Origin of the sequence: Streptomyces venezuelae (genome assembly GCF_008642315.1) — a bacterium.
GTDB lineage: Bacteria > Actinomycetota > Actinomycetes > Streptomycetales > Streptomycetaceae > Streptomyces > Streptomyces venezuelae_D.
Genome location: NZ_CP029192.1, coordinates 4,718,456 through 4,775,792, shown reverse-complemented (window position 1 = coordinate 4,775,792; position 57,337 = coordinate 4,718,456). Strand labels below are relative to the sequence as shown.

Annotated in this window: 47 protein-coding genes, 9 tRNA genes and 1 riboswitch (2 of these 57 cut by a window edge); of the genes, 26 read left to right on the top strand and 30 right to left on the bottom strand. The window is 71.5% G+C overall.

Translation table 11 applies throughout. From position 1 onward, the window contains the following. Positions 1–552, top strand: partial view of a TetR/AcrR family transcriptional regulator gene (locus DEJ48_RS20820; protein ID WP_150217634.1) — the 3' portion only. The gene continues 216 nt to the left of window position 1, outside the view; 552 of the gene's 768 nt are visible here — the last part of the coding sequence; the start codon falls outside the window, past its left edge; the stop codon is at positions 550–552. A 241-nt stretch (positions 553–793) separates the two neighbouring features. Next, positions 794–2,671 (top strand): sigma-70 family RNA polymerase sigma factor, encoded by a 1,878-nt coding sequence (locus DEJ48_RS20815; protein ID WP_150217633.1) that lies wholly within the window; start codon positions 794–796, stop codon positions 2,669–2,671. 60 nt (positions 2,672–2,731) lie between these two features. Here the strand turns inward: DEJ48_RS20815 and DEJ48_RS20810 are convergent, their stop codons facing one another. From DEJ48_RS20810 to DEJ48_RS39765, 3 genes are all read right to left on the bottom strand, one after another. Continuing rightward, complete coding sequence (locus DEJ48_RS20810; RefSeq protein WP_150217632.1) at positions 2,732–6,172, bottom strand: AfsR/SARP family transcriptional regulator; 3,441 nt, start codon at positions 6,170–6,172, stop codon at positions 2,732–2,734. Between the two features lie 69 nt (positions 6,173–6,241). Continuing rightward, entirely contained in the window at positions 6,242–8,326 is a 2,085-nt protein-coding gene (locus DEJ48_RS20805; protein WP_150217631.1) for an asparagine synthase-related protein, read from the bottom strand. Then, positions 8,253–8,411, bottom strand: coding sequence for a hypothetical protein (locus DEJ48_RS39765; protein ID WP_190538124.1), 159 nt, complete (start codon positions 8,409–8,411; stop codon positions 8,253–8,255). The genes DEJ48_RS20805 and DEJ48_RS39765 overlap by 74 nt, the downstream gene beginning before the upstream one ends. 802 nt (positions 8,412–9,213) lie before the next feature. Here DEJ48_RS39765 and DEJ48_RS20800 point away from each other — a divergent pair. The 4 genes from DEJ48_RS20800 to DEJ48_RS20785 all read left to right on the top strand — a co-directional run bounded on the left by DEJ48_RS20800 (position 9,214) and on the right by DEJ48_RS20785 (position 14,534). Continuing rightward, the gene (locus DEJ48_RS20800) at positions 9,214–10,662 is read left to right on the top strand and encodes an MFS transporter (protein WP_150217630.1); all 1,449 of its coding nucleotides are present in this window, start codon (positions 9,214–9,216) and stop codon (positions 10,660–10,662) included. A 195-nt stretch (positions 10,663–10,857) separates the two neighbouring features. Next, positions 10,858–12,054, top strand: coding sequence for an L-2-hydroxyglutarate oxidase (gene lhgO / locus DEJ48_RS20795; protein ID WP_150221283.1), 1,197 nt, complete (start codon positions 10,858–10,860; stop codon positions 12,052–12,054). A 232-nt stretch (positions 12,055–12,286) separates the two neighbouring features. Beyond that, complete coding sequence (gene trmB, locus DEJ48_RS20790) at positions 12,287–13,150, top strand: tRNA (guanosine(46)-N7)-methyltransferase TrmB (protein WP_150217629.1); 864 nt, start codon at positions 12,287–12,289, stop codon at positions 13,148–13,150. Positions 13,151–13,193: 43 nt separating this feature from the next. After that, complete coding sequence (locus DEJ48_RS20785) at positions 13,194–14,534, top strand: PrsW family intramembrane metalloprotease (protein ID WP_150217628.1); 1,341 nt, start codon at positions 13,194–13,196, stop codon at positions 14,532–14,534. Between the two features lie 17 nt (positions 14,535–14,551). Here the strand turns inward: DEJ48_RS20785 and DEJ48_RS20780 are convergent, their stop codons facing one another. The 6 genes from DEJ48_RS20780 to DEJ48_RS20755 all read right to left on the bottom strand — a co-directional run bounded on the left by DEJ48_RS20780 (position 14,552) and on the right by DEJ48_RS20755 (position 21,435). Next, a complete protein-coding gene (locus DEJ48_RS20780) occupies positions 14,552–15,496 on the bottom strand; it encodes an aldo/keto reductase (RefSeq protein ID WP_150217627.1) in 945 nt (314 codons plus the stop codon). Positions 15,497–15,597: 101 nt separating this feature from the next. Then, positions 15,598–16,665, bottom strand: coding sequence for a M23 family metallopeptidase (locus DEJ48_RS20775; RefSeq protein WP_150217626.1), 1,068 nt, complete (start codon positions 16,663–16,665; stop codon positions 15,598–15,600). 11 nt (positions 16,666–16,676) lie between these two features. Continuing rightward, positions 16,677–16,824, bottom strand: a riboswitch (cyclic di-AMP (ydaO/yuaA leader). A gap of 221 nt (positions 16,825–17,045) precedes the next feature. Beyond that, positions 17,046–18,269 carry a PP2C family protein-serine/threonine phosphatase gene (locus tag DEJ48_RS20770; RefSeq protein WP_150217625.1) on the bottom strand — a complete coding sequence of 408 codons (1,224 nt, stop codon included), beginning with the start codon at positions 18,267–18,269 and terminating at the stop codon, positions 17,046–17,048. Positions 18,270–18,396: 127 nt separating this feature from the next. Continuing rightward, positions 18,397–18,470, bottom strand: a tRNA-Met gene (locus tag DEJ48_RS20765). A gap of 46 nt (positions 18,471–18,516) precedes the next feature. After that, positions 18,517–19,737 (bottom strand): alginate lyase family protein, encoded by a 1,221-nt coding sequence (locus DEJ48_RS20760; RefSeq protein ID WP_411757544.1) that lies wholly within the window; start codon positions 19,735–19,737, stop codon positions 18,517–18,519. 168 nt (positions 19,738–19,905) lie between these two features. After that, positions 19,906–21,435, bottom strand: coding sequence for an MFS transporter (locus tag DEJ48_RS20755; RefSeq protein WP_150217623.1), 1,530 nt, complete (start codon positions 21,433–21,435; stop codon positions 19,906–19,908). A gap of 432 nt (positions 21,436–21,867) precedes the next feature. On the opposite strand from DEJ48_RS20755, the gene DEJ48_RS20750 reads away from it, so the two are divergent. After that, positions 21,868–22,530 carry a hypothetical protein gene (locus DEJ48_RS20750; protein ID WP_150217622.1) on the top strand — a complete coding sequence of 221 codons (663 nt, stop codon included), beginning with the start codon at positions 21,868–21,870 and terminating at the stop codon, positions 22,528–22,530. On the opposite strand, the gene DEJ48_RS20745 is transcribed toward DEJ48_RS20750, so the two are convergent. The 4 genes from DEJ48_RS20745 to DEJ48_RS20730 all read right to left on the bottom strand — a co-directional run bounded on the left by DEJ48_RS20745 (position 22,528) and on the right by DEJ48_RS20730 (position 26,455). Next, a tRNA-Lys gene (locus tag DEJ48_RS20745) sits at positions 22,528–22,600 on the bottom strand. The two genes, DEJ48_RS20750 and DEJ48_RS20745, sit on opposite strands and share 3 nt — an antisense overlap. 116 nt (positions 22,601–22,716) lie before the next feature. Further along, positions 22,717–24,942, bottom strand: coding sequence for a DEAD/DEAH box helicase (locus tag DEJ48_RS20740; protein ID WP_150217621.1), 2,226 nt, complete (start codon positions 24,940–24,942; stop codon positions 22,717–22,719). 245 nt (positions 24,943–25,187) lie between these two features. Continuing rightward, a complete protein-coding gene (locus DEJ48_RS20735) occupies positions 25,188–25,733 on the bottom strand; it encodes a hypothetical protein (protein WP_150217620.1) in 546 nt (181 codons plus the stop codon). A 371-nt stretch (positions 25,734–26,104) separates the two neighbouring features. Continuing rightward, on the bottom strand, positions 26,105–26,455 hold the full coding sequence (locus tag DEJ48_RS20730; protein ID WP_055569865.1) for a metallopeptidase family protein: 351 nt from the start codon (positions 26,453–26,455) through the stop codon (positions 26,105–26,107). Positions 26,456–26,526: 71 nt separating this feature from the next. Between DEJ48_RS20730 and DEJ48_RS20725 the strand changes: the two genes are divergently transcribed. From DEJ48_RS20725 to DEJ48_RS20710, 4 genes are all read left to right on the top strand, one after another. Next, positions 26,527–28,113: a metallophosphoesterase gene (locus tag DEJ48_RS20725; protein ID WP_150217619.1), complete on the top strand. Its 1,587-nt coding sequence runs from the start codon at positions 26,527–26,529 to the stop codon at positions 28,111–28,113. 80 nt (positions 28,114–28,193) lie between these two features. Continuing rightward, positions 28,194–28,266: transfer RNA gene (locus tag DEJ48_RS20720), tRNA-Glu, on the top strand. Between the two features lie 39 nt (positions 28,267–28,305). Next, positions 28,306–28,380, top strand: a tRNA-Asp gene (locus DEJ48_RS20715). Between the two features lie 27 nt (positions 28,381–28,407). Then, a tRNA-Phe gene (locus tag DEJ48_RS20710) sits at positions 28,408–28,481 on the top strand. A gap of 52 nt (positions 28,482–28,533) precedes the next feature. Here DEJ48_RS20710 and DEJ48_RS20705 read toward each other — a convergent pair. The 4 genes from DEJ48_RS20705 to DEJ48_RS20690 all read right to left on the bottom strand — a co-directional run bounded on the left by DEJ48_RS20705 (position 28,534) and on the right by DEJ48_RS20690 (position 31,806). After that, on the bottom strand, positions 28,534–29,649 hold the full coding sequence (locus DEJ48_RS20705; RefSeq protein ID WP_150217618.1) for a DUF3533 domain-containing protein: 1,116 nt from the start codon (positions 29,647–29,649) through the stop codon (positions 28,534–28,536). Between the two features lie 33 nt (positions 29,650–29,682). Then, the gene (locus tag DEJ48_RS20700; RefSeq protein WP_150217617.1) at positions 29,683–30,552 is read right to left on the bottom strand and encodes a cytochrome c biogenesis CcdA family protein; all 870 of its coding nucleotides are present in this window, start codon (positions 30,550–30,552) and stop codon (positions 29,683–29,685) included. Continuing rightward, positions 30,549–31,340, bottom strand: a complete 792-nt coding sequence (locus tag DEJ48_RS20695) for a DsbA family protein (protein WP_150217616.1) — start codon at positions 31,338–31,340, stop codon at positions 30,549–30,551. Before DEJ48_RS20695 ends, DEJ48_RS20700 begins: the two co-directional genes overlap by 4 nt. 70 nt (positions 31,341–31,410) lie before the next feature. Continuing rightward, on the bottom strand, positions 31,411–31,806 hold the full coding sequence (locus DEJ48_RS20690) for a hypothetical protein (RefSeq protein ID WP_150217615.1): 396 nt from the start codon (positions 31,804–31,806) through the stop codon (positions 31,411–31,413). Positions 31,807–31,889: 83 nt separating this feature from the next. On the opposite strand from DEJ48_RS20690, the gene hrpA reads away from it, so the two are divergent. The 3 genes from hrpA (at position 31,890) to DEJ48_RS20675 (ending at position 36,538) form a co-directional block, all read left to right on the top strand. Beyond that, complete coding sequence (hrpA, locus tag DEJ48_RS20685) at positions 31,890–35,861, top strand: ATP-dependent RNA helicase HrpA (RefSeq protein WP_150217614.1); 3,972 nt, start codon at positions 31,890–31,892, stop codon at positions 35,859–35,861. A gap of 94 nt (positions 35,862–35,955) precedes the next feature. Next, positions 35,956–36,030 (top strand) — tRNA-Asp (locus DEJ48_RS20680). A 262-nt stretch (positions 36,031–36,292) separates the two neighbouring features. Continuing rightward, on the top strand, positions 36,293–36,538 hold the full coding sequence (locus DEJ48_RS20675; protein WP_150217613.1) for a DUF6274 family protein: 246 nt from the start codon (positions 36,293–36,295) through the stop codon (positions 36,536–36,538). 512 nt (positions 36,539–37,050) lie between these two features. Here DEJ48_RS20675 and bldC read toward each other — a convergent pair. Then, complete coding sequence (gene bldC / locus DEJ48_RS20670) at positions 37,051–37,257, bottom strand: developmental transcriptional regulator BldC (RefSeq protein ID WP_003949541.1); 207 nt, start codon at positions 37,255–37,257, stop codon at positions 37,051–37,053. Positions 37,258–37,723: 466 nt separating this feature from the next. Then, a complete protein-coding gene (locus DEJ48_RS20665; protein WP_150217612.1) occupies positions 37,724–38,557 on the bottom strand; it encodes a hypothetical protein in 834 nt (277 codons plus the stop codon). A gap of 153 nt (positions 38,558–38,710) precedes the next feature. On the opposite strand from DEJ48_RS20665, the gene DEJ48_RS20660 reads away from it, so the two are divergent. Then, on the top strand, positions 38,711–39,787 hold the full coding sequence (locus DEJ48_RS20660) for a Leu/Phe/Val dehydrogenase (RefSeq protein WP_150217611.1): 1,077 nt from the start codon (positions 38,711–38,713) through the stop codon (positions 39,785–39,787). 326 nt (positions 39,788–40,113) lie between these two features. Next, on the top strand, positions 40,114–40,368 hold the full coding sequence (locus DEJ48_RS20655) for a DUF3073 domain-containing protein (protein ID WP_055568369.1): 255 nt from the start codon (positions 40,114–40,116) through the stop codon (positions 40,366–40,368). Between the two features lie 144 nt (positions 40,369–40,512). On the opposite strand, the gene purM is transcribed toward DEJ48_RS20655, so the two are convergent. Further along, on the bottom strand, positions 40,513–41,586 hold the full coding sequence (gene purM, locus DEJ48_RS20650) for a phosphoribosylformylglycinamidine cyclo-ligase (RefSeq protein WP_150217610.1): 1,074 nt from the start codon (positions 41,584–41,586) through the stop codon (positions 40,513–40,515). 36 nt (positions 41,587–41,622) lie between these two features. Further along, the gene (purF, locus tag DEJ48_RS20645) at positions 41,623–43,149 is read right to left on the bottom strand and encodes an amidophosphoribosyltransferase (protein ID WP_150217609.1); all 1,527 of its coding nucleotides are present in this window, start codon (positions 43,147–43,149) and stop codon (positions 41,623–41,625) included. A 175-nt stretch (positions 43,150–43,324) separates the two neighbouring features. Between purF and DEJ48_RS41075 the strand changes: the two genes are divergently transcribed. Together DEJ48_RS41075 and DEJ48_RS20640 are read left to right on the top strand one after the other, a co-directional pair. Next, positions 43,325–43,417, top strand: a complete 93-nt coding sequence (locus tag DEJ48_RS41075) for a putative leader peptide (RefSeq protein ID WP_362640831.1) — start codon at positions 43,325–43,327, stop codon at positions 43,415–43,417. A gap of 60 nt (positions 43,418–43,477) precedes the next feature. Next, positions 43,478–44,929, top strand: coding sequence for a sulfatase (locus DEJ48_RS20640; RefSeq protein WP_150217608.1), 1,452 nt, complete (start codon positions 43,478–43,480; stop codon positions 44,927–44,929). Here DEJ48_RS20640 and DEJ48_RS20635 read toward each other — a convergent pair. The 8 genes from DEJ48_RS20635 to purS all read right to left on the bottom strand — a co-directional run bounded on the left by DEJ48_RS20635 (position 44,926) and on the right by purS (position 52,052). Continuing rightward, complete coding sequence (locus tag DEJ48_RS20635) at positions 44,926–45,804, bottom strand: META domain-containing protein (RefSeq protein ID WP_150217607.1); 879 nt, start codon at positions 45,802–45,804, stop codon at positions 44,926–44,928. The genes DEJ48_RS20640 and DEJ48_RS20635 overlap by 4 nt on opposite strands. A gap of 59 nt (positions 45,805–45,863) precedes the next feature. Then, positions 45,864–46,664, bottom strand: coding sequence for a maleylpyruvate isomerase family mycothiol-dependent enzyme (locus tag DEJ48_RS20630; protein ID WP_150217606.1), 801 nt, complete (start codon positions 46,662–46,664; stop codon positions 45,864–45,866). Between the two features lie 10 nt (positions 46,665–46,674). Then, positions 46,675–47,337 carry a TetR/AcrR family transcriptional regulator gene (locus DEJ48_RS20625; RefSeq protein ID WP_150217605.1) on the bottom strand — a complete coding sequence of 221 codons (663 nt, stop codon included), beginning with the start codon at positions 47,335–47,337 and terminating at the stop codon, positions 46,675–46,677. Between the two features lie 35 nt (positions 47,338–47,372). Next, entirely contained in the window at positions 47,373–48,224 is an 852-nt protein-coding gene (locus DEJ48_RS20620; protein WP_150217604.1) for a M23 family metallopeptidase, read from the bottom strand. Positions 48,225–48,249: 25 nt separating this feature from the next. Further along, complete coding sequence (locus tag DEJ48_RS20615) at positions 48,250–48,756, bottom strand: helix-turn-helix domain-containing protein (RefSeq protein ID WP_150217603.1); 507 nt, start codon at positions 48,754–48,756, stop codon at positions 48,250–48,252. Positions 48,757–48,877: 121 nt separating this feature from the next. Continuing rightward, the gene (gene purL / locus DEJ48_RS20610) at positions 48,878–51,127 is read right to left on the bottom strand and encodes a phosphoribosylformylglycinamidine synthase subunit PurL (protein WP_150217602.1); all 2,250 of its coding nucleotides are present in this window, start codon (positions 51,125–51,127) and stop codon (positions 48,878–48,880) included. After that, entirely contained in the window at positions 51,124–51,804 is a 681-nt protein-coding gene (gene purQ, locus DEJ48_RS20605) for a phosphoribosylformylglycinamidine synthase subunit PurQ (protein ID WP_150217601.1), read from the bottom strand. Before purQ ends, purL begins: the two co-directional genes overlap by 4 nt. After that, positions 51,801–52,052, bottom strand: a complete 252-nt coding sequence (purS, locus tag DEJ48_RS20600) for a phosphoribosylformylglycinamidine synthase subunit PurS (protein ID WP_150217600.1) — start codon at positions 52,050–52,052, stop codon at positions 51,801–51,803. The genes purQ and purS overlap by 4 nt, the downstream gene beginning before the upstream one ends. 361 nt (positions 52,053–52,413) lie before the next feature. On the opposite strand from purS, the gene DEJ48_RS20595 reads away from it, so the two are divergent. The 8 genes from DEJ48_RS20595 to DEJ48_RS20560 all read left to right on the top strand — a co-directional run bounded on the left by DEJ48_RS20595 (position 52,414) and on the right by DEJ48_RS20560 (position 57,073). Beyond that, positions 52,414–52,731, top strand: coding sequence for a histone-like nucleoid-structuring protein Lsr2 (locus DEJ48_RS20595; RefSeq protein ID WP_150217599.1), 318 nt, complete (start codon positions 52,414–52,416; stop codon positions 52,729–52,731). Between the two features lie 148 nt (positions 52,732–52,879). After that, a tRNA-Gly gene (locus tag DEJ48_RS20590) sits at positions 52,880–52,951 on the top strand. Between the two features lie 79 nt (positions 52,952–53,030). After that, positions 53,031–53,106, top strand: a tRNA-Gly gene (locus DEJ48_RS20585). 148 nt (positions 53,107–53,254) lie between these two features. After that, positions 53,255–54,244, top strand: coding sequence for an ABC transporter ATP-binding protein (locus DEJ48_RS20580; protein WP_150217598.1), 990 nt, complete (start codon positions 53,255–53,257; stop codon positions 54,242–54,244). After that, on the top strand, positions 54,241–55,020 hold the full coding sequence (locus DEJ48_RS20575) for an ABC transporter permease (RefSeq protein WP_150217597.1): 780 nt from the start codon (positions 54,241–54,243) through the stop codon (positions 55,018–55,020). Before DEJ48_RS20580 ends, DEJ48_RS20575 begins: the two co-directional genes overlap by 4 nt. Further along, a complete protein-coding gene (locus tag DEJ48_RS20570; protein WP_223832120.1) occupies positions 55,002–56,369 on the top strand; it encodes a sensor histidine kinase in 1,368 nt (455 codons plus the stop codon). Before DEJ48_RS20575 ends, DEJ48_RS20570 begins: the two co-directional genes overlap by 19 nt. Beyond that, entirely contained in the window at positions 56,366–56,974 is a 609-nt protein-coding gene (locus tag DEJ48_RS20565; RefSeq protein ID WP_150217596.1) for a response regulator transcription factor, read from the top strand. Before DEJ48_RS20570 ends, DEJ48_RS20565 begins: the two co-directional genes overlap by 4 nt. 23 nt (positions 56,975–56,997) lie before the next feature. Beyond that, positions 56,998–57,073, top strand: a tRNA-Gly gene (locus DEJ48_RS20560). Positions 57,074–57,134: 61 nt separating this feature from the next. Here DEJ48_RS20560 and DEJ48_RS20555 read toward each other — a convergent pair. After that, a protein-coding gene (locus DEJ48_RS20555; RefSeq protein ID WP_150217595.1) for a phosphoribosylaminoimidazolesuccinocarboxamide synthase crosses the window boundary here: on the bottom strand, positions 57,135–57,337 show its end. 694 nt of this gene lie beyond the right edge of the window; the window shows 203 of its 897 coding nt (coding positions 695–897); the start codon falls outside the window, past its right edge; the stop codon is at positions 57,135–57,137.

Sequence of the window (57,337 nt, the reverse complement as noted above, 5' to 3'; positions counted from 1 at the left end):
GTCGGGGTCGGCACGGTCTACCGCCGCTTCCCGAGCAAGGACGTGCTGGTCAGGCGGATAGCCGAGGAGGAGACCTCCCGGCTGACCGACCAGGCGCGTGCGGCGCTCGGGCAGGAGGACGAGCCGTGGTCGGCGCTGTCGCGCTTCCTGCGGACGTCCGTGGCATCGGGTGCGGGCCGGCTGCTGCCGCCGCAGGTGCTGCGGGTGAGCGTCGAGGACGGCGCCGAGGAGGACGAGGTGCGGGTGCCGCAGCAGCGGCAGCCGGCCACGGACTCCCCCGACCTGCGTCTCGTCGAACAGCGCCAGGCGCCCATCGAGGAGTCGGCCTCCCTGGGTGACGACACGGGAGCGGCGACGCTCCTCGACGTCGTCGGCCGTCTCGTGGAGCGGGCCCGTGAGGCGGGCGAGCTGCGGGCGGACGTGACGGTGTCCGACGTCCTGCTGGTGATCGCCACGGCGGCGCCCTCGCTGCCGGACGCGGCACAGCAGGCGGCGGCCTCGTCGCGGCTTCTCGACATCCTGCTGGAGGGTCTGCGGTCGCGGCCCGCGTAACCGTTCGGATCGTCGCCGCTCGGCTCCGGGGCGGTTGTGCACGGCGCCCAGGCGGCGGAAGGTTCAACTCCACGGTGCGCGAAGGACGTTGAACCTTCCCCGAATGGGTGAACGGTAGTGCTCGATTGCGGGAAGTCGCCCCGGACGGGTGGTTGAACGTCTTCCCTCTCGGCCGTGGCACGACCGTGTGGCACGCTTTCCCGGTGGTCGGGTCTGAGTGTGCAACCGGGGGCGTTCCGCGATGAGTGTTGACGGTCGGGACGAGGCGTCCCAGGACGGTCCCGACAGCGGTGCGGGAGGTCCCGTCAGCGCCGCCGACGCGGGTGGCCCGAGCGTGCCTCCGCAGCGCGAGGGCGGCGCGGGTGCCTCGGTTCCGGGAGGCGCCGAGACACCGGTTCCCGACGCCGACCTGATCGCGCGGATGCGCTCGGGCGACGACTCGGCGTACGAGGAGCTGTACCGCCGCCACGCCGAGGCCGTGCGGCGCTACGCCCGCACCTGCTGCCGTGACGCCCACACCGCCGACGACCTCACCGCCGAGGTGTTCGCCCGCATGCTGCAGGCGGTGCGCGGCGGCAGCGGGCCCGAGCACGCCGTGCGCGCCTATCTGCTCACCACCGTGCGCCGGGTCGCCGCCGGCTGGACGAAGTCGGCGAAGCGCGAGCATCTGGTCGACGACTTCGCGGTGTTCGCCGCGCAGGCCGCGCGGGGCACCGAGGTCTCCGACGACGCCACCCTGGATCTGGGCGCGGACGTCCGCGCGATGCACGAGGCCGAGCAGTCGATGGCCATGCAGGCCTTCCGGAGCCTGCCGGAGCGCTGGCAGGCCGTGCTGTGGCACACGGAGGTCGAGGACGAGTCGCCCAGCGACGTCGCCACGCTCTTCGGCCTCGACGCGAACGGCACGCGTGTGCTCGCGAGCCGCGCCCGCGAGGGACTCAAACAGGCCTACCTCCAGGCGCACGTCAGCGCCACGCTCACCGAGAGCGAGGAGTGCGCGCGCTACGCCGACCGGCTCGGGGCCTACGCGCGCGGCGGTCTGCGCACCCGCGCCGAGCGTGGCCTGCGCAAGCACCTGGAGGAGTGCGCGAAGTGCCGGCTCGCCGCCGGGCAGATCAAGGACGTCGCGAGCGGGATTCCCGCGGTCGTGCCGATCGCCGTCATCGGCTGGTTCGGTGCCGCCGGGTACGCGAAGGTGGCCGCGCTCGTCGGCGGCGGCACCGTCGGAGCGGGTGCCGCGGGGGCCGCGGGCGCGGCCGCGGCAGGCGGGTCGACGGGCGGGTCCGCGGCGGGTGGTGCCGCCGCGTCCGAGGGGCTCGGCGCGCCCGCGAAGGCCGGTATCGCGGCGGGCGTCGTCGTGGCGGCCGGGGTCGCGGCGGCGATCGCCCTCACCGGAGGGGGCGGCAAGCCGAAGGCGGACCCGCCGCCGGCCAAGGAACCCGTGGTCTCCGAGTCGGTCGTGCCGCGGAAGCCGCCGCCCGAGAAGCCGGAGGCCAAGCCGAAGCCGCCGCCGCCCGCCCCGAAACCGACCCCGAAGCCCACTCCCACCCCCACGCCGAAGCCGAAGCCTCCCGCCGAGGAGAAGCCGCGGCCGAAGCCCACGCCGCCGCCCGCCCCGAAGCCGAAACCGACCCCTCCGAAGCCGAAGCCGACCCCGAAGCCGCCGCCCCCGCCGCCGCCTGCCCCCAGGGTCTACCAGTGGAACGAGCTGAAGTACGGCGTCACCGGCGACGGCACGAAGCCCGAGATGCGGCTCACCGAGAGCAGCTGGGTGTGGCAGCGCTGGGGCCTGTCGGTCGGCGACAAGCGGTACTCCCACGGCGTGACCGTGCACGGCCGGTCCTCCGTCACCATCGACCTCAACCGCAGCTGCTCGACGTACGACGCGGTCGTCGGTGTCGACGACATGACGATGGGCCTCGGCAAGGTGCGCTTCTCCGTGTACGGGGACGGGGCTCGGTTGTGGCAGTCCCCGCTGGTCAAGGGCGGTGACCCGGCGGTGCCGGTGCATGTGGACCTGAGTGGGCGCAGGACGGTCAGGCTCGTCGTCGAACCCCATACGCCGTTCGACACGACGGCGCTCGCGGACTGGGCGCAGTCACGCATGACCTGCCGCTAGGGCCTGTGTCGGAAGTCCCGTCGTCCGCCCGCGGGGCAGGCGGGACTTCCGACACGGGCCCTAGGTGCTCGCGTCTCCGACGGCCCCTACCGCGAGCTCCAGCTCCGCGAGCACCTCGTCCGTCGTCAGCGCGCCGCCCGCGGCACGCTCCCGCTCGTACGCGGCCGGGCCGAGCGCCGTCAGGGCCGCGCGTTCCACGCGGTCCGCCTGCGCGTCCTCCGGGTGGGGCCGCACGTTGCCGTTGCGCAGGGTGGTGCCGGCGGCGAGGACGCGGGCCGCGCGCGTGTGCTCGCCGAGGTCGCTCAGCAGCGCCGCGGAGCCGTCCACCAGCGACGCGACGATCACCTCGGAGCACCGGGTCTCCACCGCTTCGCGCACAGCGCCGGTGATGATGGGCAGTCCCGTGGCGGGACCGGACTCGGCCGCGACGACACGGGACTCCATGGCGCTCAGGGCGACGCTGAACTGCGGGGGCGGCGTGCCGTACTCGGACTCGGCCCGCGATGCCTCGCACAGCGCGCGGGCCGTGTCGATGTCCCCCTCGTCCAGGGCGATCAGCGCCCCGAGGAGCCGTACGAAGGCGCGTGAGTCCGTCACCCCGTACCGATCGGCCTCCCGGCGTGCCTCGTCGAGCACCTTCGTCGCCACGTCCCGGTCGCCCTCGCGGTAGGCGACCTCGGCGAGCCGGGCGAGCAGGAACGAGGACTCGGCGAACGCCCCCACTTCATAGGCGAGGCGCAGCGCTTCCTCGTACTCGACGCGGGCCTCTTCGTGGTTGCTGCGGGCCATGGCCGCCTCGCCCGCCGCACTGCACACCTGGGCGCGCATCCAGCGGTCGCCGACCCGGCGGCTCAGCTCCCGCAGCTCCGCCAGGTCCTCGTCGACGCCGGAGAGGTTGCCCGGCATGTCGACGGCCATGTGCGTGCGGAACATGAGGATGACGCCGAGGTCCCAGTCCTCGCCGTGGCGACGGCAGTTCTCGACCGTCCGGTTCAGCGGGACCAGCGCGTCCTCGTGGGTACCGCCGGTGAAGAAGATGGTGAACGGCCAGAGCAGCCCGGGGAAGCGCGCGGTCTCGGGCAGGGGCTGCGAGAAGGCGGCGCGCAGCCCCTCCACGAGCGCCGAGTCGGTCCACTCCTCGTGGTGGGCCGGCGAGTCCGCGGGCCTGGACTCCGCGACCAGGCACAGGTGCAGCAGCTTGAGCCGCATCCACGGCCAGTAGAGGGGGTCGTCCTCGGCGGGGAGGCCGGGCGGCGCGAGTTCCAGCACGCGGGCCATCCAGTCGGCGCCCTCCCTGCGGTAGTTGCGCAGCCACCAGAACCATCCCGTGTTCAGCGCCATGTCGATGGCGCCCGCCGCGTCACCGGCCTCGGCGGTGCGCTGCAGTGCGGCCCGGATGTTGTCGAGGTCCGTCTCCAGGCGGCTGATCCACGGGAGTTGCTCCGCGGAGCGGAGCAGGGGCTCGGCGCGGGCGACGAGTTCCCGGAAGTACCCCGCGTGGCGGGCCTCCGCCGCGGCGAGCAGGTCGGGGGTCTCGGTGGCGCGCTCGGTCGCGTACTCGTGGATGGTCTCCAGGAGGCGGTAGCGCATGCCGCCGCCGGGGCTCGCGGAGGGGACGGCGACCACCAGGGACTTGTCGACGAGTGCGCCGATGAGGTCGGTGGCGGGCGCGGTGCACACGGCCTCCGCGGCGGGGAGGTCCCAGCTGCCCGCGAAGACGGACGCCTCGCGCAGCACGGCCCGCTCGGCCTCGTCGAGGAGCTCCCACGACCAGTCGACGACGGCCCGCAGGGTCTGCTGGCGGGGCAGGGCCGTGCGGCTTCCGCTGGTCAGGAGACGGAAGCGGTCGTCGAGGCGGTCGGCGATCTGGCGCGGGGTGAGCAGCCGCAGGCGGGCGGCGGCCAGTTCGATGGCGAGCGGCAGTCCGTCGAGACGGCGGCAGATCTCGGCGACGGCCTCGGCGTCCGCCTCCGGGTCGAAGCCGGGCCGCACCGCGACGGCCCGCTCGGTGAACAGGCGGTGTGCCGGGTCGGGCGGGAGCGGCTCCACGGGGCGGACCGCTTCGCCCGGCACGCCCAGGGGTTCGCGGCTGGTGGCGAGGATGGTGAGACCCGGGCAGTGCGTGAGGAGGGTCTCGGCGAGCTCGGCGGCGGCGCCGATCACGTGTTCGCAGTTGTCAAGGAGCAGGAGCAGGCTGCGCGGTGCGCAGTACTCGACGAGCAGGGCGACCGGGTCGTCCTGCGAGGTGGTCAGTTCGCTGGTCATCAGGACGGTCTCGCGCAGGTCGAGCGCGCTGACGACAGCGCCGGGCACCGCCTCGGGGTGGTCGAGCGGGGCGAGCTCGGCCAGCCATGCCTGCGGATGCCCGGCGGCGGCTTCCTCGGCGAGGCGGGTCTTGCCGGAGCCGCCCGGTCCGGTGAGGGTGACGAGGCGGGCTCCTAGCAAGTCTGAACGGATGGCGTCGAGTTCGGGTTCCCGGCCGACGAACGAGGTCAGGCGGGTGCGGATGTTGCCGTTCGGGTCGGTGCGTCCCGCCCGCTGGGGTTGCGGCTGCTGTTGGTCCAGCGGCGGTCGATGTGCCGGCTCTGCTTGGGCCTGCTGCTGACTGTGGTCGGCGTGCCGGGGTCCCTGACTCGCGTACGTCTGCCCCTGACTCGGGTGTGACTGTCCCTGATTCGCGTACGTCTGTCCCTGACTCGCCTGCCGTTGCCCCCGACTCGCGTCCTGCCGTCCGTGGCTCGCCTGCCGCTGTCCCCGACTCGCCGGTTCCTGCCGGGGCAGGTCCGGGCCCGCGAGCAATGCGGCGTGCAGCGCGCGCAGTTCCGGGCCCGGGTCGGTGCCGAGGCCGTCGGCGAGGGCGCGGCGGGCTTCTTCGTAGGCGGCGAGGGCGTCGGCTCCGCGGCCGGAGTCGCGCAGGGCGCGGATGAGCAGGGCGCGCAGTGCCTCGTCGTACGGCTGGGAGGAGGTCAGCTCGCGCAGTTCCGGTACGACGTCGGGGGCGCGGCCGAGGGCGAGGTCCGCCTCGATGCGGGTACGGACGGCCTCCGCGCGCTGTGCCTCGGGGCGCGCCGCGGCGGCGCGGTCGGACAGGTCGGCGAGGGCGGGGCCGCGCCACAGGGCGAGCGCGTCGCGCAGGGTGCGGGCGGCGAGGGCCGGGTCGCCGCCGTCCAGGGCCGCCCTTCCCTCGCGCGCGAGGCGCTCGAAGCGGTACAGGTCGACGTCGTCGGGGGGCACGGCCAGGCGGTAGCCGCCGGGTGCGGACACGACGGCGTCCTTGCCGATGGCCCGGCGCAGGCGGCCCACCAGGGCCTGGAGCGCGGCGGGGGCGTCGGCCGGCGGCTCTCCCGCCCAGACCTCTTCGATGAGCGCGCCGACGGTCGCCGTGCGGTTCGCCTGGAGCGCGAGGGCGGCGAGCAGGGCACGCAGCCGCTGGCCCCCTACGGACAGAGGGGCGCCTTGGTCGTCGTACGCCTCGGTGGCGCCCAGGATTCGGTACCGCACCTCGTCATTCTCCCCGCCCGGGTGCACGAGGGCGCGTGCTTTCTTTCGAGGCGCGCGTCGCCGGGCCCGTCAGCGCCCCGCTCCTAGGGCTCCCCTTTGCGGAACCACACTCCCCGTGGGAACAGCTCGTTGCCGTGCTGGAGTCCCCGTCCAGCACGTTCCTCTTCGCGACAGGAGTCGCCGCAGCCACAGCTCGGTGGAGACCAGGTCGGCCAGGCCGTCCAGCGGGAGCGGTTCCCCTTCGGCGGCCGAGCGCAGGGCCTTGCGGACCACGCGGGCCTCGACCAGGCCTGCCTGGGCGAGCAGCGGGGTGTCGAAGAGGGCGATGAGGTCGTCGACCGCCATGCGCAGCCCGGTGCGGGCGGCCGCCGCGTTCGAGGCGTGGGAGGGGGCGCCCCAGCCGGAGGGCAGTTCGGCGACCCCGGCGCCTTCGAGGACGGTGCGCAGGATCGAGGCCCGCGCCCCGGGTTGTACGCGCAGGGCTTCGGGGAGCGCCCGGCAGGCGCGGACGACCTGGTTGTCCAGGAAGGGCGCGTGCAGGCGCTGGAAGCGCACCTCGGCCGCCTGTTCCAGGACGCGCAGGTCCGCGGCGTGCCGGGCGAGGGCCGCCCGCGCGCGGAACTCGCCGGGCCGCTGTCCCGGCCCGCCGGGACGCATGGTGGTGTCATGCAGGCGAACCGATACTTCAGCGAGGGCCTCGCCGGTCAGCCAGCGTGCGGCGGGGCCGGGCCTGGCCCACGCGAGGGCGGCGAGTGACGCGCCCACGGCTCCGCCGGGTTCGTCGAAGCGGCGCTGCAACAGGCGCTCGGCGAGCGAGTCGACGCCCGCGCGGTGCGGCATGCGGGCGAGCTTGCGGGCGGCGCCGTACACGCGCGCGGGGACCAGCACCGAGCCGTCGGCCTTCGCAAGCGCCGCCACGGGGCGCACCATGTGGCGTCGTTTGCGGTCCATCAGGAGGTCGGCGAGGCGGGCCGGGTGGGCGTCTAGGACCTGCCGGGCGCCGTAGCCGGTGAAGTGGTCGGCGCTGCCCGACGAGAGCCGGGCGCGGTGGCGTTGGGCGGCCACCAGGACGGCGCTCGGCTCGTCCGTGAGGGGTCCGTCCAGGTCGGCGTAGGGCAGCGCGTCCTCGCCCGCCGCGACGACCACGTGGTGCAGGCGCGGGTTGGCGGCGATGGCGCCGGCCCGCTCCAGTTCGGCCTCCCTGCCGTTGACGACCAGGTCGTTGAAGGTGACGGCGAGCAGCCGCTCCCCCGCTCCGGTGCCGTGGCCGAGCACCGTGCCGGGCATCCCGGGCAGTCCGGCCGCGAGGAGGGCGAGGGTTCCCGAGGCGGGTCCTCCGGAGAGGTCGGCTCCGATGCCGGGCACCGGCATGCCGCGGGCCGCGCGCCGTTCGGCGGGGCCCATGCCGGGCACCGGGCCGGGGTCCATGTCGGTGCCGGGTACGTGGCGGGGGGCGGTGAGGCGGGCGCGTACCGCGTCGACGAGGGCCTCGCGGACGCCGTCGACCGCGCTGTCGGGGTCGGTGGGGGCCGCGGCGACGGCCAGCGAGGCCACCGGTTCGTACCCGGCGATCTCCCGTGCGCCCGCGCGCAGGATCAGCGCGTGCCCCGGGGGCACGCGCCGCACGCCCTGGTACGGAGTGGAGTCGTGCAGGGCCTCGGGTACGTCGGGGGCGGCGAGCAGCGCCGCGAGGTGGCCGATGTCCAGGTGGGCCTCGATGAGGTCGGCGAGCGGCAGGGCTGCGGTTCCGTAGGCCGTGCCGTCGGCCCAGGGGGTGTAGAAGACGGGGCGGGCGCCCGCGAGGTCGCCGGCGACCATGACGCGGCGGCCGACCTGGACGACCGCCGTGTAGCTGCCGGACCATGCGGTCAGGTGGCGCAGGGCGCCGCCGCGTGCGGCGAGGAGGCCGACCCTGAGTTCCTCGTCGGAGGCTCCGCAGGTGCCGAGGACGGCGATGCGGGTCTGCTCGTCGGCCGTCACTGTCCGTACTTCGTCGGCCCGCCAGTCGCCGACCGCCCAGAGCGGATCCGGGTCGCCCCACAGGAGTTGGGAACCCACGGGATGGACGGTCCGGCCGTCCTCACCGGTGGCCCCGGCCGAGCCCACCGTCGAGGATCTCGCGGCGGTACTGCTCCACCCCACCAACCACCGCATCGCTGCCTCCACAGGCTGTGGACGGGCCGTCGGCGAAGCGCCGCCGGGCACGGCCGACCAGTACACCGAAGAACTGGGGTCCCATGCTGCCACGAAGGAGGCGTGCGGGAAGGGCTACGGGACGGCTTGCGCCCCCTGGAATGCGCCCCAGGTGAGCGGTAGTTGAGGGCAGAACGGTGCCCTGCTTCTTGGTGAGACTTCCGGGGAGCGCCCGGGTGCTCGTGCGGGGCCCGCGCACAGGGGGTGTGCGGGCTTGTGCGCTCGGCACGTTCAGCCGTCACAGGCGCACGCCTGCGCCGCACCCGGGAGCAGGCGTACGCCGTACCCGAACGCACGCGCACACCGCGCTCGGACACATGCGCACACCGCCGTCATGGGCGTTATGCCGGATTCTGTACACGGGTGGTTTTCGGCCAAATCGGCCTGGCGCGGCCCCGGAAGGGAACCGTTCGAAGGCAACACACAGCCCGGGAGGCGGTGTTCGCCTCCCGGACCGGTCCGCCGCCCGCGGGGATGGAGGCGGCGGTGTCCCCCAGCCCACTGACTCCAGCGCAGCGGGCCGACCCACGCATCGCCAATGGAAGTCCTCCCGCCATGGCCGGAGAAGAGCGCACGCACGGGCGCACGGCCACACGACGGGAGCACGCATCGCCGCCGAGGCACCTACGTACGGACAACAATCTCGCCATCCGGAACTGGGGCTCTTAACGCTTGGGATGCGGCGAACTACGCTGTGTGTGCTGTTGTTTTCGCGGAGGCATATACCTGGAGGATCGGCCAAACGCGCTTGCGGCCGACTTTCCGGCCACCGCCCCCGGGGAACACGGCACGAATGCCGTGTGCGGTCCAGCCGCTGCCCGGCAGCCGTCTGTGTCGAGGGGTGGCGCATGTCCAGGGAGCAACGCGGGCCGAACGAAAAGCTCGGCACCGTTCTCGCCCTCGCGGGAATCAGCAATGCGGGACTCGCGCGCCGGGTCAACGACCTCGGCGCCCAACGCGGGTTGACGCTCCGTTACGACAAGACGTCGGTGGCCCGATGGGTGTCCAAGGGCATGGTGCCGCAGGGCGCCGCCCCGCACCTGATCGCGGCGGCCATCGGGCAGAAGCTCGGCCGCCCGGTGCCGCTGCACGAGATCGGCCTCGCGGACGCCGACCCCGCTCCGGAGGTGGGCCTCGCCTTCCCGCGCGACGTGGGGGCGGCGGTGAAGTCCGCGACCGAGCTGTACCGCCTCGATCTGGCGGGCCGGCGAGCGGGCGGCGGCGGGATCTGGCAGTCCCTGGCCGGCTCCTTCGCCGTCAGTGCCTACGCGACGCCCGCCTCACGCTGGCTGATAACCCCAGCGGACAGCTCCGTCGCGCGTGACGTCACGCGCGAGGTGCCCCGCGACCCCGTGCACGCCGACGACGGCGGCGCGCCGATGAAGGTCGGCCACAGCGACGTACTGAAGCTGCGGGAGGCGGCCGAGGACGCGCGCCGCTGGGACTCCAAGTACGGCGGCGGCGACTGGCGCTCCTCGATGGTCCCCGAGTGTCTGCGGGTGGAGGCGGCGCCGCTGCTGCTCGGCTCGTACTCCGACGAGGTCGGACGTGCCCTCTTCGGAGCCTCCGCCGAGCTGACGCGCCTGGCCGGCTGGATGGCCTTCGACACGGGCCAGCAGGAGGCCGCCCAGCGCTACTACATCCAGGCGCTGCGGCTCGCGCGCGCGGCGGCGGACGTCCCCCTCGGGGGGTACGTATTGGCGTCCATGTCCCTCCAGGCGACCTACCGCGGCTTCGGGGACGAGGGAGTCGACCTCGCGCAGGCCGCGCTGGAACGGAACAGGGGTCTTGCGACCGCGCGCACGATGAGCTTCTTCCGCCTCGTCGAGGCACGGGCACACGCGCGTGCCAACGACGCGCAGGCCGCGGGGGCGGCGCTGCGGGCCGCCGAGGGCTGGCTGGAGCGGGCCCGTGACGGTGACAACGACCCGTCGTGGCTCGGCTTCTACTCCTACGACCGCTTCGCCGCCGACGCCGCCGAGTGCTACCGCGACCTGAAGGCGCCGCGGCAGGTGCGGCGCTTCACGGAGCAGGCGCTGTCCCGCCCCACGGAGGAGTTCGTGCGCTCGCACGGCCTGCGGCTCGTGGTGTCGGCCGTCGCCGAGCTGGAGTCCGGGAACCTCGACGCGGCGTGCGAGCAGGGGACGCGTGCCCTTGAGGTCGCCGGGCGGATCTCGTCCGCGCGGACCACGGAGTACGTGAAGGATCTGCTGCACCGGCTGGAGCCGTACGGGGACGAGCCGCGGGTGGTCGAGCTGCGGGAGCGGGCGCGGCCTCTGCTGATGGCTCCGGCGTAGTCCCTGCGCCGACCTGGTACCCGGTCGCGCTCGCGCCGGTCACGGCCGCCCGGTCGTGGGTGAACCCTTGGGTGGGCGTCGGTTACGGGGCGGCAAGGATCCGGCGTCCGAGGTTTGGCGGCGTTGTCAGTGGCGCAGGGCAGTATCTGTGGTGGGAGGTGAGGCGCGGTGAAGAAGGTCGCGTACGACTGCGACATGCTGGTGATCGGCGGCGGGATCGTCGGGCTCGCGACGGCGTATGCCCTCACGCGCACCACTCCCGGCACGCGGGTCACGGTTCTGGAGAAGGAGGCGGGCCCCGCCCGGCACCAGACGGGCCGCAACAGCGGCGTGATCCACAGCGGGATCTACTACCGCCCGGGCTCCCTCAAGGCGCGGTACGCGGTCCGTGGCGCCGCCGAGATGGTCAAGTTCTGCGCGGAGTACGGCGTCGCGCACGAGGTCACCGGCAAGCTCATCGTCGCCACGGAGCGGGACGAGCTGCCGCGGCTGCACGCGCTGGTCCAGCGCGGCAGGGAGAACGGCATTCCGGTGCGCGAGCTGGGGCCCGCGCAGATCACCGAGTACGAACCGGAGGTCCGCGGACTCGCCGCGATCCACGTCGGCACGACCGGGACGTGTGACTACGGCACGGTGGCCGCGCGCCTGGCCGAGGCGTCCGGGGCGGAGATCCGGTACGGCGTCCGGGGCGAGGTCGTCCGGATCGACCGCCGCGCCGACCGGGGCGTCGCCGTCCTCACCGCCGACGGGGCCGTCGTGCGCGGCAAGGTCCTCGTGAACTGCGCGGGGCTGCACTGCGACGGGATCGCGCGGCTCACCGGGGACGACCCCGAGATGCGGATCGTGCCGTTCCGGGGGGAGTACTTCGAGCTGGCCAGGCCCGAGCTGGTGCGGGGCCTCGTCTATCCCGTGCCCGATCCGGCGTTCCCCTTCCTCGGCGTCCACCTCACGCGGGGCATCGACGGCGGCGTCCACGTGGGGCCGAACGCGGTGCCGGCGCTGGCGCGGGAGGGGTACGGGTGGTCGGTCGTCCGGCCCCGTGAGCTCGCCGGGACGATCGGGTGGCCCGGGTCCTGGCACATGGCGCGGCGGCACTGGCGGTACGGGGCGGGGGAGCTGCGGCGGTCCGCGTCCAAGTCCGCGTTCACCGAGGCGGTGCGGAGGTTGTTGCCCGCCGTGCGGGCCGATGATCTCGTGGCTGCGCCTGCGGGGGTGCGGGCGCAGGCGGTGCTTCGGGACGGGACGTTGGTCGACGACTTCCTCATACGGGAGGGGGCGCGGGCGGTGCACGTTCTGAACGCGCCCTCGCCGGCCGCGACGGCGTCTCTGCCGATCGGCAGGGAGGTTGCCCGGCGGGCGGTTTCCGCGTTGCGGGATGCGGAGGGGAACTGAGGGCCTGTTCCGTCCCGGGTGCGGGTCCGTGTGGGCTGGTCGCGCAGTTTCCCGCGCCCCTAGGTAGTCCGCCTCGCGCCCGCCGTTCAGTCCCGTACCCCTCAGCGAGGCCCGCCACCGGCCCCGTTCCCGGGTGCGGGTCCGTCTCGGCTGGTCGCGCGGTTCACCGCGCCCCTAGGTCGTCCACCTCACGCCCCCCGCCCCGCGGCTCAGCGCGTAAAATTGGGGCACTGTGTCTGACTCATCTCGTAACGCCGATGCTCCCGACGGTCGTCCCGGCCGGACCGACGCCTCTGAACCGCCGCGCGGTGGGGGGCGGGTCACGGCGGCTCCTCGGTTTCCCGGGGGCCCCTCGCCCGATCCCGCGGGGTCGCACCACGAGCGGCGGATCCGTAGTTTCCAGCCCCGGCGGAGCCGGGTGACCACCAGCCAGGGGGACGCCCTGCGGCGGCTGTGGCCCACGTGGGGGCTGGACATCGACGGGCTCCGCACCCTCGACCTCGCCGAGCTGTTCGGCGACGAGCAGGGGCCGCGCCCCGACCTGCCCGTCGTCCTGGAGATCGGTTTCGGCATGGGTGAGGCCACCGCCCAGATGGCCGCCGCCGACCCGGACACCGGCATCCTCGCCGTCGACGTGCACACCCCGGGCCAGGGCAACCTCCTCGGCCTCGCCGAGCGCGCCGGCCTCGACAACGTCCGCGTCGCCAACGGGGACGCGATCATTCTGCTGCGGGAGATGCTGCCGGCCGAGTGTCTTGCCGGGCTGCGCGTCTACTTTCCCGACCCCTGGCCCAAGGCCCGCCACCACAAGCGGCGCCTCATCCAGCCCGAGTTCCTCAACCTCGCCGCGCCCTCCCTCAAGCCCGGCGCGCTGCTGCACTGCGCGACCGACTGGGAGCCGTACGCCGAGCAGATGCTCGAGGTGCTCACCGAGCACCCCGACTTCGAGAACACGCAGGCCGACGGCGGATACGCGCCGCGCCCCGACTTCCGCCCCCGCACCCGCTTCGAGGGCCAGGGCCTGGACAAGGGCCACGTCGTCCACGACCTGCTGTTCCGACGCGTCGCCCCCGCCACGGCGACCGCCCAGGACTGAGGCACCGTCGCGGCCACCCCCAACCCTCGTTAGGGTCGACCCCGTGGCCACCGGTTCTTCGTATCCGATACCCCCCGAGGCACCCGCCCCGAGGGAGCTCCTCCGTGTCCGCTGGTGGCAGCGGCGCGCGATACGCGTCGCCGCGCTCGTCACCCTGCTCACCCTGTCGGGCCTGGTGATCCTCGCCCTGGTGAGGGAGCAGACCGGCACCGAGGGCTTCCTCGTCGGGCTCGGCCTCGCGACCGTCCCCGTACCGCTCCTCGTCGCCGCGTTCCGCTGGCTGGACCGCGTGGCACCGGGCCCGTGGCGGAACCTCCTCTTCTCCTTCTCCTGGGGCGCCTGCGCGGCCGCGCTCGTCGCGATCGTGGCGAACAGCTTCGCGATCCGCTGGATAGCGACCGCCACCGCCGACCCCGGCAGCGCGGACAACATCGGCGCGACCGTCATAGCCCCGATCGTCGAGGAGAGCGCGAAGGCCGCCGCCGTGCTCCTCGTCTTCCTCTTCCGCAGACGCGACTTCACCGGGATCGTCGACGGCGTCGTCATAGCGGGGGTGACCGCGACCGGGTTCGCGTTCACCGAGAACATCCTCTACCTGGGCAACGCCTTCGTCACCGACCAGCTCAGCCGCGAGAGCGGCCTCGCCTCCGTGACCGCCGCGACCTTCTTCGTGCGCGTCGTCATGTCGCCGTTCGCGCACCCCCTCTTCACCGTCCTGACCGGCATCGGCTTCGGGATCGCCGCGCTCTCGGCCGAGCGGCAGATGGTGCGCCGCGTGCTGCTCCCGCTCACCGGGCTGCTCCTCGCGATGGGCATGCACGCCCTGTGGAACGGCTCCGCGGTCTTCGGGCAGTTCGGGTTCTTCACCGTGTACGCCCTCTTCATGCTCCCGGCGTTCGGCCTGCTGACCTGGCTGGCCATCTGGACCCGCCAGCGCGAGCTGCGCACGATCCGCGAGGTGCTGCCCGTGTACGCGGCGGCGGGCTGGCTCACACCGCCCGAACCGTTCGCGCTGGGCTCGATGCGCGCCCGCTCACTGGCCCGCGACTACGCCGCGTACACCTGGGGAAAGCCCGCGGCCCGCACGGTCGCGGAGTACCAGATGTACGCGACGTCCCTCGCGTTCCTGCGCCACCGCGGCCGCCGCGGACGGGCCGGTGCCGACTTCGTCGTACGCGAGCGGGAGCTCCTCGAGAAGCTGTGGGAGCGCCGCGAACCGGCCCGCCCCGCCCTCGCCTACGCGGCACAGGCGACGGCGCCGGTCATGCCCCCGATGCCGTACGGGATGTACGGGGCGCCCGGGGCACCAGGGGTGCACGGCTGGCCCCCGCAGCCCCACCCGGCCTACGGCTACCCGGCCACGTACAACCCCTACCGCCCCTAGGGCCGCCCCGACGCCTCTTACGCCGACGCCGCGTTCAGCGCCGCGAGCTCCGCCTCCGTCAGCTCCAGCTCCCCCACCGCGAGGAGCGCGGGCAGCTGCTCCACCGTCCGCGCGGAAGCGATCGGCGCCGCCACGGTGGGCTGCGCCGCGAGCCAGGCGAGGGCCACGGTCGGGACCTGCGCGTCATGCGCCTGGGCGATCTCGTCGAGGGCGGCGAGGACACGGTCGCCCCGCTCCGTCCCCACGTACGCCTCGACCCGCGAGCTGCGCGCGCCCTCGACGGGCGCGCCCGCCCGGTACTTGCCGGTGAGGTAGCCCGCCGCGAGCCCGAAGTAGGGGACGGCCGCAAGCCCGGAGCGCGAGGCGACTTCCTGGAGGGGGCCCTCGTAGGTGTCGCGGGAGACGAGGTTGTAGTGCGGTTGCAGCGCCACGTACCGCGCGAGGCCCTCGCGGTCGGAGAGGTCGAGGGACTCCTGGAGCCGCTCGGGGGAGATGTTGGAGGCGGCGATGGCGCGCACCTTGCCGGCCCGCACCAGCTCGTCGAGCGCGCCGATGATCTCCTCCACGGGCACCGACGTGTCGTCGAAGTGGGTGTAGTAGAGGTCGATGTAGTCCGTGCCGAGGCGCTGCAGGGAGGCGTCGGCGGCGCCCTTGATGGTGGCGGCGGACAGGCCCTTGTAGTCGGGGTGGGCGCCGACCTTCGTGGCCACGAGGACGTCGGAGCGGTTGCCTCGCTCGGCGAGCCACTCGCCGATGAGGGTCTCGGACTCGCCGCCCTTGTTGCCCTCGATCCAGGCCGTGTACGCGTCGGCGGTGTCGATGAAGTTGCCGCCTGCCGCGGTGTAGGCGTCGAGGACGGCGAAGGACGCCGCCCGGTCCGCGGTCCAGCCGAAGACGTTGCCGCCGAGGGAGAGCGGGAAGACCTCGAGGTCGGAGGAGCCGAGTGGGCGAAGAGAAGTCATACGCTCCTCAACGCCCCCATCGGAAACGGAATTCCGTGCAGGCCCCATTCATCCGTGCAGGCGCCATTCAATCGGCGGCCGGGGCCCGCGCGGAAGCACGATCAGGGGTTGAGGCCCTTGCCCTGCAGCCAGCCGAGCGGGTCGATGCCCGTGCCGTCCGGCGTGTGGACCTCCATGTGGAGGTGCGGTCCGGTGACGTTGCCGGTCGCGCCGACGCGGCCGATGACGTCGCCCGTGGAGACCTTCTGGCCGGCGCTGACGTTGAGCGACGACTGGTGGCAGTACCAGATCTCCGTGCCGTCCTCGAGTTCGAGGACCGTGCGGTAGCCGTACGCGCCCGCCCAGCCGGCCTCCTTGACGGTGCCGGTGTGCACGGCCTTCAGCGGGGTGCCCGTGGGCGCCGCGAAGTCGAGGCCGGTGTGGTGGCCGGAGGACCACATGGAGCCGGCGTCGCCGAAGTGCGAGGTGAGGGTGTACGAGGAGGTGGGAATGGTGTAGCTCTTGGCGAGCTTGGCCAGGCGCGCGGCCTCGGCCTTCGCCTTCCGGGCCTCCTCCTCCTTCTTCTTCTTGGCGGCGGCCTTGGCGTCGGCCTCCTTCTCGGCGGCCCGCTGCTGTGCGGCGGCCTCCTCGGCGGCCTTCTTGACGGCGGCGTCCTCGGCCGCGGTCCGCACGGCGGTGTCCGCCTGGTTCTGCTGGTTCTCGGCCTGCTGCATGATGCGGGCGCGCAGGGCCTCACCCGCGTCGGTGGTGCCCTGCTCCGCGTCGGCGGTGCTGACGCCCGCGGCGGTGAGGGGGGCCGAGGCGGCGACGACGGTGTCGGTGGGATCGTCGTCGGACATCAACGAGCCGACGCCCGGCAGGGACTTGGCCTCGGGCAGCGAGTCGGCGACCGCGCCCAGGTCGGGCATCGATATGGAGACCGGCGGCTTGCCGTCCTGCGCGGTGGCGATGCCGCCCGCGCCGACGGCGGCGATGACGCCCACGCCGAGGACGGTGGAGCTGCGGGCGAGCCCGCCGCCACCCTTCTTGTGCACACGGTGCCTGCCGCGGACGGGACGGACGGACTCCTCGGTGGGGTTCCACTCTTCGAAGGAGCCCTCGTCGTACGAACCGAAGTCGTCGTCATTCGGAACGTACACGGCTTGGGGGGCAGGCCGGTTGGACGCCACTGGGGCGCACTCCTTTCCTTCCTTCTCGCCTACCGGGTTAGCTGACGGGTTCGGAGCAGGAAGGTCTCCTACGAACACCTGGCACGGATGCACAGATGCCCGATTCACCCCATGTTCGTGGTTCCCCGGCTCCCTTGCGGGATTAGGCGCGTGCGCACGGAGCCGCCTCTAGTGACGGCTGGGACGACCGCGCTGCGTTATCGAACGTTAATAGACAGCGGGTCGGTATTCCAAGCCGTTCCGGTTGATCGTTAACGCTCATCGGCCGTACGTACCGGGACACGAAGGGGCCTAACGGGGCGAGTTGACCCCTCCTCCCTAAACACCGGAACTTCACATTCCCTTGACAGAGCGTCAGTTGTTATGCGGAGCGGTGCACTTCAGTCACCGGTCGTGACGTCGGGGCCATCCGCCTCGACATCCGGGTCCCCGGCGGCCGGACGCCGCACCGCGAGCAGCGCCATGTCGTCCGTCATGCCGCCCCCGGTGTGCCGCCGCACCTCCCCCGCGAGCGCGGCGAGAAGCGCGTGCGGGCCGCCGCGCCCCGGGAAGATCCGCCCGCCGAGCCGGGCCGCGGGGTCGTAGAACTCCCCCGCCGCGTCCCGCGCCTCGGAGAGACCGTCCGTGTAGAAGAGCAGCAGCCCGCCGGGCGGCAGCTCCGTCTCGTCCGCGCGGTCCGGCCAGGCCCCGAGGTCTCCCATGCCGAGCGGCAGCGCGGGTTCGCTCGCCGACAGGACGCAGAGCCGCCCGTCGCCGCGCAGCAGCAGCGGCGGCGGATGCCCGCGGTTCACGAGGCGTACAGAGCCCTCGCCGTGCCGGATCTCGGCGAGGACCGCGGTGGTGAACCCCTCGAACGCGTCGAGCCCGTCGCGCCGGGTGCCCTCGCGGGCGAGCGCACGCTCCAGGCGCTGCGCGACCGCCTCCAGGGTCGCCTCCTGCTCGGCGGCCTCCCGGAACGCGCCGATGACGACGGCGACGGCGGCGACCGCGCCCATTCCCTTGCCGCGCACGTCGCCGACGATGAGGCGTACGCCGTGCGGGGTGTCCTGCACCGCGTACAGATCGCCCCCGATGAACGCGTCGGCCTGCGCGGCCTCGTACCGCGCCGCGAAGTCGAGCCCGCCGATCCGCGGGTCCGGTTCGGGCAGCACGGCGCGCTGGGTGGCCTCGGAGATGGAGCGGGCGATGGCGAGCCGGTCGTTGCTGCGGCGCACGACGCGGTTGATGACGATCGCGAGCCCGGCGACGGTCACCACGGTGACCACTTCGGTGACGGCCTCGACCTGGCTGTTGATGGTGCTGCCGTAGTGCAGGAAGAGGACGGCGGCCGTGGCGGCGATGCCGGTCAGGACGGTGTTGAGCCGCGAGTAGAAGGGGGCGGCGATGAGGGGGGCCGCGGTGAAGAGGGGCGCCGCGGTGAACTCCGAGGGGGTCGCCGCGTCGTACACGACACCGATGACGAGCAGCAGGAGCGGCAGGGAGCGGACGAACGCCCGCTCGGGCCCGGTGGCCCCCCTGGCTCCTCTGGTCCCCCTGTCGTCGGGTCCTCCTCGCTGCCCCACCGCTTGTCTCCCGCCGACTCCGCGCCCATCACCGCGCTGCATTCAGGGTTCCCGCAGCGGCGGGAGGGTGCGAGTTGGTGTGGGCCGACCGGGTTACGGCAGGGGGTCGAGACGGCCGGGAAAACACCTGAGGCCGGGAAGCTGATGCTTCCCGGCCTCAGGCCTTCAGTAGCGGGGACAGGATTTGAACCTGCGACCTCTGGGTTATGAGCCCAGCGAGCTACCGAGCTGCTCCACCCCGCGTCGGTGAACACAACAGTACGCCATCCGGAGGGGTGCGTCGAACCACTTACGCGCCATCGGCGTGCGTGAGGGTCTCCCAGGCCACGAAGAGGTCGTCCGTGCCCTCGGGCCGCCGCTCCCGCGTGTACCTCTCGGTCTGCGGCATCTGCAGCCCGAGCCGTCCCCGCAGATGGCTCAGGCCGACCTCCGTGTCGGGCCCCATGTCCCGCTGCACCCTGCCGCCGCACAGCCAGGCCGGCGCCGCCGCACCCAGCTGGTACTTGGAGTGGAACTCGAAGGCCGCCCGCAGCCGGTCCCGCACCTCTGCGTACAGATCGACGCCCTGGTGCCGGGCGGTCTCCGCCATGTGCGAGGTGGCGGCGAGCGAGTAGCTCGCGTGCTTGAAGTTGCGGCAGGTCTCCTGCGAGAGCCCGTCGGCGTACGTGCCCTGCCCGAACCAGTACTTCTTCAGCTCGGCGGCGGTGTCGATGGTGCTGCCCGCCGGGGCGACGGGCAGCTTCCCGTCGGACTCCAGGTAGAAGTACGCGGGCACGCGCGTCCTGAAGTGCTGTACAGCCTTCTCGAACGTGGCGTGGTCGTCGAGGAAGACGGCCATGCTCATGGTGGCGTCGGCCATGACCAGGTCCCAGTTGCCGTTGCGCTCGGCGGCGCCGTCGCGGACCTGGGGCAGGTAGGCGTTGCGCAGCATCCGTTCGAAGCGCAGGAGCTGTCCGTCGGGCCAGCCGTCGTACGTGTAGCGCACGGCTTCCGCGGCACGCGCCCAGGACGAGGCGGCCCAGGCGGTCTGCAGCCCGGCGTTGTCCTCGGTGTGCCGGGTGATCACCTTCGCCCAGGCGTCCATGATCTGCACGGCCTTCTCCGCGTGGGCGCGCTCGCCGGTGACGTTCCAGAGCAGGGCGTGCGTGTACGCGGCCAGCGCGTCCTCACGCTCCTCCACGCACCCCCGCCCGGGCCGCGTGTCGGGCGGGCACTCCACGACGGCGTACGGCCTCGCGGTGTAGTCGTCGGCCGCGTACTTGCTCTTTCGCATCTGCTCGTACGCCGCGAACCAGGGCTCCTCCCGCCCCCGCACCCGGGCCCGCGCCCGCTCCAGCTGCTCCTTGCCGACGAGCACACCGGGGTGCGTGAACGCGAGGTCGAGGGGTCGCGCGGCGGCGGTCCGCGTACCGCCCTCACCTGAACCACCGCCGCCGCAGCCCGCGGCGAGGACGAGGAGAAGCGGTGCCACGAGCAGTACGAGAACGTGCTGTCGTCGCCTACGGGCCACTGCTGCCATTGCCGAACCTCCCGCCGCGCCGCCGACCTCCGGGCGGCCACCGGCAGTTCAGCGTCACCCGCGCCCCGCGGCCGCGCACGGCAGGGCTGGGCCGTTCGGGCGACGGAACGCCGAAGGGCCCCCTGAGGGGCCCTGGAGGAGCGCGGCGCGGGCGGGGGGTCAGGCCGCCGTGGTCAGGTCGGTGCCGGTCCGGGTGAGGTCGTCCTGCCGCGCCTTTGGTGCGGGGCTCTTGGTGTCGCGGATGAGGACGACGGCCAGGGCCGCCGCGGCCAGGACGCCTGCCGCGCCTGCCCAGAAGCTGGCGGACATCGCCTGGGTGAAGGCCTCGCGGGCGGTCGTGGCGAGGGTGCCGTCGTGCGTGGCGGCGGCCAGGGCCAGGGCGTCCGAGACGGAGTGGCCGGCCTCGGCGGGGGCGGAGTCGGGCATCGCGTCGGTGTAGGTGCGGGAGAGGACGGTGCCGAGGACGGCGACACCGAGGGCCGCACCGGCCTGCTGGACCGTGTCGTTGAGGGCGGACCCGACCCCGGCGTGCTCGGCCGGCACCGCGCTCATCAGGGCGGCGGTCGCCGCGGGCATCGCCAGGCCGCCGCCGATGCCGATCAGGACCATCGCCGCGGCGAGCATCGCGAAACCGGCGTCCGAGGGCAGGGAGGCGAGGGCGCCGAAGCCGGCGGCGATGACGGCCAGGCCGGCCGCGGTCATCGGGCGGTTGCCGATCTTGTTGCCGAGCGTGGCGCCGATGCCGTTGAAGACGAGCGTGGCGACGGCCATCGGGGCGAAGGCGAGGCCGGTCCTGGCGGGCGAGTAGCCGAGCACGAACTGGAGGTACTGGGTGAGGACGAGCATCAGCCCGCCGTTGGCGAAGGTCAGCAGGACGAGGGAGAAGCTGGCGCCGCTGAAGACGCGGCTGCGGAAGAGCGAGAGCGGGACCATCGGCGCGTCCGTGCGGATCTCCCAGCAGGCGAAGGCCGCCAGTGCGAGGACCGCGACGGCGAGCGACAGCTGCGTACTCGGGTCGCCCGGGCCCGACTCGGCGGACTCGATGATCGTCCAGACCAGCGCGGTCATGCCGACGACGGAGAGGACCATGCCGAGCGGGTCGGCCTTGCGGGCCGGGCCCTTGGACTCGGGCATCAGGACGAGCGCGGCGACGATGGCGAGGCCGGCGATCGGAACGTTCATCAGGAACACCGCGCCCCACCAGAAGTGGGCGATGAGGACGCCGCCCAGGACGGGCCCGCCGACCAGGCCGACCACCGCGACCGCGCTCCAGGCGCCGATCGCCTTGCGCCGCTCCTCGTCGTCGAAGACGGTGATGAGGATCGACAGCGTGCTCGGCATGATCAGGGCGCCGCCGATGCCCATCAACACCCGTCCCGCGATGAGCTGTTCGGGATTCTGGGCGACGGTGGCCAGGAGCGACGCCGCGCCGAAGAGCGCGAGCCCCACGATCATCACGCGCCGCCGTCCGAACCGGTCGGAGAGGCTGCCCGCGGTGAGCAGCAGCCCGGCGAAGACCAGGATGTACGACTCGATGATCCACTGGATGTCCTGCGCGTCCGCGCCGAGGTCCTCGGCGATCGGCGGGACCGAGACGGTCAGGACCATGTTGTCCACGACCAGGACGAGGGTGCTCAGGCAGAGCACGATCAGGATCAGCCAGCGGCGCGGGTTACGGCGCTCTTCCATCGAGGTCTCCCCCAGAACGTGGGCGGCGGGACGTGGGCACATCCGTCGAATGCGAGAAGCTCCGTCGCGTTGCGCACGACGTGCTCTTCTTGCGAACACTGTACGCACTGCGCACGGTGTGCGCAACGGGCGAACAGTGAACCCGCAACGCCCCCTCACAAGTGACACCCGCGCCAACGCCCGGCCGATTCGAGACGCGACCGCGTCGCTGTGGCTGGCCCCCGGCCGCCGCGGGCAGGATGGTCGGTGGCGCACAGACGCCGGCTTCCCCAGACCCCGGAGGCGACCGTTGCCACCCGACGCCCGGGCGTGCACGAACGCGCCCGCCCGCCGCCCCGCGACGAACATCATCTCCAGGCACATCCGCGACGCCAGCGCCGCCTTTTCACCGCGCAGTCGTAGCAGTCGTACGTGCGATCAGGAGGTACACCCATGGCACAGGTGGCAACCGAGGACGAACAGGGCGCGCAGCGCAGGATCGGTTCGGCGGTGCGCAGCGACAGCGTGCTGACCGGTGGCGGCCTGGCGATGTGGCGCGAGTACCGGACCGGACCGTGGACGTTGTCCGCGGCGGAGCTCTCCCGGGACCTGGACGTCCTCAAGGTGCCGCACACGATCGTGGTCGCGTTCCGCCCGCCGCGGGGCCGCGACGGGGCTCCGCGCAAGGGCCAGGAGGTCCGCGTCCCCTTCCCGGACCTGACCGGACTGGTCCGCTGGATGCCGCAGCTCCGGCAGCAGATCGACGAGATCCCCGACGCGCACTTCGGCTTCCCCTTCCCCTACTGCGAGGCACGCCCCACCGGCATGGTGATGAAACTCCTGCCGTCCCTCGCCGCGGAGTGGCCCACCTGGACGACCGAACAGGCCGCGGCGATGGGGCTCCTGTGCGCCCGGTGCGGATTCGACCTGCGCACCTGCGGCGTCGAGCAGCGCCTGGCCTACAACATCGGCGGCGAACCGGGACAGCCACGCCTGGAGTGCGGCCCGTGCTGCGGCGACGGCCGGTCCCTGACCCGGCACACCGCGAAGAGATCCGTCCCACGGCACGACGAAGCCCCCGGCCTGCCTGTGGCTGACCGGGGGCTTCACCCGTAGACCGTGTGGGACTCGAACCCACAACCAATGGATTAAAAGTCCACTGCTCTGCCAATTGAGCTAACGGTCCGCGTCGGTGCACCCCCGAGCATAGCGGGACGGGCCTCGACATCCGATCGGGTATCGCCGTTTACGCCGAAGGGCCCGCCCGACTGGAGTGTCGGGCGGGCCCTTCATGGCTGTGCGTCAGCCGTTGCGCTTCCAGCGCGGCTTGTCGTCGCGGCGGCCGAACGAACCCGTGCCGGAGCCGGAGCGGTCGTCACGGCGGTTGTACGACGGGCGGTCGTGGCCGCCGGAGCGGTAGCCGCCCGAGGGACGGTCGTCGCGGCGGTCGCGGTTGAACGGACGGTCGCTGCCGCGGTGGCCGCCGGACGGGCGGTCGTCACGGCGGAAGCCGCCCGAGGGACGGTCGTCGCGGCGGAAGCCGCCACCGCGGTTGTCGTCGCGGCGGTCACGGCTGAAACCGCCACCACGGTTGTCGTCACGACGCTCGTCGCGACGGAAGCCGCCACCACGGTTGTCGTCACGACGGTCACGGCTGAAACCACCGCCACGGTTGTCGTCACGACGGTCACGGTTGAAACCGCCACCACGGTTGTCGTCGCGACGGAAGCCGCCACCGCGGTTGTCGTCGCGGCGGTCACGGCTGAAGCCACCGCCACGGTTGTCGTCACGACGGTCACGGCTGAAGCCGCCACCACGGTTGTCGTCACGGCGCTCGTCGCGACGGAAGCCGCCACCACGGTTGTCGCCACGGCGGTCGCGCTCGTAGTTGCCGCGCTCGTCGCGCTGCGGACGACGGTTGTCGTACGAGGAGGAACGCTCGGCGGCGGGGGCCGGCTGCTCCGGCACCGACACGGCGGCGGCCTCGACGATCGCCTCCGCGGCGGCGGTGGCCTCGGCGACCGCCACCTCCGGGTCGTCACCGCGCTCGCGGGCGGCACGCGCGGTGAGGCGGTCGGCCTCCTCGCGCAGCTCGGCGGCGCGGCGCGTGGCGCGCTCCAGCTCCTTGGTGAGGTCCTTGACCTCACGCTCGGCCTGGGTCGCGGCGTTGCCCGCGGAGTCGGCCTGGACCTCGGTCATCGAGCGGGCGCCGGTGATCTCGGCGACCTCCGGGTCGAAGGTGCCGCCGCCGTTGATGATGTGGCGCGAGGCGTCGACGCCCGCGTCCTCCATGAGGCGGAAGATCTGGCGGCGCTGGTGCGGCAGCGAGAGCGAGACGACCGTGCCGGAGCGGCCCGCGCGGGCCGTACGGCCGGAGCGGTGCAGGTAGTCCTTGTGGTCGCCGGCCGGGTCCACGTTCAGGACCAGGTCGATGCCGTCGACGTGGATGCCGCGCGCGGCGACGTCGGTGGCGACGAGGGCGTTGACGTAGCCCTTCTTGAAGTCCTCCAGGACGCGGGTGCGGGCACCCTGCGTCATGCCGCCGTGCAGCGCGTCGGCCTTCACACCCGAGTCGCAGAGCTGCTCGGCGATGCGGTCGGCGCCCAGCTGGGTGCGGACGAAGATGATCGTGCGGCCCTTGCGGGCGGCGATGGCGGCGGTGACCGGCGCCTTGTCGCGCGGCTTCACGATCAGGATGTGGTGCGTCATGGTCGTGACGTTGCCCTGGGCGCTGTCGACCTCGTGCGTCACCGGGTTGGTCAGGTAGCGCTTGACCAGCGTGGAGATCTCGTTCTCCATCGTGGCCGAGAACAGCATGCGCTGGCCGCCGGACGGGACCTGGTCGAGCAGCTCGGTGACCTCGGGCAGGAAGCCCAGGTCCGACATCTGGTCGGCCTCGTCGAGGACGGCGATCTGGGTGTTCTCCAGCGAGCAGGCGCCGCGGTTGATGATGTCGCGCAGACGGCCCGGGGTGGCGACGAGGATGTCGACGCCGCGCTCCAGGGCGTAGATCTGGTTGCCCATCGACGTACCGCCGCAGACGACCTTCATCTTCAGGCCGAGCACGTCGCCGTACGGCTGGAGGGCGTCCGCGACCTGCATCGCGAGCTCACGCGTCGGCGTGAGGATGACGCCGCGGGGCTTCTTCTTCTCGGTGCGGCCCTCGGCGGCCAGCGTCGCCAGCATCGGCAGACCGAAGGAGAGGGTCTTGCCGGAGCCGGTGCGGCCGCGGCCGAGGATGTCCTTGCCGGCCAGGGCGTCCGGGATGGTCGCGGCCTGGATCGGGAAGGGGGTGGTCACGCCGTTCTGCGCGAGCTTGCGGACGACGCCCTCGGGCAGACCGAGGTCCGCGAAGGTGGTCTCGGGCTCGGCGTCGGCGTCGGCCTGGGAGGCGTCGGCCTCGGTGACGTCCTGGGCCTCGACGGTCTCGGCGATGTCGGCGGCGACGGCCTCTACGGCGTCGTTCTCGACGGACTCGACGATCTCGTTCTCGGGCAGGACGGCGTGGTCAGAACTGGAAATGGACATGCGAAATGCGAAACCTTCCGGAGTCTCGGCACGCGCCCGTCAACTCCGTGATTTCGCAATGGACCGCCTCTATGCGGTCAGCCACGGCAAGGGAGAGTACGCGCCACGCGGCGCTCTTCTGTGTCGGCGCCGGGCAAATGGGATCAAACGATCTACCACCATACGCACCCCCCACCCCGGATGGCAAACCGCCCCCTCCCAGAGGTACCCGGGAGGGGTGTCCACCCGCTGTCCACCTGCCCCCTCTAACGCGGCCCGACCTGCGGCGACGGCTCGCGGCCCACGATTTCCCCGTCCCGCCGCTGCAACTGCGCGTCCTGCCCCGAGCCCTCCGAGGACGACGGCTCCGGAGTGGTCGGATCCGGCGTCGGGGTCGGCGTGGGCTTCGGCGGGTCCGGCGTCGGGGTCGTCCGTGTCGGCGTGGGCCTCGGCCGTGTGGGGGCCGGCTTGCCCGGCCCGCCGGGCTTCGGCGGCCTCTCGGACTTCGTCGCCGACGAGGACTCCGAGGGCTCGGCGGCGCCCTGCTCCACCTCGCCGCCGCGGGACGACCGGCCCTTGCCCTTCTTCTTGCCCTTGCCGCGCCCGTCGGCCCGCCCGCGCTCGTCCTCCGGGTCGACGTCACCGCCCTGCGTCACGGGGCCGCCGTCGGGGGCGGCCGCACCGCCGTGCCGGCCCGCGGAACGGTCGGGCGCCGGGCCGTTCCCGTCGTCACCGATGCTCATGCAGCCCGCGGTCGCCGCTACGGCCACCGCGACCACGGCCCAACGGACGGGAACGTACAACTGGCGCACGGCCGAGCACCTCCTGAGGCGCTGAGAGCCTGCGTCATGACCCCGGCCGGATCAGTGGGCGTCGTCTGGTGCGTGCTCCCGCAAGGCGCCGGAGCGCCCTCGGTGGGGGTCCCCCCGGGCCCTTCAGGCCTGGGGGAGGAGCTACCAGGGCGTTTCGGCGACGCGGCGAGCGTGCGTGCCAGGCGGCGACCACCCGGCCGGGGTCATGACACAGGCTCTGCGAATCGAGACGCCCTGCCCAACTCCCGCGGCCCGCAAGAGGACACGGACCGCAACCCCCACAGGCCCGCCCCGCACTCCCGCCCGTACGCCCTCGCTCACACGTCCCCGGAACTCATCCGCGGGACCCGCGCCCGGTCACCCGTACCCGCTCACCCGTACCCCAGCGCGTGCAGCCGCTCGTCGTCGATCCCGAAGTGGTGGGCGACCTCGTGGACCACCGTGATCTCCGTCTCGGCGACGACGTCCTCGCGCGACTCGCACATGCGCAGCGTCGGCCCCCGGTAGATCGTGATGCGGTCCGGCAGCACCCCGGCGTACCACTCGCCCCGGTCGGTCAGCGGAGTCCCCTCGTACAGCCCGAGCAGCTCGGGGTCCTCGGCCGGCGGCTCGTCCTCGACGAACACGGCCACGTTGTCCATCAGCCGGGTCAACTCCGGCGGAATCCGGTCGAGCGCCTCGCCGACCAGTTCCTCGAACTCCTCGCGTGTCATCTCCAGCACACCCCCATTGTCAGCCACACCCCTCGTCCCGTCCCGGCATACCGACCGCCCCGGACGGGCATACGGGACCAATGGCCCGCGACGTCACGGTCGTCCTCCAGGGCGTACGCAGGGCGGGCCGCGCCCTCGTAGGCCACTACCGCGCTCGCCGCACCCACCCCGTCAACGAGCTGGTCAGCCCGCCCCACCCGTACGCCCGCGCCCTCGGCCTGATCACGGTCGTCCTGCTCGGCGCCTGGCTCGGGCTCCTCATCGTCGGCAGCGTGCGCGCGCCCGTTGGCCCGATGGACACCCGCATGACCCTGCGCCCCTCCGTCTCCGGCGGCACGAAGATCGACGTCTCGCCGCTCGGCGCCCTGGAACTCCGCTCCCACACGGCCCCCATCCGCCTGGACGTCGACGTGGACCGCCTGGACCCGGTCCGCTCCCAGGCCCTCGTCGACCACCCCGAGCGGCTCTCCGGCCTGGAGGACGAGGTGGCGCGCGACGTCGGCCACGGCACGCTCGACCTGGCCGTGCGCTCCTGCGTCGCCGTCGTCTCCGGCGCGACCGCACTCGGCCTGGCCGTCTACCGCCGCCCGCGCCGCGCCCTGGCGGCGGGCGGCCTCGCGCTCGCCCTCCTCGCCGCGTCCGGCACGGCCGCGTACGCCACCTGGAACCCGAAGTCCGTCCTGGAACCGAAGTTCTCAGGACTGCTCAGCAGCGCCCCCTCCGTCGTCGGCGACGCCCGCAGCATCGTCAGTGAATTCGACGTCTACCAGCAGGAGTTGGCGCGCCTGGTCACCAACGTCACCAAGCTCTACGACGTGACGTCCACGCTCCCCGCGTACCAGCCGGACCCCACCACGATGCGCGTCCTGCACGTCTCGGACATCCATCTGAACCCGGCGGGCTGGAAGATCATCTCGTCCCTCGTCGAGCAGTACGACATCGACGTCATCGTCGACTCGGGCGACACCATGGACCACGGCTCGGCCACCGAGAACGGCTTCCTGGACCCGATCGCGGACCTCGGCGCGCCCTACGTATGGGTGCGCGGCAACCACGACTCGCACACCACCCAGCGCTACCTGGAGCGCTTCAAGAACGTCCACGTCCTCGACGACGGCAGGGCCGAGACCGTCGCGGGCCTGCGCTTCGCCGGCATCGGCGACCCGCAGTACACGCCGGACCGCTCGGCGAAGACGGGCGGCGACGCGGTCGAGCACCTCGCGGGGATACGGCTCGCCTCCGCCCTGCGCGCCGAGAGCGCGGCGGGCACCCCGGTCGACGTGGCCGTCGCCCACAACCCGACGGCGGCGCGGGAGACCGACGGCGAGGTGCCGCTCGTCCTCGCGGGGCACGTCCACCACCAGGAGATGGAGGTCATGGAGAAGGGCACACGGCTGCGCATCGAGGGGTCGACGGGCGGCAGCGGGCTGCGGGCGGTCGAGGACAAGTACCCGGACCCGGTCGAGGCGTCGGTCCTCTACCTGGACCGTACGACCAAACGGCTGCAGGCCTGGGACGAGATCAGGCTGGGCGGCCTCGGCCTGACGAAGGCGGAGGTCAGCCGCCATCTCCCCAAGGAGAACCGCCCGGGCGCGCCCCCCGCTCCGACCTCCCCCGACCCCTCCTCCGACCGGTCCGCCGGGGGCCGGTCCCCGGGGCCCGGATAAGCGTTTTGGCGATACCTCCCCGCATCCCATATGCTTCTCACGTCCCCGACGCGCTGCAAAGCGCCCAGGCGGGCCTCTTAGCCCTCATCGTCTAGTGGCCCAGGACGCCGCCCTTTCAAGGCGGTAGCACGGGTTCGAATCCCGTTGGGGGCACGCAACACCTTGTGCGAGACTAGTGCTCGCACAACGCTTGGTCCTGTGGAGCAGTTTGGAGTGCTCGCCACCCTGTCAAGGTGGAGGCCGCGGGTTCAAATCCCGTCAGGACCGCTTGCAGATCGCTTCGGCGAACTGCGTGGCTGGGTAGCTCAGTTGGTACGAGCGATCGCCTGAAAAGCGATAGGTCGCCGGTTCGATCCCGGCCCCAGCCACTTCTTCCAGAAGCCCCGCCACCGGCGGGGCTTCTGTCGTTCCCGTCCCCCGTCACGCCCCCGCGTGGGCCGGCGCCGAGACCCGGCCGCCCGGATGGCGGTGCCGCCAGACCCAGAACACCGTCGAGGACACCAGCGCCCACGCGCCGAGCACCAGGAACGGGAACGCGTGCTGGTGGCCGCCGAAGTAGACCGCCGTGTGCTGCGCGTTCACCGACGCCCCCGGCGGCAGCCACTGGCCGATGTGGCCGAGCACCGAGGGGAGCAGCGGCCACGACACCGCGCCGCCGGACGACGGGTTCCCGAGGAGCACCATCAGGCCCCACGTCGGGATCATCGCCCAGCGCCCGAACAGCGTGTTGAACATCGTGAAGACCATGCCCGACGCGAACATCGTCAGCGCGAGGATCAGCCAGGACTCCACGAAGGGCAGATCCAGCGCGCCCAGCCACCAGTCGACGACCGCCGAGATGACGAACGCGCCGAGCAGCGCGTAAAGGATGGTGAACCCGATCCGCTCGGCCGGGTTCAGGCCGCGCGCGTGGACGCTCAGCTGGATGGCTCCCACGAAGCCGATGATCACGGCGGCGAGGGAGATGTAGAAGATGGCGAGGCCCCGCGGGTCGCCCTCCTGGAGCGGCTTGATGTCCTTCACCGTGACGGGGACGCCGACCTTCTCGCCGACCTTCGGCGCGGTCTCCGCGAGCACCTGCGCGACGGAGGCGCCGGACGCCCCGGAGACGTCCAGCGTCACCTTGCCGCCGCCGCGGGCCACGTCGAGGATCGCGAAGACCTTCTGTTCCTCCACGTCCAGCCTGGCCGCTTCCCGGTTGTCGTACCGGTGCACCTCCAGGGAGGCGTTCAGGGCCTTCTCCATGCCGTCGAGGAAGGCCTTGCCGCGGGCCGAGTCGCCCTTGTCCGTGGTGTCGACCACCGCGGTGGGGATGTGGTGCGGGGTCGGCTTCGCCATGGAGAACGTGTACGAACCGGCGAAGAGCCCGGCGGCGGCCGCCAGGATGAACACCAGCACGATCGCGGGCAGGAAGGGCGACTGCTTGAACGCGTCCCACCGCTCGCTCCGGGTGGGAACGCGCCCGTGCGCGCCGTGCTGGTGCGGCTCGTGCTGGTGTGCACCGTCCTGGTGCGGCTCCGGTTCATGATCAGGCATACGAATACGCTAAACCACGTATACACATCCTTCTCACTTGGTAACGGGCGAATCCTCGCTAACGGGCGATTCGGGCGCACTGCCCTCGCGCCTGCGCCACGCGCGTGCCCCGAGCACGGCCCCCACCAGCACCACGACCCCCACGAGCAGCACCGAGTCCGGCACCGCCCGGCCGAGGTCCCCCGCCCACTGCTCCGCCGCGAACGAGTCGTCCACGCCGAGCAGGCCGGGCAGCGCCGTCGTCCCGTCGTACACGAGGAACAGCGCGCCCAGAGCGATGAAGAACAGGCCGGACAGCAGGGACGTCGTGTGCAGTTCGAACCGTCCGAGCCGGAACGTCCGGCCCCGCAGCCACCTGCGCCGCCCCAGGTCGAACCGCTCCCAGAGGAGGGCGAGCACGAAGAGGGGCACGGCCATCCCCAGCGCGTACACGGCGAGCAGCAGCCCCCCGTACACCGGGCTTCCGCTCACCGCGGCCACCGTCAGGACGCTGCCGAGGATCGGCCCCGCGCAGAACCCGGCGAGCCCGTACACCGCGCCCAGCGCGTACACGGAGAACGCCGTGGTCGGGCGGATGCGGCCGGAGAGCTCCGCCATCCGCCGCGAGGCGAAGCCCATGCCGAGGATCTGGAGCACGCCGAGCCCGATGATCAGCCAGCCCGCGGCGAGCACCAGCTGGTCGCGGTGGCCGAAGAAGAACCGCCCGGCGTAGGACCCGGCGGCGCCGAGCGGCACCAGGGTCGTCGCGAGTCCCGCGTAGAAGATGCCGGTGCGCGCGACGAGGCGCGAGGTGGAGTCGATCGAGTAGGCGAAGAAGGCGGGCAGGAGCAGTGCGCTGCACGGGCTGATCAGGGCGAGGAGGCCGCCCAGGAACGCGGCGAAGTACCCGACGTCGGCGGTCACTCGGAACCGCCGCCCTTGCCCTTGCCGGCCGCCTTCGCGCTCTTCGCCGCCGACTCGATGGCCTGGTGGAAGACCTGGTCCGGCTGGGCACCCGAGACGGGCCGCCCGTTGATCACGAAGGAGGGCGTCGCGGCGGCGCCGAGGCCGTACGCCTCCTCCTGGTCCTTCTGCACGGCGCTCTTGGCCGCGTCGCTGCCCGCGTCGGTGACGAACTTGTCGACGTCCTCGACCCCGGCGTCCTTGGCGAGCTCCTTCAGACGGCCGTCGCCGAAGCCCTTCTCCTTGGACCCCTCGGCGTACGCGGCCTCGTGGAACTGCCAGAAGCGCCCCTGCCTGCCCGCCGCCCACGCGGCGCGCGCGGCGCGCTCGGAGTCCGCGCCGAAGATCGGGAAGTTGCGCCATTCGATGCGCAGGGTGCCCTCGTCGACGTACTTCTTCACGAGGCCCGGCTCGGTGTCGCGGGCGAACTTGCCGCAGAAGCCGCACTTGAAGTCGGCGTACTCGACCATCACGACGGGTGCGTCGGCGCGGCCCTGCGCGAGCGGGTCCTTGGCGTCGCGCCGGGCGAGCTTCTCCAGCTCGGGGTAGACACCGGCCTGCGACTCGGTGGAGGGCGCGGCGCCCGCGGCCTCCTCCTTGACGGTGCCGCCGCCGGAGGAGCCGGCGGGCTTGGTCGCCGTGTACGAGGCGACGCCGAGCAGCACTGCGGCGACGGCGACACCCGCGCCGATGGCGATGTTGCGGCTCTTGTTGCTGCTGTTCTGAGGCTTGCTGCCGTTCTTGGGCACGGAAGTGCTCTCTCTTGTCCTGTTGTACGTCGGTGACGTCGGTGAAGGGGCCCCTGAAGTCAGGGGCCTCCTACACGCGCAGGATCGAGAGATCTATCGGTGAGGGCGGAGTGAGTGCGGGCGGTGCCCGGCCCGGTGCCACCAGGAGCACGGCCTGGTCGGCGCCCCACGAGCCGGACGCGGCCCGGGTGTCGTGCAGCGCGGGCAGCAGTTCGTACGCCGTTCCGGGGCGCTGCGGGGTGCCCGGCGTCTGGTCGGCGTCGCGGTCGGTGCCCTTGCCGCAGCCGGGCGAGCCCTGCACGTCGGCCGCCTGGGCGGCGAACGCCTCGGCGGCCGCGGTGGCCTCGACGGCCGTGGCCACCGGCTGCTGCGCGGCGGCCGCGGGTCCGCAGAACATCCCGAGCCCGAGCACGACGAGGAAGACCACCGCGAGGGGGCTCCAGGTCGTGCGCGTGCGGGTCGGCATGCCCGGAATCGTACGTGCAAGGGCGCCCCGCCAGAGAAATCGGTTCGCCACTGCCGAGTCGCGGGTGAGATCCTGGACGCCGTATGTCTACGCAGCCCGCCCTTGCCCTCGACGCCCTCGCCCCCCGACTCTCCGAGCTGTCGCTGCGCGACGAGCACCGGATCGGCCGGCGGCTGGAGGGTGCCCGCCGCATCCGTAAGCCCGAGGCCCGTGCCGCCGTCCTCGCCGAGATCGCGGCGGACGTGGAGAAGGCCGAGGCGCGGATGGCCGAGCGCGGCTCCCGCATGCCCGCGATCACGTATCCGGAGCAACTCCCGGTCAGCCAGAAGAAGGACGAGATCGCCGAGGCGATCCGCGACCACCAGGTCGTGATCGTCGCCGGTGAGACCGGTTCGGGCAAGACCACGCAGATCCCCAAGATCTGCATGGAGCTCGGCCGGGGCGTGCGCGGCATGATCGGCCACACGCAGCCCCGCCGCATCGCGGCCCGCACGGTCGCCGAGCGCGTGGCGGATGAGCTCAACACCCCGCTGGGCGAGGCCGTCGGCTGGAAGGTCCGCTTCACCGACCAGGTCGGCGCGGACACGTTCGTGAAGCTGATGACGGACGGCATCCTGCTCGCCGAGATCCAGACGGACCGCGAGCTGCGCGCGTACGACACGATCATCATCGACGAGGCCCACGAGCGGTCGCTCAACATCGACTTCCTGCTCGGTTATCTCGCGCAGCTGCTGCCCAAGCGCCCGGACCTGAAGGTCGTGATCACCTCCGCGACCATCGACCCGGAGCGTTTCTCGCGGCACTTCGGGGACGCGCCGATCGTCGAGGTCAGCGGACGCACGTATCCCGTGGAGGTGCGTTATCGCCCGCTCCTCGAAGAGGACAGCGAAGAGAGCGACCGCGACCAGATCACCGCGATCACGGACGCCGTCGAGGAGCTCCAGGCCGAGGGCAAGGGCGACATCCTCGTCTTCCTCTCCGGAGAGCGCGAGATCCGCGACACGGCGGACGCGCTGAACAAGAAGAACCTCCGGTTCACCGAGGTCCTCCCTCTCTACGCCCGGCTCTCGCACGCCGAGCAGCACCGCGTCTTCCAGCAGCACACCGGGAGACGCATCGTCCTCGCGACGAACGTGGCGGAGACCTCGCTGACCGTCCCCGGCATCAAGTACGTGATCGACCCGGGCACGGCCCGCATCTCCCGCTACAGCCACCGCACGAAGGTGCAGCGCCTGCCCATCGAGGCGATCAGCCAGGCCAGCGCCAACCAGCGCAAGGGCCGCTGCGGGCGTACGTCGGACGGCATCTGCATCCGGCTGTACAGCGAGGACGACTTCGTCTCGCGCCCCGAGTTCACGGACGCCGAGATCCTCCGTACGAACCTCGCGTCCGTCATCCTCCAGATGACGGCGGCCGGCCTCGGCGACATCGAGAAGTTCCCCTTCATCGACCCGCCGGACCACCGCAACATCCGCGACGGCGTGCAGCTCCTCCAGGAGCTGGGAGCGCTCGACCCGGCGCAGAAGGACCCGAAGAAACGGCTCACCCAACAGGGCCGCAAGCTCAGCCAGCTCCCCGTCGACCCGCGCCTGGCCCGGATGGTCCTGGAGGCCGACAAGAACGGCTGCGTGCGCGAGGTCATGGTGATCGCCGCGGCCCTCTCCATCCAGGACCCGCGCGAGCGCCCGGCGGAGAAGCAGGCACAGGCCGACCAGCAGCACGCCCGCTTCAAGGACGAGACGAGCGACTTCCTCGCCTTCCTCAATCTGTGGCGGTACGTGAGGGAGCAGCAGAAGGAGCGCGGTTCCTCCTCCTTCCGGCGTATGTGCAAGGCGGAGTACCTGAACTTCCTGCGCATCCGCGAGTGGCAGGACATCTACACGCAGCTGCGCACGGTCGCCAAGCAGATGGGCATCCACCTCAACGAAGAGGACGCCCCCGAGCAGCACGTGCACATCTCCCTCCTCGCCGGCCTCCTGTCCCACATCGGGATGAAGGACGTGAAGGAGTCCAAGGACAGCGACCCCAAGCAGCGGGGTGGCGGGCGCAACGAGTACCTGGGCGCCCGCAACGCCAAGTTCGCCGTCTTCCCCGGCTCCGCGCTCTTCAAGAAGCCCCCGCGCTTCATCATGTCCGCCGAGCTGGTGGAGACCTCGCGCCTGTGGGCCCGGGTGAACGCCCGCATCGAGCCGGAGTGGGTCGAGCCGCTCGCCCAGCACCTCCTGAAGCGCACGTACAGCGAACCGCACTGGGAGAAGGACCAGGCGGCGGTCATGGCGATAGAGAAGGTCACGCTCTACGGCGTCCCGATCGTCACCGACCGCAAGGTGAACTACGGCCGCATCGACCCCGAGGTCTCCCGCGACCTGTTCATCCGCAACGCGCTGGTCGAGGGCGACTGGCGCACGCACCACAAGTTCTTCGCCGCCAACCGCAGGCTCCTGACCGAGGTCGAGGAGCTGGAGCACCGGGCCCGGCGCCGCGACATCCTCGTCGACGACGAGACGCTCTTCGACTTCTACGACCAGCGGGTCCCCGAACACGTCGTGTCGGGGGCGCACTTCGACTCCTGGTGGAAGAAGAAACACCGCGAGGAGCCGGAGCTGCTCGACTTCGAGCGGTCGATGCTGATCAACGAGAAGGCGCAGGACGTCTCCAAGGACGACTACCCCGACTCGTGGCGGCAGGGGCAGCTCAAGTTCAAGGTGACGTACCAGTTCGAGCCGGGCGCGGACGCGGACGGCGTGACGGTCCACATCCCGCTCCAGGTCCTGAACCAGGTCACGGACGAGGGCTTCGACTGGCAGATCCCGGGCCTGCGCGAGGACGTGGTCATCGAGCTGATCCGCTCCCTGCCCAAGCCGATCCGCCGCAACTACGTGCCCGCGCCGAACTTCGCGAAGGCGTTCCTGGAGCGTGCGGTGCCGCTGCAGGAGCCGCTGCACGTCACCCTGGCGCGCGAGCTCCAGCGGATGGTCGGCGTGCCGGTCTCGCCGGACGACTTCGACCTGACGCGCGTGCCCGACCACTTGAAGATCACGTTCCGGATCACCGACGAGCGGCGCAAGAAGCTCGCCGAGGACAAGGACCTGGAAGCCCTGAAGGTCCGGCTGAAGCCGAAGGCCCGCAAGGCGCTCTCGCAGGCGGCCGCGGCGACGGCCGAGCGGACGGGCGGGGCGGCCGTGGAGCGCACGGGCCTCACGGACTGGACGCTCGGCACCCTCACGCGCGTCTTCGAGACGCGCCGCGCGGGCCAGCCGGTGAAGGCGTACCCGGCGCTGGTCGACGACGGCGACACCGTCTCCGTACGCCTCTTCGACACGGAGGCGGAGCAGCTCCAGGCCATGTGGCGGGGCATGCGGCGCCTCATCCTGCGCAACATCCCCGTCAATCCGGCCAAGTTCGCCTCGGACAAGCTGAGCAACCAGCAGAAGATCGCCCTGTCCGCGAACCCGCACGGCTCCGTGCAGGCCCTCTTCGCCGACTGCGCGATGGCCGCCGCGGACAAGCTGATCGCGGACTTCGGCGGGCCCGTCTGGGACGAGGAGTCGTACCGCAAGCTCTTCGACAAGGTGCGGGCGGAGATCGTCGACACGACCGTGCACGCGGTCGGGCAGGTGCAGCAGGTCCTGGCCGCCTGGCAGGCGTGCGAGCGCCGGCTGAAGTCGTCGAAGAGCCCGACGCTCCTCGCGAACCTCGCGGACGTGCGGGAGCAGCTGAACTCCCTCATCAAGCCGGGCTTCGTGACGGAGACCGGGCTGCGGCGGCTGCCGGACCTGATGCGGTACATGGTCGCGGCGGACCGGCGCCTGCAGCAGATGCCGACGAACGTCCAGCGGGACACCTCTCGCATGGAGAAGGTCCACGAGATGCGCGACGAGTACCTGTGGCTGCTCGAACAGATGCCGCAGGGCAGGCCGGTGCCGCAGGAGGTCCTGGACATCCGCTGGATGCTCGAGGAGCTCCGCGTCAGCTACTTCGCGCACGCGCTGGGCACGGCGTACCCCGTCTCGGACAAACGGATCGTGAAGGCGATCGACGCGGCGGTGCCGTAACCGGGCGACCGCACAGGGTGAGTTCGACCGCTGGGCCTGCGCTGCTGTACAGTCTCATCTCGCAGCACAACGCAACACCAAGTGCCGCGAGCAAGGTCCTGTGGAGCAGTTTGGAGTGCTCGCCACCCTGTCAAGGTGGAGGCCGCGGGTTCAAATCCCGTCAGGACCGCAGCAAAAGAGGGGCCGCACCGTCAAGGTGCGGCCCCTCCTGCGTTCCCGGCCCACTCCGAGGCCGCGCCCGCGGCGGAGCCGCAACCAGACACAGCAAATCCCGTCAGGGCCGCAGTAAAAGAAGGGCCGCACCCAAGGTGCGGCCCCTCTTCGTGTGTCTGTGGATGCGGCCCGTTGTGGTGCCCGCATCTTGACTCCGTCACATTCCGCCGGTACCCCGGACACCAGGGAGCCGCGGGAGGCTCCCCAGGAGGTGACGCATGTCCGCTTCTCCGGCATCCGCGCGGCACGAGACGCGCGCCCTGCTGCGCGCGCACCTCGCCGCGGCCACCAGATACCGCCACGTGACCCGGCACTGCCCGATCTGCCACCGACTGCTGAGGCTCGCCCTGGAGCCCTCTCAGCGCGCCTCCGGGGGGCGCGAGGCCCCCGAGGCGGCCTTCGTGCGCGAGAGCGCCGCAGCCGCCCGCACCGAGGCCGGGGACGAAAGTCCCCCCGACGCATGACCAAAGACGCCGCGCGAGCCCCCGGCCCGGTGGGAGGCTGAGAGGCGTAGGGCGGCACACGGCTTCGCGGAGCGCCACGACCCCTCTAGCGCAGGGGTGTCGTGCGCAACAAGCTTCACGACGTGTGACGGGTGTCACCGAACAAGTTTCAGGAACCCCGGAACTTACACCCTCCCTACAACGGGCCAATTTAATATGTGCAATTGCACCACCCCCGAGGCTCGCCCCCGGCTCTCCCCTCAGGGCCCCGCCCGAGACCCCCCAGAGACCAACAAGGGCGCTCAGACCCCGCCCACCAGCGCGTCCTCGGCACACAAAAAAGATCGCGCTGGACCCGGCGGAGTCCAGCGCGATCGAAAACGACGCACCCAAGTGAGTCAGGCGTGGGCCCCGTTGGGGCAAGACCCTCGTCGCGTGTAGCCATATGTCGGACGTACGGCCAGGTTGGGGGACCCGGCAGCAGTGGTGCTCTTCGCCCGAGTTGTGCGGGTTACTGCAGGTTGAGCGGTACGTCAGGCCTCGCTGCGCTGCTGCGGAATACCCGCGAGCAGTGCGCGGACCTCAGCCTCGCGGTACCGGCGGTGTCCGCCGAGCGTGCGAATCGACGTGAGCTTGCCAGCCTTGGCCCAGCGCGTCACCGTCTTCGGGTCGACGCGGAACATCGTGGCGACCTCAGCCGGGGTCAGCAGCGGCTCGGCATCAGGGGTGCGAGCGGTCATGAGCGGCCTCCTCGGGAGAACCGAACCTTCTCGGTTCATTCCTCTAAATTCTGCACCTTGACCCGCGTTGCCCGAAATGGCGGACGCGAGTCGAGTCGGTTATAGGACGAACGGCTTGTCCTCGGCACTACAACTACACCATCCGTCCAGCCGCGTCGGCCAAACCGATGGAATTGCCCTCCCAGGTGTTCATCACCGACGGAAGCCGATGGACCATGCCATAGCGGACAGTCACGCCACAGTGACGATCAGTCACAGAGCGATCAGGAGTCAACAGACCCCCCATAGAGTGCAATGCTGAGCATTCCGCCCGTAGTTGGGCGGAAGGAGCCCTCCCCGGACTCCTTGTCCTATTTTGGCACGAGGAGGGGTGATGGGCGCAAGGGTGCAGTTAGTGCGGTCCGTCACGCTTGAGGCAAAGGCCCGGATCGGGACCTACGTCCTGACGCCGGGGCGACCAGAGGACTCAGTTCGCGAACTGAAGGTCCCGAACCGCCCGCCATCGCTCCACGAGCCTTGCATACGCCTCGCCGGCCGCCTCGCCGTCGCCGGCGCGCAGCGCCTCGATTCCCTCGGCGACGTCCGCCGCCGAGTGGTCCTCGTCGAGCTCGTCGGCGGAGACCGCGTGCACGAGCCCGCCGTAGTCGAGCTCGACCAGGGAGCGGGGGTGGAACTCCTCCAGCCACCGGCCGACGTCCACGAGCCCCTCGATGATCGGCCCCTCGTCCAGCGCGTCCCGCAGCGCCCGCAGCCCGCGCGCGACCCGGCGGCGCGCCTGCACCATCGGCGTGCGGTAGCGGAGCCCCGGCGGCTCCCCCTTCTCGTGGCTGCGCTCGTCGTCGGAGACGAGCACGAACCAGTGCAGCGGCACCTGCCACGTCGACGTACGGATCCAGGGGCGCGCGTCGGGGTTGCGCGCCAGCCACTGTTCGTAGTCCGCCACCGTCTGGCGGCGGAGCACCGGGGGCAGCACCGCGTCCAGGACCGACGGGGGCAACTGGCCCGCCAGCTCCTCCATCGCCTGCCAGCCCCGCAGCCGGGTCCGCCAGGGACAGACGTGCAGCACTCCGTCGACCTCGGCCACGAACGCGTCGTCGCTCTCGTGCACCGGCACGGGCACCGGGGGCGTGGGCAGCAGGTCCGCCAGCGAGCGGCGGAGTTCGTCCTGACAGGAGGGCAGGTCGGGGCGGCGGGCGTAGCGCGCCCAGTGGCCGCGCTCCGGCTCGGGGAAAGCGGCCAGCGGCTCGTACACACGCAGGTAGGACGCGTACGGGACCGTCACCGAAGACACCTTGGGCACGGCTCCTCTCTCCCCCGCGGACGCGCCGGAAAACGTGATCCTCGGCACCGGGAGGCCAAGGCCGGTGGACAGCCTCTAGTCTCATGCCCATCGGGCCCCCGCCACCCGTACGGGAGCCCTCCCAACCGCCGCACTTGACCGGGAGTCACCACAGTGACCGAAGCAGACAACGGCGTCCTGCACACCCTGTTCCACTCGGACCAGGGAGGCCACGAGCAAGTAGTGCTCTGCCAGGACCGCGCCAGCGGCCTCAAGGCCGTCATCGCCATCCACAGCACCGCCCTGGGCCCCGCCCTCGGCGGCACCCGCTTCTACCCGTACGCGACCGAGGAAGAGGCCGTCGCCGACGTCCTGAACCTGTCGCGCGGGATGTCGTACAAGAACGCCATGGCCGGCCTCGACCACGGCGGCGGCAAGGCCGTGATCATCGGCGACCCGGACCGGATCAAGAGCGAGGAGCTGCTGCTCGCCTTCGGCCGCTGCGTCGCCTCGCTCGGCGGCCGCTACGTGACGGCCTGCGACGTCGGCACGTACGTCTCCGACATGGACGTCGTGGCGCGTGAGTGCCGCTGGACCACCGGCCGCTCCCCCGAGAACGGCGGCGCGGGCGACTCCTCCGTGCTCACCGCGTTCGGTGTCTACCAGGGCATGCGGGCCAGCGCCGAGCACCTGTGGGGCGACCCGTCGCTGCGCGGGCGCAAGGTCGGTGTGGCGGGCGTCGGCAAGGTGGGCCACCACCTGGTCGAGCACCTCCTGGAGGACGGCGCCGAGGTCGTGATCACGGATGTCCGCGAGGAGTCGGTGACCCGGATCGTCCACAAGCACCCGTCGGTGACGGCGGTGGCGGACACCGAGGCGCTGATCCGGACCGAGGGCCTCGACATCTACGCGCCCTGTGCGCTGGGCGGCGCGCTGAACGACGACTCCGTGCCCGTCCTCACCGCGAAGGTGGTGTGCGGCGCCGCGAACAACCAGCTCGCGCACCCGGGTGTGGAGAAGGACCTGGCCGACCGGTCGATCCTCTACGCGCCGGACTACGTGGTGAACGCGGGCGGCGTGATCCAGGTCGCCGACGAGCTGCACGGCTTCGACTTCGACCGGTGCAAGGCGAAGGCGTCGAAGATCTTCGACACCACGCTTGCCATATTCGCTCGCGCAAAGGAGGACGGCATCCCGCCGGCCGCGGCGGCCGACAGGATCGCCGAACAGCGCATCTCCGAGGGGCGCTGACGCGCGCCGAAACAGTCCGGAATTCGATGCTCCGGCACTGTGTGACGTTTTGACAGGGCCCCGTCGACGTACAGGAGAGACAAGACTCACCCCCGTCGGCGGGTCGCCCGCCAAGAAGAGGTTAAAATCGCAGTTGACCAGCGAGGAAGGGGCTCCTCGAGGGTCGTGCGCCGAGGCGCGTCCTGCGGGCGACGTACCGTATGGCCGCAGGAGCAGGTACCGTGGAAGCCCTACGGACCGGTCTCTCCACGGAGAGTCCGTTCCAGATCATGAACGCGTGTCAAGACTCTGGGGCCGTCGAGCCCCGTATCCGAGGGGGTCGAGCCATGGGGCGCGGCCGGGCAAAGGCCAAGCAGACGAAGGTCGCCCGCCAGCTGAAGTACAGCAGCGGCGGGACTGATCTGTCGCGTCTGGCCAATGAGCTGGGCGCTTCGACTTCGCAACAGCCGCCGAATGGCGAGCCGTTCGAGGACGACGACGAGGAAGACGACCCGTACGCCCAGTACGCGGATCTGTACAACGACGACGAGGACGAGGACTCCGACGAGTCCGGTCCGTCGTCGCAGCGCCGCGGCGCTTGACCTCGTTGCATACGCAGCATTTGTTGCCTACGCAGTATTCGCAGTTCTCATAGCAACTGCACTTCACCCGGTCCGGGGTGGTCACCACACCGGACCGGGTTTTGTGCTGCCCGGATGCTGCCCCGGAGGGCAGCACCAGCGTCCCTACTTGGCGTAGTCACCGATCAGGGCGGCGCCCGTCGCGTGCTCGCCGCGGTCCGTGATCTCGCCCGCGACCCAGGCGTCCACGCCGCGGTCCGCGAGGGTGGTGAGCGCCGCGTCCGCCGACTCCTCGGGGACGATCGCGATCATGCCGACGCCCATGTTCAGCGTCTTCTCGAGCTCCAGGCGCTCGACCTGACCGACCTGGCCGACCACGTCGAAGACCGCGCCGGGGGCCCACGTCCCGCGGTCCACGACGGCGTGCAGGCCGTCCGGGATCACCCGGGCGAGGTTGGCCGCGAGGCCGCCGCCCGTGACGTGGCTGAAGGCGTGGACGTCCGTGGTGCGGGTGAGCGCCAGACAGTCCAGGGAGTAGATCTTGGTGGGCTCCAGGAGCTCCTCGCCGAGCGTGCGGCCGAACTCCTCGACCTGGCGGTCCAGGGCCCAGCCCGCGCGGTCGAAGACCACGTGCCGGACGAGCGAGTACCCGTTCGAGTGAAGACCCGATGACGCCATGGCGATCACCGCGTCACCCTTACGGATGCGATCGGGGCCGAGGAGACGGTCGGCCTCGACCGCGCCGGTGCCGGCGCCCGCGACGTCGAAGTCGTCCGGGCCGAGCAGGCCCGGGTGCTCCGCGGTCTCGCCGCCGACGAGCGAGCAGCCCGCGAGGACACAGCCCTCGGCGATGCCCTTCACGATCGCGGCGACACGCTCGGGGTGGACCTTCCCGACGCAGATGTAGTCGGTCATGAAGAGCGGCTCGGCGCCGCACACCACGATGTCGTCCATGACCATCGCGACGAGGTCGTGGCCGATGGTGTCGTAGACACCCATCTGGCGGGCGATGTCGACCTTCGTGCCGACGCCGTCGGTCGCGGAGGCGAGCAGCGGGCGTTCGAAGCGCTTCAGGGCGGAGGCGTCGAAGAGGCCGGCGAAGCCGCCGAGGCCGCCGAGGCCCGCGACCTCCGGGCGCTGGGTCTTCTTGACCCACTCCTTCATCAGCTCGACGGCGCGGTCGCCCGCTTCGATGTCTACGCCTGCTGCCGCGTAGCTGGCACCGGTGGTCTCAGACATGGGTGGTGAGAACTTTCGTGTCGTTACTACGTGGGCTTACGGGCGACGGATCGCGTCGGCCGCTGCCGTGGACGCCGGCCCCGCGGCCAGCTCCGTCTCCAGGAGCTGCTTGCCGAGCAGCTCGGGGTCGGGCAGATCCATCGGATACTCGCCGTCGAAGCAGGCACGGCAGAGGTTCGGCTTGTCGATGGTCGTGGCCTCGATCATGCCGTCGATGGAGATGTACGAGAGGGAGTCGGCGCCCATGGAGGTGGCGATCTCGTCGATCGTCATCCCGTTGGCGATGAGCTCCGCGCGGGTCGCGAAGTCGATGCCGAAGAAGCAGGGCCACTTCACGGGCGGGGACGAGATCCGGATGTGGATCTCGGCCGCGCCGGCCTCGCGGAGCATCTTGACCAGGGCGCGCTGGGTGTTGCCGCGGACGATCGAGTCGTCGACGACCACCAGGCGCTTGCCCTTGATGACTTCCTTGAGGGGGTTCAGCTTGAGACGGATGCCGAGCTGGCGGATCGTCTGCGAGGGCTGGATGAAGGTCCGGCCGACGTAGGCGTTCTTGACCAGGCCCGCACCGAAGGGGATGCCGGACGCTTCCGCGTACCCGATCGCGGCGGGAGTGCCGGATTCGGGCGTCGCTATGACCAGGTCGGCCTCGACGGGAGCTTCCTGGGCGAGTTTCCTGCCCATCTCGACGCGCGAGAGGTAGACGTTCCGGCCCGCGATGTCCGTGTCCGGGCGCGCCAGATAGACGTACTCGAAGACACAGCCCTTGGGCTTCGCTTCCGCGAATCGGGACGTTCGCAGTCCGTTCTCGTCGATCGCGATGAACTCACCGGGCTCGACCTCGCGGACGAAGCTGGCGCCGCAGATGTCGAGCGCCGCGGACTCCGACGCCACGACCCAGCCGCGCTCGAGGCGGCCGAGGACCAGCGGGCGGATGCCCTGCGGGTCGCGGGCCGCGTACAGCGTGTGCTCGTTCATGAAAACGAGGGAGAAGGCGCCCTGCACGTCCGGGAGGACCTTGGTGGCGGCTTCCTCGATGGTCAGCGGCTTGCCGTCGTCGTCCACCTGGCCCGCGAGGAGAGCCGTCACCAGGTCGGTGTCGTTGGTCGCGGCGACCTGGGTCGCGCGGCCGTTCTCCTTGGGCAGGGCGGCGACCAGCTCGGCGAGCTGGGCGGTGTTGACGAGGTTGCCGTTGTGCCCGAGCGCGATGGAGCCGTGCGCGGTGGCACGGAACGTCGGCTGGGCGTTCTCCCATACGGAGGCCCCGGTGGTCGAGTAGCGGGCGTGACCGACCGCGATATGACCCTGGAGCGAGCTGAGAGAGGTTTCGTCGAAGACCTGGGACACGAGGCCCATGTCCTTGAAGACGAGGATCTGGGAGCCGTTGCTGACCGCGATTCCCGCGGATTCCTGGCCCCGATGCTGGAGGGCGTAGAGCCCGAAGTACGTGAGCTTTGCGACCTCTTCACCCGGAGCCCAGACACCGAAGACGCCGCAAGCGTCCTGGGGGCCCTTCTCGCCGGGAAGCAGATCGTGATTGAGTCGACCGTCACCACGTGGCACGGCATCGAGTGTAGGCGAGATCGACCACTGGTCCGAATTGGGGATACGGGCCCTGCACGGACCGTAATCGCGAACGCGCTGCGGCCGTCGTCCGGCCGGGCCGAGTGCGAACTCCGCGTGAACAGATCAACCCCTTCGTTGACACCTACAAGCGCTCTCGGACAGGCTCCGGCGCATGCAGTCCACCGGTGACCCGACGGTCACACTCGTGGGGCGCCGCCACGTTGACCTGGTCCGTGTCGCGAGCGCCATCTGTCGCGCTGCCTGAACACACGCTTTTCCGCCCCCTTCACGCCTGCTTTCGCCTGCCCTCGTTCAGGAGCGCGTTGTGTCTTCGTACAAGCCTGGCCGCACGTCCGACAGGTCCGTTTCCCGACTCTCCCGACGCGCCTTCGGCGGCGTCGTCGGAGCCTCCGCGACGGCTGCCGCCGTCGGTCTGCCGGCCGCCGGGGCGCAGGCCCGCACCGGGGCCGACGAGCAGCCGTTCCGCGCGGCGGCGTGCGGGGGCGGACGGCGGCCCAACATCCTGTTCATCCTCGGCGACGACCTCGGCTGGGCCGACCTCTCGTCCTACGGATCGCCGCACATCAGGACCCCGCACCTGGACCGGCTCGCCCGCGAGGGCGTCCGCTTCACGGATGCCTACTCCGGGTCCGCGACCTGCTCGCCCACCCGCTTCAGCCTGTACACGGGCCGCTTCCCCGGCCGTACGAAGGGCGGGCTCGCCGAGCCGATCGCCGACAGGTCCGTGGGTCTCGACCCGACCCACCCCACGCTCGCCTCGCTGCTGCGCGACGCCGGGTACGCGACGGCGCTGATCGGCAAGTGGCACTGCGGCTATCTGCCGGACTACTCCCCCACCAAGTCCGGGTGGGACGAGTTCTTCGGGAACTTCGGCGGGGCCCTGGAGTACTACTCGAAGCTGGGGCTCGCCGGGGAGTACGACCTCTACAAGGGCGCCGTCCGTGAAGGCGACGCCGAGTACAAGGACCTGCGCTACTACACGCGCGTCCTCACCGAGCGGGCGAGCGAGTACGTGCGGCGGGACCACGGCGCCAAGCCGTGGCTGCTCAACCTGAACTTCACCACCCCCCACTGGCCCTGGATAGCCGACGGCGACGAGGAGCAGAGCGCCGAGATCGTCCGCCGGATCAAGGCGGGCGAGAAGGGTGCCCTGCAGCACCGGGACGGCGGTTCCGTGGCGAAGTACAAGGAGATGGTCGAGGACCTCGACCGCTCCATCGGGGAGGTGCTGCGCGCCCTGAAGAAGTCCGGGCAGGAGCGGGACACCCTGGTGTTCTTCGCGTCGGACAACGGCGGCGAGCGCTTCTCGTACAACTGGCCGCTGTCCGGCAACAAGGGATCGTTGAAGGAGGGCGGCATCCGGGTGCCGACCATCGTGCGGTGGCCCGCGCGGATCGACGGCGGGCAGGTCAGCGACGAGCCCGTCTACACGCCCGACTGGACGGCGACGCTCCTGGAGATCGGCGGGGCCCGGCCGGACCGCGCCCATCCGCTGGACGGCACCAGCCTCGCCCCGTACCTCCTGAAGGGCGAGGCGCTCGCCGAGCGGGAGCTGTTCTGGCGGGTACGGGGCGAGCGGGCGCTGCGGCGCGGCGGCTGGAAGTACTACCGGGGCAAGGACGGCGCCGACCAGCTCTTCGACCTCGACGAGGACCGGCGCGAGCAGGCGGACCGGGCCGCCGCGGAGCCGCGGCTCCTCGCCGAGCTGCGGCGGGCGTGGGAGCGGACGGACGAGGGGCTGCTGCCCTACGCCTAGCTCTTGCTCTCGGGCTGATCCTTGCCCTTGGGCTGGTCCTTGCCCTCGGCGGCGTCCGCCGTGATGACCGTGCCGTCGTCCGCGGTGAGCTTCAGTGCGCCCTGCTTCACCTCGTAGCGCGCCTCGCCGTCGAAGAGCTTCAGCAGCTTGCGCTCGGTCGTCATCGCGTCGCCCGGGCACATCTTCCGGGTGGTCGCGGGCTTGCCGAAGGTGATGCGGCCGTCCTTCGCCTCGGCCTTGGCGGAGACGTCGTTGCAGCCGAGGTTGCCGCGGACCTTGCCGTCGTCGCCGAAGGTGAGGTGGACCTTGCCGGACACGGCCTTCGGCAGGGTCGCGGCCGTCTTGGCGTCGCCGATGCCGTTCACCGTCCACTTGGTGCCGGTGAGCGGCGCGTCGGGTTCGGCGGGCCGGGAGGTGAAGTCCACGCGGTCTCCCTTGGCGGTGGTGAGGGTCATGCGGTCGCCGTCCACCTTCGCGGTGAACTTGCCCGCGCCGAGGGCGCGCGTGAGGTTCTCCTCGAACTTCATGCGGCCCGCGCCCTCGCAGGCCATCCTCGTCGTCCGCGTCCTGCCGAAGTCCACGGTGTCGCCCTTGATCGACACGGTGGTGCCCGCCTGGTTGCAGCCGTAGCTGCCGGCGGCCTTCCCGTCCTTGCCGATCTTGAGGTAGGCGCCTTCCGGGGCGTCCTGCTTCTTGCCGCCCACGGTGAGGCTGTCGACGTTCCAGCGGACACCGGTGAGTGCCTGCTCGCTCTCCACGGAACGGCCGCCGGAGTCGCTGTCGGAGCCGGTTCCGGACTCGCTGCCGCATGCCGTGAGCAGCAGCCCCGCGGAGGCCAGCGCGGTCAGGGTGAGGGTCAGTCGCTGCGTGTGCATGGCAGTGTGACGGAACAAGTGGGGGTCCCGGTTCCATCTCTCCGCTCCCGCGGGTGCCGTCACCCCATGATCGGCAGCAGCCCCGACAGGTCCGCCCGCTCCCCGCTCGCGCTGACCTGCGCCGCGTCGACGGCCGTCGCCCAGTCCGTACGCCCGGCCGCGAGGCGGATCCAGGTGAGCGGATCGGTCTCGACGACGTTGGGCGGGGTGCCGCGGGTGTGCCGGGGACCCTCGACGCACTGCACGACGGCGTACGGCGGAATGCGCACCTCCGTCGACGCGCCCGGCGCCTTCACCGCGAGGGCGTCCGCGAGCAGCCGGGCACAGGCGGCCAGGGCCTGCCGGTCGTACGGCACGTCGAGGCCCGGCACCGCGTCGTTCAAGTCGTCGGTGTGCACGATGAGTTCGACGGTACGGGTGACGAGGAAGTCGCCGAGGGTCATGGCGCCGAAGCGCGAGGGCACCAGGCGGTCGTCCGACGCGGCGGCCAGGGACTCCTCGATGCCGGTGAGCGTGCGCGTGAACAGGTCGTCGAGGTCCGCGCCCGCCGTCTCCGCGATCGCCCGGGTGTCCTCGTCGACCTGCGCGGCCGCGGTCACCGTGGCGAACGGCCAGTCCATGAGCGGCACTTCGTGCTTCGCCGGTTCCGGCATGCCTAGGTAGCGGTGGACGGTGCCGAGGACCATCGCGAGGTGTGCGGCCAGTTCGCGCACGGTCCAGTCCCCGAGCCGGGTCGGGCGGCCGAGCTGCTCGGGGGTGAGGGTGCGGACCGCGGTGCGTACGTTGCCGAACTGGGCGAGGACGGCGGCGCGGGTCTTGGCGGAATCGTACGAGCGCGTGCGCTTCTTGGCCGGGGGCATGGCGCCGAGCCTAAGCGTTCCCGGGGTACTCCTGAAGTCCCTTTTCGACCAGGTCGAAGGCGCGCTCGGCGAGGGCGGCGCAGTCGTCGGCCATGGCGTCGACGTCGTCGCCCGCGAGGAGCCTGCGGTGGTTCTCCAGGATCACCGCGTCCCGTGCGGCGACGAGCTGGTGGGCGGCGACTCCCGCGAGGAGCCGGTCGCCGGTCTCCTCGGCGAGGACGTCCGCGAGGAGCTCGACGCCGCGCATCCGGAAGATGAGCATCCGGCGCGCGAGGGCGGGGGTGTCGCTGATGAGCTGCCGCATCTGGAGCTGGCGTGGGCCTCCGGAGAGGCCGATCGAGGGGTCGCGGGCCTCGATCTGGTCGAGGAACTGGCGGCGCAGCGCGGCGACCGCGCTCTCGCCGGGCGCCCGGTCGCGCACCGCGTCGGCGGCGTCGGAGACGTGCTCCTCCACCGGGCCGAGGAGGACGTCCTCCTTGGTGCCGAAGTAGTTGAAGACCGTCATCTTCGAGACGTCGGCGGCGGCGGCGATCTCCGCGACGGAGACCTTGTCGTAGCCACGCTCCAGGAACAGGTCGAGCGCGCTGCGCCAGATCCGCGTCGCGGTCTGACGCTTTTTGCGCTCGCGCAGCCCGAGTGGTTGCGCGGTCACGCCTGCTTCAGCCCCAGCCATGACCGCACTGTACCAGGATGAATTTTTTACCCGGGCTACTGCTTGACCTGGTCCACGTGTGTCGTCGCGTCGGTCGTGAACACCGTGCCGTTCGCGGGCACCCCGACGCCGCGCCAGCTGAACGGGACACCTCGGGCCGTCTCCAGGTCCGGCCCGTCCATCAGCTGGAAGTGCACGTGCGGCTCGGTGGAGTTGCCGGAGTTCCCGCACCGGCCCAGCTCCTGCCCGACGGTCACCCGGTCCCCCGCCCGTACGGCGAGCGACCCCTGCTTGACGTGCGCGTACATGGCGTACGTGCCCTCGCCGAGGTCGAGGATCACGTGATTGCCGACGATGCGGCGGGCGCCGCCCAGCGACCTGCCGAAACCCTCGACGACGATCAGGTACAGGATCCCGGCGAGGGAGTTGCGGCTGAGGTGGTCCCGCTGGCCGTCCTCCGCGTGCACGACAGTCGCGTCGGCGACGGCCAGCAGCGGTGCCCCGAAAGCGGGGAAGGCACGGTTGCCCCGCGCGAGAGGCCAGAGCCAGGCGAACGCAGGCCGGCCCGCCCCCTCCGCCGGTTCGGCGACGATGTCGATGGCGTAGGCCTGTCCGAGGCTCCGCGTGCCGTGGCTCGGCACCTTGTCGGCGGGGCTGTTGAGCGCGGACCAGCGGCCGGTGACCGGCGGTGCGGTCTCCACGGTGGCCGGAGGCTCCGACCCCTTGGCCTCGCGCCGGGCGTCGGCGCCGAGCGCGAGGCTGAGGCCGAACACCCCGGCGGCCGCGGCAGGGCCGAGCCAGCCCGGGTAGGGCGGGTCACCGGTGAAGACGACGATCAGATGCACGGCGATGAACAACAGCAGCAGACGCTGCAGCAGCGCCGCCGCCTTGCGTTGGCCTACGGACATGACTTCCCCCTCGTACAGAAAACGGTCAGGTCACCGGCTTCGCCGCCGTGAGCACCACGAGCAGCGGCACCACCCGTCCGGCCGGAACCTCGTAGCGCCCGCGCTCGGTGCTGTGCAGCCAGCCCGCGCCGGTCAGCTGGCGCAGGTGGTGGTAGATCTGGCCGGTCGTGCCGACGTCGTCGAGCGCGGCCAGCTCGGCGGCGGTGCGCAGGCCGCCGAGGATCTCCCGCAGCAACCGCAGCCGTACGGGGTTGCCGAGCGCGGCGAACGACTCGGCCGCCTCGGACCAGTCGCCCTCGAAGACGGACTCGGTGAGCAGTCCGTACTGCCACTCGTACCGATGCCCCGTCGGCACCCGCACCGCCCCGGTGAACAGGACGGCGCCGTCGGCGTCCTCCGTCACCGGGTGGCGGGCCTTCAGCGCGTCGAGGGCCCAGAAGTCGCCCTCTCCGACGGCGGGCGCGGCCGGCCCCGCGCTCTCCAGCTCCGCCATGCGTCGTTCGAGCTGGGCGACGCGCTCTTCCAGTTCCATGACTTGAACTTACGTAATTACGTAATTCCGTGCAACCCGGTACTGCTGTCCGACCCCGCCCAGGACACGCCGCAGCCCCCGCCCGGACCAGGTCCGAACGGGGGCTGCGGGGTGAGAACCGTCAGGCGAAGAGGCCCGGGATCGTCTTCTCGTGCGCCGTGCGCAGCTCGCTCAGCGGCAGCGTGAACTCGCCCTGTACGTCGACGGCGTCGCCGTCGACCACACCGATGCGGCGGACGGGCAGACCCCGCGCTCCGCACATGTCGGTGAAGCGCAGCTCCTCGCTCCGCGGCACCGAGACGACCGCACGCCCCGCCGACTCGGAGAAGAGGAAGGTGAACGCGTCCAGACCGTCCGGCACGACGAGGCGCGCACCCTTCCCGCCGCGCAGGCACGACTCGGTGACGGCCTGCACGAGGCCGCCGTCCGACAGGTCGTGCGCGGCGTCGATCATGCCGTCGCGCGAGGCCGAGATCAGGATCTCGGCGAGCAGCTTCTCGCGCGCCAGGTCGACCTTGGGCGGAAGCCCGCCGAGGTGCCCGTGGACCACCTGCGACCAGGCCGAGCCGCCGAACTCCTCGTGCGTCTCGCCGAGCAGGTAGAGGAGCTGGCCCTCTTCCTTGAACGCCATCGGCGTACGCCGCGCGACGTCGTCGATCACACCGAGGACGGCGACGACGGGCGTCGGGTGGATCGCCGCCTCGCCCGTCTGGTTGTAGAGCGAGACGTTGCCGCCGGTGACCGGGGTGCCCAGCTCCAGGCAGCCGTCCGCGAGGCCACGGATGGCCTCGGCGAACTGCCACATGACGTCCGGGTCCTCGGGCGAACCGAAGTTCAGGCAGTCCGAGATCGCGAGGGGCTTGGCTCCGGACGCGGCGACGTTGCGGTACGACTCGGCGAGCGCGAGCTGCGCGCCCGTGTACGGGTCGAGCTTCGCGAACCGGCCGTTGCCGTCGGTGGCGATGGCGACCCCGAGGCCCGTCTCCTCGTTGATCCGGATCATCCCGGAGTCCTCGGGCTGGGCGAGCACGGTGTTGCCCTGCACGAAGCGGTCGTACTGGTCGGTGACCCAGGACTTCGCGGCCTGGTTCGGGGCGGCGACCAGCTTGAGGACCTGCTCGCGCAGCTCCTCGCCGTCGGCCGGCCGGGCCAGCTTGTTCGCGTCGTCGGCCTGGAGGGCGTCCTGCCAGGACGGGCGGGCGTAGGGCCGCTCGTAGACCGGGCCGTCGTGCGCGACCGTGCGCGGGTCGACGTCGACGATCTTCTCGCCGTGCCAGAAGATCTCCAGACGGTCGCCGTCGGTCACCTCACCGACGACGGTGGCGATGACGTCCCACTTCTCGCAGATCGCGAGGAACCGCTCGACCTTCTCGGGCTCGACCACGGCGCACATGCGCTCCTGCGACTCACTCATGAGGATCTCCTCAGGGGTGAGCGTGGAGTCGCGCAGCGGCACGTCGTCCAGCTCGACGCGCATGCCGCCGGAGCCGTTGGACGCCAACTCGCTGGTGGCGCAGGAGAGTCCGGCCGCGCCGAGGTCCTGGATGCCGACGACGAGCTTCTCGGCGAAGGCCTCCAGGGTGCACTCGATGAGGAGCTTCTCCTGGAAGGGGTCGCCGACCTGCACGGCGGGCCGCTTCGACGGCTTGGTGTCGTCGAAGGTCTCGGAGGCCAGGATCGAGGCGCCGCCGATGCCGTCGCCGCCCGTGCGGGCGCCGTACAGGATGACCTTGTTGCCGGGGCCCGACGCCTTCGCGAGGTGGATGTCCTCGTGCCGCATCACGCCGATGGCACCGGCGTTGACCAGCGGGTTGCCCTGGTAGCAGGCGTCGAAGACGAGCTCGCCGCCGATGTTGGGCAGGCCCAGGCAGTTGCCGTAGCCCCCGATGCCCGCGACGACTCCGGGGAGCACGCGCTTGGTGTCGGGGTGCTGGGCGTCGCCCATGCGCAGCGGGTCCACGACCGCGACCGGGCGGGCGCCCATCGCGATGATGTCGCGGACGATGCCGCCGACGCCGGTGGCCGCGCCCTGGTAGGGCTCGACGTACGACGGGTGGTTGTGGGACTCGACCTTGAAGGTGACCGCGTAACCCTGGCCGACGTCGACGACGCCGGCGTTCTCGCCGATGCCGACGAGCATGGCGTCGTTCTCGGGGACCTTCTCGCCGAACTGCTTCAGGTGGATCTTGCTGCTCTTGTACGAGCAGTGCTCGGACCACATGACGGAGTACATGGCGAGCTCGGCGCCGGTCGGACGGCGGCCGAGGATCTCGCGGACGCGCTCGTACTCGTCTTCCTTCAGGCCCAGTTCGGCCCAGGGAAGCTTGACGTCGGGCGTCTCGCTCGCGTGCTTGACGGTGTCCAGAGTCATGCGTTGACCAGCTTCTTCAGGATCGAGGTGAAGAATCCGAGGCCGTCGGTGCGGCCGGTCCCGATCAGCGGCTCGACGGCGTGCTCGGGGTGCGGCATGAGGCCGACGACGTTGCCCGCCTCGTTGGTGATGCCGGCGATGTCACGGAGCGAGCCGTTGGGGTTGCCGTCGAGGTAGCGGAAGGCGACGCGGCCCTCGGCCTCCAGCATGTCCAGCGTCCGCTCGTCGGCGGTGTACTGCCCGTCGATGTTCTTCAGCGGGATCAGGATCTCCTGGCCTGCCGTGTAGTCGGCGGTCCAGGCGGTCTCCGCGTTCTCCACGCGCAGCTTCTGCTCGCGGCAGATGAAGTGCAGGTGGTTGTTGCGCAGCATCGCGCCGGGCAGCAGGTGCGTCTCGGTGAGCACCTGGAAGCCGTTGCAGATGCCGAGGACCGGCATTCCGGACCTGGCCTGCTCGATGACGGACTCCATCACCGGCGAGAAACGCGAGATGGCGCCGGCCCGCAGATAGTCGCCGTAGGAGAAGCCGCCGGGCAGCACCACGGCGTCGACCTGCTTGAGGTCCTTGTCCTTGTGCCACAGCGGCACGGCTTCGGCGCCCGCCACACGGACGGCACGCTGGGTGTCGCGGTCGTCGAGGGTTCCCGGGAAAGTGACGACTCCAATTCGAGCAGTCACTTCTCTTCCTCCACCTTTACGACGAAGTCCTCGATCACCGTGTTGGCGAGGAAGGTTTCCGCCAACTCGTGGATACGGGCGAGGGCGGCCTCGTCGACCGGCCCCTCCACCTCGAGTTCGAACCGCTTTCCCTGACGTACGTCGGAGATGCCCTCGAAACCGAGGCGCGGCAGTGCACGCTGCACAGCCTGGCCCTGGGGGTCGAGGATCTCCGGCTTGAGCATGACGTCGACTACGACGCGTGCCACTGGCACTCCCGGTGTGTGGTGCTGGCGTGTGCTGCTTGCTAGGTGCTGAGCAGGTCCCTTCAGACTACCGGCACAAAAATTCTACTCGCGTAGATTCGTAGCAACCTACGAGATGACGGTCACGTTCCGGTGCTCAAACAGGTTTCGAACCGAGAACCTTCACGATGAATCCATGAAAGATCACCCTTCGTCATTGGAACCTGACACGCGGAGGTATTAGGACAGGCTTCACAATGCATTGCCGGGCACTGTACAAAGGAAATGGCAATAGTCGATACTTTGCCGAAAACATCCGGGCAGTCGGCATCACCGCATGTCAACGCGGTACACGCGGGAGAGCCGCGCGAAGGGACCGATATTCGTGGCGCAACGTGTCGTGGTCACTCTCTTTGACGACATCGACGGCGGGGAAGCGGCGGAAACGGTCGCGTTCGGTCTTGACGGAACGTCGTACGAGATCGACCTCAATCAAACCAATGCAGAGAAACTGCGCGGGGCACTTGCCCCGTACCTGGAGGCCGCCCGCAAGCAGTCGAGGTCCGGCATCGCGTTCCGGCACACGGCACTCTCCCCCGACCCGTCGGCGGTCCGCGCCTGGGCGCGCTCGCACCACATGAACGTGCCGCCGCGCGGCCGCATCCCGAAGAAGGTCTACGAGGCGTTCGAAGCGGCCAACTGAACAGCCGCCCGAACCCGCAGGTCCACGCCGGATCCGCGCCGGATCCGCGCCCCTCGGCACAACCGACTTGCGCTGCACCCCCGCTGGTCAGCTAGAGTCTGGAGCACGCCGAGGGGCGAGGCCGAAAGGCCGGGCCTCACGGAGTCATGCGGGTGTAGTTCAGTAGTAGAACATCCCCCTTCCAGGGGGAAGGCGCAGTGTGCAATTCCTGTCACCCGCTCTGCATCGCTCACGGACCGGTCCTCCGGTTGCGGTAAGCTGGTGCTCGCGCCGATCAGTGAGAGCTGGTCGGAGGCAATGCGAACGTAGCTCAGTTGGTAGAGCGCAACCTTGCCAAGGTTGAGGTCGCGAGTTCGAACCTCGTCGTTCGCTCCATGTGAGAGGCCCCGGTCGATTCGACCGGGGCCTTCTTCGTGCCCCCGCGCCATGCCTGCGGCGGCCCGGCGCCGCTTCTGACATTTGTCATACGGGCCGGTGACAACGCGCACTGCCGACCGCTCCCCGGCCGGGAGACGCTCGAACCATGACTGACCAAGTGATCGACGTGACCGACCTGCGGCGCGTGTACGGGGGAGGTTTCGAGGCGGTACGCGGGATCTCCTTCGCCGTGGGGCGCGGCGAACTGTTCGCGCTCCTCGGCACCAACGGCGCCGGCAAGACATCCACCCTCGAACTCCTCGAGGGGCTCGCCGCCCCGGCCTCCGGACGCGTGCGCGTCCTCGGGCACGACCCGTACGCCGAACGCGCCGAGGTACGGCCCCGCATCGGCGTCATGCTCCAGGAAGGCGGCTTCCCCGCGGAGTTGACCGTCCAGGAGACCGCCCGCATGTGGGCGGGGTGCACCAGCGGCGCCATGCCCGTCGGGGAGGCCCTGGAGGCCGTCGGGATCGGCAAGCGGTCCGGCGTACGGGTGAAGCAGCTGTCCGGCGGCGAGAAGCGCCGCCTCGACCTCGCCATGGCCCTCCTCGGCAGGCCCGAGGTGCTCTTCCTCGACGAGCCCACCACCGGCCTCGACGCCGAAGGGCGCCGCGAGACCTGGAAGTTGGTGCAGGACCTGCGCGACAACGGCACGACCGTGCTGCTCACCACCCACTACCTGGAAGAGGCCGAGGCGCTCGCCGACCGCCTCGCGATCCTGCACGAAGGGCGGATCGCCGCCGAGGGACGCGTCCGTGACGTGGTCGCGAGTCAGCCCTCGCACATCTCCTTCGAGCTGCCCGACGGCTACTTCGTCGGCGACCTGCCGCCCCTCGGCGAGCTGGGCGTGAGCGGCCACGAGACGGTCGGGCGGCAGGTCAGGCTGCGTACGAACGAACTCCAACGCGCCGCCACCGGGCTGCTGTTGTGGGCCAGGGACGCACGGGTCGAGCTCACCGGACTCGACGTGCGGGCGGCGTCCCTGGAGGAGGCGTTCCTGCGGATCGCGCGCACCGCCGAGAGCGGCACCGACGAGGGGACCGCGCGGCACGCGGGCGGCAGGAACGGCGCGAAGAGCAAGGAGATGGCGGTATGAGCACGATGACGATGACGACCCCCGCGGGGCGCATGCGGGCGCTCGCGCGCTCCGAGATGACGCTGCTCGGGCGGAGCAAGGGCACGCTGTTCGCGGCGCTGTTCGTGCCGCTGATCATCCCGTTCACCATGCGGCAGGCCGCCGACGGCATGGACCTGAAGGGCACCGGCCTCGACGTCGGCACCGTCGTACTGCCGAGCGCCCTCGGCTTCTCCCTGCTCTTCGCCGTGTACTCGGCGCTGACCGCCGTCTACGTCGCACGGCGCGAGGAACTCGTACTGAAGCGGCTGCGCACCGGCGAGCTGCGGGACCCCGAGATCCTGGCGGGCGCCGCACTGCCCTCGCTCCTCATCGGCGTCGTGCAGTGCCTCGTCCTCTCCGTGGGGTGCGCGGTCCTCCTCGACACGGGAGCGCCGAGTGCGCCACACCTCGTCGTCCTCGGCATCGCCGCAGGCCTCGTGATGTTCGCCGCGCTGGCCGCCGTCACCGGGAGCTTCAGCAGGTCCACCGAGTCCGCGCAGGTCATGTCGATGCCGCTGATCTTCGTGTCGATGCTCGGCTCCGGCCTCTTCGTCCCGCTGGAGGTCATGCCCGACAAGCTCGCCTCGGTCTGCGAGCTGCTCCCGCTCTCGCCCGTCATCGAGTTGGTCCGCGGCGGCTGGGCCGGCAACCTCTCCGCCGGTGACGCGCTCGGCGCCGCCGCCACCGCGGTGGCCTGGACCGTCCTCGCGGTGTTTGCTGTACGGCGGTGGTTCCGGTGGGAACCCCGGCACTGAGGGAGGCGACGGACGTGGTCGGCCGGATGCGGGCCTGGCAGCGGAGCTGGCACGGGCGCAGCAAGATCGAGAAGGTCGAGTTCCAGTCGACGATGACCTGGCACCTGGTGCCGTGGATCTTCCTCCTCAGCTGGGTCTCGGTACCGATCGGCCTGAGCCTGCGCCACGACCTCGCCCCGCAGCTCTTCGGCTGGACGCTGATCGCGTCGGGCGCCGCACAGTGCCTCCAGGCCAACCGGTCACTGCGCCGCTCGGTCGACCACTATCTGCGCCGGGCCCCGCTGCCGCGCCGCGATCTCGTCGTGGCGGGCGTCCTCATGACCGTCACCCTCGGCCTCGCCGTGGGGCTTCAGGCGGTGGACGGCGTGCCCTCGGAGATGCTGGGCCTCACCGCCCTGTTCGTGCCGATACCGTTCGCCCAGTCGCTCGCCTTCTCCGCCACCATCCGCGGCTACGCGGCCCGTATGGCGCTGGTCGTCGTCGTGGCCGTCGGCGCTTTCGCCGCCGCCGGGGCGCGCGGCGGGCAGCTCGTCGCGACCGGCGTGATCATCGCTTTCGCGGGCCTCCTCGCGCTGATCTCCACGCGCTGCGGCGCCTGGACGCTCTCCGTGATGTGGGAGGCCGACCGGGCCCGCGAGGTCGAGGCCCGGCTCGCGGTCGCCGAGGAGCGGCTGCGGTTCGGGCGGGACCTGCACGACGTGATGGGCCGCAACCTCGCCGTCATCGCCCTCAAGAGCGAGCTCGCGGTGCAGCTCGCCCGCCGGGGCCGCCCGGAGGCGGTGGACCAGATGGTCGAGGTGCAGCGGATCGCGCAGGAGTCGCAGCGGGAGGTACGGGAGGTCGTACGCGGCTACCGCGAGGTCGACCTGAAGGTGGAACTCGCCGGTGCGCAGGGCGTGTTGGAGGCGGCCGGGATCGACTGCCGGGTCATCGGGTCCGGGGTGGCACTGCCCGCGTCGGTGCAGTCGGCGCTGGGGTGGGTCGTGCGGGAGGCGGCGACCAACGTGCTGCGGCACGGTGACGCGGGGCGGTGCGACATCGCTGTCGCGGTGAGTGAGGGACGGGCGACGTTGAGCGTGGAGAACGACGGGGTGCCGGAAGCGGCGCCGACGGGGAGCGGCTCCGGTCTCGCGGGCGGCGGGTCGGGCCTCACGGGGCGCGGCTCCGGTCTGGCGGGCCTGCGGGAGCGGCTCGCCGCGGTGGGCGGGACGCTGGACTTCGCGTCCGGCGACGGGGTCTTCCGACTCGCCGTGCAGGTGCCGCTGCCGGCTCCTTCCCAGGGGCCGGGTGCGTGGGAGCGGGCGGGCCAGGAACAGGGGCCCGGTCCGGGCAGGGAGGCGGCGGCATGAGTCTTCGTGTGTTGCTCGCCGACGACGAGCACCTCATTCGGGGCGCGCTCGCCGCGCTGCTGGCGCTGGAGGACGATCTCGTCGTCGTCGCCGAGGCCGCGTCGGGGCCCGAGGCGCTCGCCATGGCGCGGGCCCACCGGCCCGACGTCGCCGTCCTCGATCTGCAGATGCCGGGCGCCGACGGTGTGAGTGTGGCCACATCCCTGCGCGACGAACTCCCCGACTGCAAGACCATGATCGTGACGAGTCATGGCAGACCCGGACATCTGAAACGGGCCCTCGCGGTGGGCGTACGCGGCTTCGTGCCGAAGACCGTCAGCGCCCAGCGGCTCGCCGAGATCATCCGGACCGTGCACGCCGGAAACCGTTACGTGGACCCGGAGTTGGCCGCCGACGCCATCTCCGCCGGCGACTCGCCGCTGACCGCCCGCGAGGCCGAGGTGCTCGAACTCGCCGCCGACGGGGCGCCCGTCGCGGAGATCGCCGAGCGCGCCGCGCTCTCACAGGGAACCGTCCGCAACTACCTCTCGTCGGCCGCCACCAAAATCGGCGCCGAGAACCGTCATGCCGCGGTGCGTCTCGCACGCGAGCGAGGTTGGGTATAGTTGGCCTCGCGCCACGGCGCAGCGCGGACGTAGCTCAGTTGGTAGAGCGCAACCTTGCCAAGGTTGAGGTCGCCAGTTCGAACCTGGTCGTCCGCTCCAGATGAAAGGCCCCGGTCCATCGGACCGGGGCCTTCTCCGTTCTCAGCCGCGGTGCCCTCGTCTACCAGGGCGTGCCGGTGAGCCGCTCGTACGCCTCGATGTACTTGGCGCGTGTGGCGTCCACCACGTCCTGCGGCAGCGCGGGCGGCGGCTGCTCGCTCCTGCGGTCCCAGCCCGAGGCCGGCGAGGTCAGCCAGTTCCGCACGAACTGCTTGTCGTACGACGGCTGGGCGCGGCCCGGCTCCCACTGGTCCGCGGGCCAGA

Coding starts and splice junctions, on each gene's coding strand:
- DEJ48_RS20815 (WP_150217633.1), top strand. CDS start 794: ATGAGTGTTGACGGTCGGGACGAGGCGTCCCAGGACGGTCCCGACAGC.
- DEJ48_RS20805 (WP_150217631.1), bottom strand. CDS start 8,326: ATGCGGTGGTTGGTGGGGTGGAGCAGTACCGCCGCGAGATCCTCGACG.
- DEJ48_RS39765 (WP_190538124.1), bottom strand. CDS start 8,411: ATGGGACCCCAGTTCTTCGGTGTACTGGTCGGCCGTGCCCGGCGGCGC.
- DEJ48_RS20800 (WP_150217630.1), top strand. CDS start 9,214: ATGTCCAGGGAGCAACGCGGGCCGAACGAAAAGCTCGGCACCGTTCTC.
- lhgO (WP_150221283.1), top strand. CDS start 10,858: ATGCTGGTGATCGGCGGCGGGATCGTCGGGCTCGCGACGGCGTATGCC.
- DEJ48_RS20780 (WP_150217627.1), bottom strand. CDS start 15,496: ATGACTTCTCTTCGCCCACTCGGCTCCTCCGACCTCGAGGTCTTCCCG.
- DEJ48_RS20770 (WP_150217625.1), bottom strand. CDS start 18,269: ATGCAGCGCGGTGATGGGCGCGGAGTCGGCGGGAGACAAGCGGTGGGG.
- DEJ48_RS20755 (WP_150217623.1), bottom strand. CDS start 21,435: ATGGAAGAGCGCCGTAACCCGCGCCGCTGGCTGATCCTGATCGTGCTC.
- DEJ48_RS20750 (WP_150217622.1), top strand. CDS start 21,868: ATGGCACAGGTGGCAACCGAGGACGAACAGGGCGCGCAGCGCAGGATC.
- DEJ48_RS20740 (WP_150217621.1), bottom strand. CDS start 24,942: ATGTCCATTTCCAGTTCTGACCACGCCGTCCTGCCCGAGAACGAGATC.
- DEJ48_RS20725 (WP_150217619.1), top strand. CDS start 26,527: ATGGCCCGCGACGTCACGGTCGTCCTCCAGGGCGTACGCAGGGCGGGC.
- DEJ48_RS20705 (WP_150217618.1), bottom strand. CDS start 29,649: ATGCCTGATCATGAACCGGAGCCGCACCAGGACGGTGCACACCAGCAC.
- DEJ48_RS20690 (WP_150217615.1), bottom strand. CDS start 31,806: ATGCCGACCCGCACGCGCACGACCTGGAGCCCCCTCGCGGTGGTCTTC.
- hrpA (WP_150217614.1), top strand. CDS start 31,890: ATGTCTACGCAGCCCGCCCTTGCCCTCGACGCCCTCGCCCCCCGACTC.
- DEJ48_RS20675 (WP_150217613.1), top strand. CDS start 36,293: ATGTCCGCTTCTCCGGCATCCGCGCGGCACGAGACGCGCGCCCTGCTG.
- bldC (WP_003949541.1), bottom strand. CDS start 37,257: ATGACCGCTCGCACCCCTGATGCCGAGCCGCTGCTGACCCCGGCTGAG.
- DEJ48_RS20655 (WP_055568369.1), top strand. CDS start 40,114: ATGGGGCGCGGCCGGGCAAAGGCCAAGCAGACGAAGGTCGCCCGCCAG.
- purM (WP_150217610.1), bottom strand. CDS start 41,586: ATGTCTGAGACCACCGGTGCCAGCTACGCGGCAGCAGGCGTAGACATC.
- DEJ48_RS41075 (WP_362640831.1), top strand. CDS start 43,325: ATGCAGTCCACCGGTGACCCGACGGTCACACTCGTGGGGCGCCGCCAC.
- DEJ48_RS20635 (WP_150217607.1), bottom strand. CDS start 45,804: ATGCACACGCAGCGACTGACCCTCACCCTGACCGCGCTGGCCTCCGCG.
- DEJ48_RS20630 (WP_150217606.1), bottom strand. CDS start 46,664: ATGCCCCCGGCCAAGAAGCGCACGCGCTCGTACGATTCCGCCAAGACC.
- DEJ48_RS20625 (WP_150217605.1), bottom strand. CDS start 47,337: ATGGCTGGGGCTGAAGCAGGCGTGACCGCGCAACCACTCGGGCTGCGC.
- DEJ48_RS20620 (WP_150217604.1), bottom strand. CDS start 48,224: ATGTCCGTAGGCCAACGCAAGGCGGCGGCGCTGCTGCAGCGTCTGCTG.
- DEJ48_RS20615 (WP_150217603.1), bottom strand. CDS start 48,756: ATGGAACTGGAAGAGCGCGTCGCCCAGCTCGAACGACGCATGGCGGAG.
- purL (WP_150217602.1), bottom strand. CDS start 51,127: ATGACTCTGGACACCGTCAAGCACGCGAGCGAGACGCCCGACGTCAAG.
- DEJ48_RS20580 (WP_150217598.1), top strand. CDS start 53,255: ATGACTGACCAAGTGATCGACGTGACCGACCTGCGGCGCGTGTACGGG.
- DEJ48_RS20575 (WP_150217597.1), top strand. CDS start 54,241: ATGAGCACGATGACGATGACGACCCCCGCGGGGCGCATGCGGGCGCTC.
- DEJ48_RS20565 (WP_150217596.1), top strand. CDS start 56,366: ATGAGTCTTCGTGTGTTGCTCGCCGACGACGAGCACCTCATTCGGGGC.